Raw genomic sequence first — 54104 nt, 5'->3', positions numbered from 1 at the left:
CACTCGAGCGCGTGGCTCAGGGCCAGGTCACCCAGGAGACCCACAGCTCCACGGCCTGATCAGGCCGTTACCGAACCGTTATCGACGGGTGGACGGACGGTTCTGCCAGTGTTCCCGGACGGACCGTCCAGGGTGACCCGTCATCGTTGCCGCTTCGCCATCGCGGCGGCCGCCCCACACGGCTGCCCACTCGGCGAACGGACGGGCCCCACACCACCGTCCGGTCGCACACCGGCTCTCGGTGCTCTCTCGCGATGACGCAAGGCGCACGTACGAACCGCCCGAACCACCGGAATCGATGACAGGACAGAACCCCGACCTCCCGACCACCACCACGACCGGCACGCGCCGAGCAGCCTTGGACTCTCCCAGCCGCAGGATCCGCCGCACCCTCCGCAAGCGCGGCGTGCTCATCGCCAGCGGTGCAGCGGTCCTCGCGATCGCCGGCGGTGCACTCACGGTCACGACACAGCCGGCACTCGCCGAGGCCGTCGGCATGCCGACGTCGAGCCCCACCCCAGGACTCAGCGGCACCGCCCTCGACCGTGCCCAGGCAGCGGCGACCGTCGCGACCGCGAAGACCGTCGTCGAGAACGCCAACGACAAGACGGACACGTCGAAGCTCGAACAGCAGATCTCGTCGCTGTCGAACCCCGCGAAGCTCTCCGGCGGTGCCCTGTCCGAGCGGATCGCGTCCACCGTCGACACGACCCAGGACGTCGCCCAGGCGAGTGCCGACCAGGACAAGCAGGACGCCGACGCGAGGGCGGCTGCGGCGAAGGCAGCGGCGGACAAGGCCGCCGCGGAGCAGGCGGCCGCCGATGCGGCAGCGGCAGCGCAGGCCGCGGCAGCAGCACAGGCGGCGGCGAACTCCCCTGCAGGGGCGAAGGCCACCGCGAGCGCCCTCGCGTCGTCGAAGTACGGATGGGGCTCCGACCAGTTCCAGTGCCTGAACAGCCTCTGGACCAAGGAGTCCGGATGGAACTACAAGGCGTACAACCCGTCCGGTGCGACCGGCATCCCGCAGGCGCTGCCCGGCTCGAAGATGGCCACGATCTCGTCCGACTGGGCCGACAACGCGACCACCCAGGTCACGTGGGGGCTGCAGTACATCAAGGACGCCTACGGCACGCCATGCGCGGCGTGGAGCCACTCGCAGGCGACCAACTTCTACTGATCGGCTGCCCGGGTCGTCTGGTCCTCCCCCTCTCGACCCCGCCCGCGCCACCTCCCCCTTCCGACCCGGAACGACAAGGTCGCTGTCGTACGACAGCGACCTTGTCGTCGTCAGGCGTCTGCAACAGTTGCGGGCGCTCGGCAGCGACAGCGTCGCTGTCGTACGACGAGGGAGCTGTCGTTCGTTGCGGACGCAACGGACGTGCCCTGGACGCGGCCAGCGCCGGACGGGAGGCGCGGTGCGGCGCCGCACCGGGCCTCCCGTCCGTCGCCGGGCGCGACCACGGCCCGTGGTGAGCCCGCAGGTCGTGTCGCCATCGCGCACGGCACCCGCCGTCGTGTAGGCATGCACGGTGACGACGATCGGACTCCGCCGCATGCGGCCGCGCGACCCCGCAGAGGGACACCGCGCCGCCAGCCCGCTCGAGCTGCTCTTCGACCTGGTCTTCGTCGTGGCCGTCGGGTTCGCCGCGACGAACCTCCACGAGATCGAGGCCGAGGGGAACATCTCCTCCGCGATCGTGTCGTTCGCGTTCGTGTTCTTCTCGATCTGGTGGGCGTGGCTGAACTTCACGTGGTTCGCGACGTCGTTCGACACCGACGACTGGCTGTACCGCGTGATGACGTTCGTGCAGATGGCCGGTGTCCTCGTGCTCGCCGCCGGCGTCGGCCCGGCGATGCAGGACGGGTCGTTCACGATCGTCGTCATCGGGTACGTCGTGATGCGGCTCGCACTCGTCGGGCAGTGGATCCGTGTCGCGGCATCGACGTCCGAGTACCGGGCGACCGCACTCCACTACGCCCTCGGCATCACCGTCGTGCAGGCGCTCTGGGTCGCGATGCTGTTCCTGCCAGAGGGATGGCCGCGGTTCGTCGCGCCGGTGCTCGTCCTGCTCGAGGTCCTCGTGCCGGTCTGGTCCGAGTCCCGGGCACACACCACCCCGTGGCACACGCACCACATCGCGGAGCGGTACTCGCTGTTCACGCTGATCGTCCTCGGTGAAGGGCTCGTCGCGTCCGCGAGCGCCGTGATCGACGGCCTCCGGCACGCCGAGCACCTCGGGCCGTTGCTCGTCCTGGCCGCCGGCGGACTGGTCATCGTCGCAGGCCTCTGGTGGATCTACTTCTCGCACGAGCAGCACGACCACATCCGCGGCCTGCCGAGCGCGCTGGTGTTCGGCTACGGGCACTACTTCGTGTTCGCCGCCGCTGCCGCGGTGCCCGCCGGGATAGAGGTCGCGGTCAGCGCCGACGCGGGCGAGGCCGACCTGTCCCACGCGTCGGTCGCCGCCACGATCGCGGTCCCCGTCGCGCTGTTCGTCCTCGCGATCTGGGCGTTGGCCCTCCGGCCGTCGCTGTCCGTCGGGTGGAACACCGTGGTCGTCGTGCTGACGCTCGCCGTCCTCGCGACCGTCGCGGTGCCGGAGCTGTCGCTCGTCGCGACCGCGCTGCTCGTCGCCGCGATCGTCGTGGTGCTCGAGGTCGCTGACGCGAGGGCGCGTGGGTGAGGGGCGGGTGGTGCGTGGGTGCCGCGCGGGTGGTGCGTGGTGTGTGGCGGGCGAGTGGCGCGTCGGTGGGTGGCGCGTCGGTGCCGACTCGGAACGACAGGATCGCTGTCGTACGACAGCGTGTCTGTCGCTACCGCGCGGCTGCAACAGTTGCGGACGCGCAGGAACGACAGGATCGCTGTCGTACGACAACGACGATGTCGCTCCCGCGCGCGTGCAAGGACCCGCCTGTCAGCCGACTCGCGCGACGCGGACGTCGATCCGAGCCAGCACGAGACCGTTGCGCGCCGCCTCGGCGAGGGCCGCGTCGTGCACCGCTCGTGCGACCTGCGGCGCCGGGACGACACCGTCGGTCCCGATGACGACGCGGAGCACATCACCGTCGACGACGATCCGTGGCGCCGATGCCGGCGTCGTCAGGTGCCGCACCGACCTCGCGGTGCTGCCGAGCGTCGGCTTCGCGTGGAACAGGTCGGCGACACCGGCCACCCCCAGCACGGCCGTCTCGATCGAGGCCAGGGCGACGGCCGATCCCGTCTCCTGGGGCTGCACGTCGTCGTCCTGCATCTCGCTCATCGTTCCTCCTCCGACGTCGTCTCGATCAGGTCACGGACGACCACGTCGATCGCCTCGACCACAAGGTCCGTGTGCTCGGCGAGCGCCGAGTCCACCGCGGCGCGAACCAGGTCGGCGGTCGTCGGGATGGACGGGCCGGCGACGATCGCGACCTCGACGGTCACCCGCACCGGGGCCGCGAGCACGGTGACGTCGCCGTCGATCGAACAGCGTGCGACGACGATGCCCGGAACCGCGTCACCTGCTCGACGGACCAGCGAGCGGATCGCTCCCTCGGTCATGACCGGGTGTTCCGTCGCTGCCTCGGCGCGGAGCGGGACGTCGCGGCCGGATCGGGCCTCGAGCGAGATGTTCGCGAGGACACCACCGATCCACGACTCGTCAGCGGGGGCTTCCGCCAGGGCCGCCGCCTCGAGCGAGCCGAACGACACCTGCCGCAGCCGGATGATCGCTGCGAGCGCGTTCTGGCAGGCCGGTGAGTCGTCGATGTCCGGGTCGGCCGGCTGCATGCCGGCGTCGAGGTAGTCGGCGAGCTCGTCGATCGTGTGTCCGTCGAGGTCCTCCGGCTCGAGGGCGGCGAGCACCACGCGGTCGGGCTCGAGCGGTTCGGGTGCGGCGGTCATCGCCATCCCTCCATCAGACGGATCATGTTCTTCCTGGCACGGGACAACAGCCCGCGGACGGTCGAGAGCGGCACGTCGAGTTCCTCCGCGATCTCCTCGTAGCGGTACCCGAGCACTTCCTTCATCAGCCAGCACCGCCGCTGCGCGTCCGGGAGCTCGGCGAGGGCGACCTCGACAGCGTGCTCACGGTCGCGCGCCTCGGCGACGCGTTCCGGCGCGTCGTCGGACGGGGCAGCGACCTCGAGCTCGGTGACGTCGTCGTGGTCCCGGCGCGCTCGGATGCGGTCGATGCACTTCCGGCTGAGGATCCGCATCAGCCACGCCTTCACGTGCGCGTTGTCCTGGAGGGCGTCGAGGCGGTTCCAGGCCGTGATGAAGGTCTCCTGCACGACGTCGTCCAGCTCGTCCGTCGAACCGAGGGTCCGGCGTGCGTACGCGCGGAGCAGCGGCGTGTGTCGGCGGATGAGGACCTCGAAGGCACGGACGTCGCCGTCGGCCGACCGTCCGGCGAGGACACCGTCGTCGAGGTCGACGAGAGCCGTCCTGGGTGGTGGGTGGTGCACGGTTTCCTTCTACTGGTCGGAGTTGCGAGCGGGCTGCGCTCACGGATGTGACGCGTCCAGACTGCACTTCGTCACACATCTCGGGCATCCTGGTCCCATGTCGCTCGTCACCGCCGTCTGCCGCGTCGACCGTCTGCTGCCCGATTCCGGCACGATCGGGATCACCGCGATCGACAAGCGTCCGGTCGACGGACCGGTCCGCGTCCGACCCCTCGGCCTCTACGCCGACGTGCAGGCGGACCGGAAGCACCACGGCGGGGAGGACCAGGCCGTCTACGCGTACGCCGACGAGGACGCCGCCCACTTCGCCGCCCTGCTCGACCGTCCGATCCCCGCCGGGCTGTTCGGCGAGAACCTCCGGACGTCGGGGATCGACGTCACCGGGGCCGTGACCGGCGAACGCTGGCTCGTCGGCGACACCCTGCTGCTCGAGGTCACGATCCCGCGGATCCCCTGCGGCACCTTCGCTCGCCGGCTCCGCGTGGACAAGTGGGTGAAGCGGTTCACCGAGGAGGGCCGACCCGGCGCCTACTTCCGGGTGGTCAAGTCCGGACCGGTCGCGGCGGGCGACCCGATCACGGTGGTCGAGCGCCCCGACCACGGCGTCACGATCGGCGACATGTTCGCGGGGATGACCCCGGAGCAGGCACGGGCCGTCCTGGCGAGCGAACGGCCGCTCGCGCCGAAGGTACAGCGCGACGTGACGAAGGTCCTCGCCAGGATCGCTGTCTAGACCACCCGGAAGCGGACGACCTCGACCAGGTCGTCGTCACCCAGCTGTGGGTAGTGCCCGGTGAGCCCGTCGCGCAGCGCCGCCACGTCGCCGACTCCTTCGTCCCGGGCATCGGCGTCGTCGATCTCGCGGACGCGCTTCACCGTCACGGAGTCGACCACGGCGTCGGCGGTCACGAACCCGTCGGCGTGCTCGTCCTCGAACACGAACGTCGTCGGGCCGATGCCCTGCGGATCGCGGAACCGGATCGTCGCGGTCTTCCGTCCAGCCAGCACGTCATCGTGGTAGCGCCCGGCGAACCGCACGACCCGCTGGGCACGGGCGTCCGGCCAGTCGTAGGCGCCGGGGAGCAGATCGCGCACGGGGGTCCCCACCGGGTCGTCGTCGCCGTCCCCCGGCATCAGCACCAGCACCTGGGACTGCAGGTCGAGCAACACCTGGCGGCACCGACCGCACGGCGGGATGACCCCGCGTCCGGCATCGGCGACCGCGACGATCGTCATGATCGGGTCGTCGGACACCGCTGCCGCGGCACCGAGGACGGCGAGTTCCGCGCACGGGCCTCCGGTGAAGTGCGAGACGTTCACGGCCGTGTGCACGCGGCCGGACAGGTCCATCGCAGCCGACGCCACGGTGTGGGTGACGTCACCGCCGAGTCGTTCGGCCACCGCCGTCGCGGCTTCGAGCACGGTCCGGTCGTTGCGCCACTGCATGGCCACAGCCTGCCAGATGCCCCGGCGCCGTCAGTCCGACCCGCGTCGGCGTGCCGGATCGATGGGCCGCTTCGCCACGGGCAACCCCGCGACCACGAGCTCGTAGGCGTTCGCTACGAGGTCCTCGACGACGGTCTCGTCGATGCCGTCCCCTGGTGCGAGCGTGATCCAGTGCCGCTTGTTCATGTGCCACCCCGGCGTGATCTCCTCGTGGTCACGGACCAGTGCGGCGCCGTGCGGCGGCGCGCACTTGAGGTTCACGATCGGCACCCCGCGGAGTTCGGACGTCATCACGAACATCTTGCCGACCACCTTGTAGACGAACGCGCCTTCGCCGAAGGGCTGGGTCTCCTCGGTCGCCGGGAGCGCCAGCGCGGTGCGGGCAGCGACCTCGTGCAGCTCCGTGCCGTCCATTCCCCCAGCATGCCCCACACCGCCGACAGCACCCCGTTCGGCCGAGACGCCCCGGCCGTGTCGAGACGCCCCCGGATCCGGCGGCGTCTCGCGGGTCCGGCGGCGTCTCGCGGATTCGGCGGCGCGCCTACAGCGTCGGGACGCCCTCGCCACCGGACCGCGGACGGGCGGTGCCGGCGACCCCGGTGACGACCGAGTGCGGCGGGACGTCCTTCGTCACGACGGTGTTCGCGCCCACGACGGAGTCGTGCGCCACCGTGATGTCCCCGATCAGCGACGACCCTGCGCCGAGCACGACGCGGTCGCCGACGGTCGGGTGCCGTTTCGCGCCGGGGCCGTGCGCTCCCCCACGACCGCCGAGCGTCACGCCGTGGAACACCAGGACGTCGTCGCCGACGACCGCGGTCTCCCCGATGACGACACCCATGCCGTGGTCGATGAAGAACCGTCGCCCGACGCGTGCCCCGGGGTGGATCTCGATGCCGGTCAGGGCGCGGGCGGTCTGCGCGACGACCCGTGCCGCGAACCGGGAGCCGGGCAGCCCCTCCGCGATCCACAGTTTGTGGGCGAACCGGTACGCCCAGATCGCGTGCAGCCCCGAGTAGACGACGGCGTTCTCGAGGTCCCCGCGAGCAGCGGGATCACCTCGGCGTGCTGCGGCGAGGTCCTCCCGGACGGTCCGCAGCACGCCACGTCGGCGATGCGTCACGCAGTGAGCCCTTCGAACAGCACGGTCGACAGGTAGCGCTCGCCGGTGTCGCACACGATGGCGACGATGCGCTTGCCCGCGTTCTCCGGGCGCGCGGCGATCACGAGCGCGGCGTGGATGATCGCACCGGACGAGATGCCGGCGAGGATGCCCTCCTGCGTCCCGAGGTCACGGGCGACCCGCAACGCGTCGTCGAGCTCGACGTCGAACACCTCGTCGATGACGGACTGGTCGAGCACCTCGGGGATGAAGTTGGCACCGATGCCCTGGATCTTGTGCGGGCCGGCCTTGCCCTCCGTCAGCAGCGGGGAGTCCTTCGGCTCGACGGCGACGATCTGCACGCCGGGCACACGCTCCTTGAGGACCTGCCCGACACCGGTGATCGTGCCGCCGGTACCGACGCCCGCGACGAACACGTCGACATGTCCCTCGGTGTCGCGGAGGATCTCCTCGGCGGTGGTCTTCCGGTGGATCGCGGCGTTCGCGGCGGTCTCGAACTGGTGCGCCAGGATCGCGCCGGGCGTCTCCTCGACGATCGACGCGGCCTTGGACACCGCACCCTTCATGCCCTCCGACCCCGGGGTCAGCACGATCTCGGCACCGTACGCGCGGATCAGGGCACGACGTTCGACGCTCATCGTCTCCGGCATCGTGATGACGACCCGGTACCCACGAGCGGCCCCGACGAGCGCGAGCGCGATGCCGGTGTTGCCGGACGACCCCTCGACGATCGTGCCGCCCGGCTTCAGGTCCCCGGACTCCTCTGCCGCGTCGATGATCGCGACGCCGAGGCGGTCCTTGACGCTGGCGCCGGGGTTGTAGAACTCGAGCTTCGCGAGGACCTCTGCCCCGCCTTCGGCTGGAAGCCGGTTCAGCTTCACCAGCGGGGTGTTGCCGAAGGCCTGGGAGATGTTGTCGTAGATGGTGCCGCTCATCCGGTCCGTCCTCACTCGGGTCGAGTCCGCGACCCTTCCTGGAGGCGCGGTGTGCGCCCGATCCTAGCCACCGGACCCGACCCGGCCCTGTCCATGACGCGCCCCACCCACCCAGGTCGGCTCGCGCCTCCGGTCCGTCCCGCCGTGGCGACAGCGCGGCTACCCTCACGACCGCTCGTTCTCGCTTCCACTGAGCGCTCGACGCAGATCGGCTTCCGACGGCAGTGCGCGCTGGACCTCCGGCGGCAGGAGGTCGTAGCTCGCGACGCCGACAGGTGCTGTGGACGTGCCGAGGGCGTACCGCACGACGGCGTCGCTCTTGCCCGCGACGAGGAGCAGCCCCACCGTGTCCGCGTGTGTCGGCAAGCGGAGCCGGTCATCCACGAGGGCGACGTAGAAGGAGAGCTGCCCGACGTGCTCTGGGCAGAAGTCGCCGCGTTTGAGTTCGACGACCACGTACCGGAGCTGTTCGACGTGGAAGAACAGCAGGTCGACGAAGAAGTCGTTGCCGTCGACGTCGAACTGCATCTGACGACCGACGAAGGCAAAGCCGGTGCCGAGCTCCCGCAGCGTCTCCGCGATCCGATCGACCATCGCGGACTCCATCGCCCGTTCATCCCGGTCGCCGTCCAGCGCCAGGAAGTCGAGCACGTACGGGTCGCGCGTGACGTGCTGGGCGAGGTCCGCGCCTTCTGGATCCAGCAAGCGTCCGAAGTTCGTGTTCGCTGCCCCGGTCCTGCCGGCGAGTCGGTTCCGGACGTTGTGGCTGAGCAAACTGCGCGACCACCCGTGCTGAACCGCCTGGTCGATGTACCACTGCCGCTCTCGCGCGTCGACTCCGAACAGCAGCGTGATGTGTCCCCAGGGCAATTGGTCAACAGCTTGTTGACCTAATGAGCGCTCCTCAGGCCAAGCGGCCGCGAGCTGGCGCATGTACTTGAGGTTGGTCGCCGAGAACCCCTTCATCGTGGGGAACCGGCGTCGGAGGTCCTCAGCGAGTCGCGGCAGGACCCGGCTCCCCCACCCGCTCTGCTTCGAGCGTTCGAGCAGCACGGAGCCGATGGCCCAGTAGAGGTGGATGAGGTGCGCGTTCGCGGCGAGTTGCACGCGTCCGCGTGTGTTCGAGACCCGTGCGCTGATGAGCTCGACGGTCTCGGTGTAGTCCGGTGGCAGCTGGTGGTCGTCCTCCATCGGGCAAGCCTGGGCCCGCTTCGATCGGATCCGCGAGTTTTCGGAATGCACGGCAGACGCGATGTCGGCGAGCCGAGTACCTTGCGCGGCAACGACGAGGAGGTCGGCATGTTCCAGCAGTCACAACCCGAGGCCGCACCACCGGTGGTGGACCGTGCCACGTTCGACGCAGCACTCGACGCGCAGGTGCAGGACGAGAAGGACCTCACGCGGCACGGGGACCGGGTCGCAGCCGCACGACGGCGGCTCCCGATGGTGCAGGTCGACGACTACGAGTTCACCGGTCCGGACGGCCCCGTGCGACTCACCGAGCTCTTCGGCGACAAGTACCTGCTGCTCGTGCAGAACGTCATGTACGCCCCGGAGTGGGACGAGGCCTGCCCGGCGTGCACGTGGGGCGCCGACAACCTGCCCGCTGACATGAGTCGGCTGGCGGACGAGGGCATCGCGTTCGCGATGATCGCGCAGGCCCCGATCGAGAAGCTCGAGGCGTGGAAGGCGGCGCGGGGCTGGCCGCACACGTGGGTGTCGTCCGGCGCGACGAGCTACCACGACGACTGGGGCTGGACGCAGCCGGAGGGGCCGGTCCCCGGCTACTCGTACTACCTGCTCCGGGACGGCGTGCCCTACCTGACGTACTCGACGACCGCGCGCGGGACCGAGGCGATCATGCCGGTCGCGCACGTCATGGACCGCACGGTGTACGGACGACAGCAGGACTGGGAGGACAGCCCCGACGGCTGGCCGCAGTTCCCGACGTACGGCTGACGCGCTACGCGTTCAGCGCGAAACGATCGTCGGTGGCCTCGAGCACGCGGAGCACGTTGCCGCCGGCCAACGCCTCGAGGTCGGACGCACGCCATCCGCGGCGCGACAGCTCCTCGGCGAGCACCGGGTAGCGGGAGACGTCCCGGACGTCCGGCGGCAGCACGGGGGTGCCGTCGTAGTCGCCACCGATGCCGATGTGCGCGGCTCCTGCGACGTCCCGGGCGTGCTCGACGTGGTCGGCGATGTCGGACACCGTGACGAGGGGTCCCTCGCCGACGGAGCCCGCCTCTTCCCAGTCCGCCCACGCACGCGACACGAACTTCGGCACGAACGTGATCATCACGACGCCGCCGTTGTCGGACAGCCGCGCGAGGACGTCGTCCGGGACGTTCCGCGGGTGGTCGTTCACGGCGATCGTCGAGGAGTGGCTGAAGACGACGGGCCGGGTGGCGACGTCGAGGGTGTCCCGCATCGTGGACGGTGCCGTGTGGGAGAGGTCGACGAGCATGCCGATCCGCTCCATCTCCGCCACCACCTGTCGGCCGCGGTCGGTCAGTCCGCCGTGGGCGCGGGCGCCCGTCGCCGAGTCGGCCCACGGGGTGTCGTCGTTGTGGGTGAGGGTCATGTAGCGCACGCCGAGCCGGGCGAAGTCGCGGAGCACGGCGAGGTCGTCCCCGATGGAGTGCCCGCCCTCGGCGCCGAGCAACGACGCGATCCGTCCCGACTCGACGGCGGCCCGGACCTCGGCGGCGGTGCGGGCGAGCGCGAGGTCGTCCGGGTACCGCGCGATGATCCGGTGCGCCAGGTCGATCTGCTGCAGGGTCGTGCGGACCGGGTCGGGTTCGTCGGCGGGGACGAACACCGACCAGAACTGCCCGACGACACCGCCGGCGCGGAGCTTTGGGATGTCGGTGTGGAGCGACGACTCCTCGGTGTCGATGCCCTCGACACCGGAGTCGTGGGACTCGCGCCGCTCCCACGGCAGGTCGTTGTGGCCGTCGATCACCGGGAACGGAGCAGTCATGCCCTCGACGCTACAGCGCTCCGGTCAGTGCCATCAGGCCCAGGCTCGACCCGGTCACGACGAGCCACAGCACGAGCCCGAGCACCAGCGGTCGGAACCCGGCGCGGCGGAACCCGGCCACGTCGGTGGACAGACCGATCGCGCTCAGTGCGACGGTGATCAGGAACGCTGCGATCGCCGAGATGGCGGGGTGCACTGGCCCGGGCAGGACGCCGGTGGAGTTCACGGCGGCAGCGATGACGAAGCCGATGAGGAACCAGGGCACGAGCTTCACGATCCGGCGGAGGGTCCACGGGGGCCGATCGGCCGCCGGCACGCCGTCGTCCGCAGCCGCGAGTCGCGCTGCCGCCTGCTCACGCCGCCCGACCAACCACGCCAACCCGAGCACGATCGGGATGATCATCAGCGTCCGGACGAGCTTCACGACGACCGCGAAGTTCGCCGCCTGGGTGCCGTAGGTGCTCGCGGCCGCCACGACCGACGAGGTGTCGTTCACGGCCGTGCCGGCGAAGAGCCCGAACGCGTGCTGGCTCATCCCGAGGGCGTGCCCGACGATCGGGAAGACGATCACGGCGGCGACGTTGAACAGGAAGATCGTGGAGACGGCGTACGCGACCTCGACCGACACCGCACCGATCACGGGCGTCACGGCGGCGATCGCCGAGGCGCCGCAGATACCCGTCCCGACGCCGATCAGCGTCCGCAGGTTGCCGACGACGCCGAGCAGCCGCCCGACACCCCACGCCGCGAGCAGGCAGATGACGAGTGTGCCGAGCATCACCGGCAGCGACTCCACCCCCACGCGGGCGACCTCGGCGAGCGACAGCTGCGCACCGAGGAGCACCACCGCCAGCTGCAGCACGAACTTCGACGCCGTCGTGATCCCGGGCTTCAGCGAGTCGGCCGGACGACGCACCATGCCGATGACCGCACCGAGCACCACGCCGCTGACCGGCGCCCCGACGACGGGCAGCAACCGGCCGATGACCGTGGCGACCACGGCGATGCCGGTGGCGAGCGCGAGACCGGGGGCGAGCCTCCTGGCGGTTTCCATCGTCGATGCCACGTGACCATCCTGCACTGCGGGAGGATCGGGGCATGACCGTGTCGTTCCGCATCGTGACCGAGCTCAACGCGCCGCCCGCTCGAGCGTTCGCGCTGTCGCTCGACATCGGGGCACACGAGCGGTCCCTGGCCGGCACCGGGGAGCGTGCCGTGGCCGGCACGACGAGCGGCCGGATCACGCTGGGCGAGACCGTCACGTTCCGTGCGCGGCACTTCGGCATCGTCTGGCGGCTCACCAGCCGGATCACCGCCCTGGAGGCTCCACACCGGTTCGTCGACGAACAGGTCCGTGGTCCGTTCGCCCGGTTCCGGCACGAGCACCGGTTCGAGCGGTCGGGTCACGGCACGCGGATGGTCGACGAGATCGAGTTCCGGGCACCGCTCGGCCCGCTGGGCGTGATCGCCGAGCGGCTCGTGCTGGCGCGGTACATGCCCGCACTGATCCGCGCCCGCAACGCGTCGCTCGGCGCCGAGCTCCGCGGGCCTGCGGGGTCGAATCGCGCGTAGGAGGTCGAATCGCGCGTAGGAGGTCGGACTTTCCGGCCCTCTACGCGCGATTCGGCTTCCCATTGCGGACGTGATGGGTCGTTTCGGCACGCAGGCCCGGGCGCCGGTCAGGAGCCGGCGAGCTCCCCGAGCGTGTCGTACGCCGCTGCGACGGCGTCCACGTGTGCACGGCCGGCGGGGCCCGAGGCCTCGTAGACGTCGTTCGCGATCGCGGCGACCACGGCGAACAGCGCCGCGAGCGAGTCGAACGCGGACGGCGAGTCCACCGGGCAGAGGATCGTCGTCGCAGCGGGGGCGGCGATGACGGCGGCCGTCGGGTCCCCGATCACGACGACGTCCGCGCCCGATGCCACGCAGTGCCGCACGAGCCGGTCGATGCCCGCCGCGTGCCGCCGGACGGTGACCACGATGACGAGGTCCCGGCGATCGAGGTCCGCCACCTCTTCCCCGAGGCGCTGCCCGGGTGCCGGACCGACCCGGACGTCCGGACGGACCTGTGCGAGCTGCGCACGGACCTGCAGCGCGATCGGGTGCGCGCCGCGCTCCCCGAACACGAGGACCCGGCGCGCCCGCATGATGCGCCGGGCGAGACGGGGGCGTTCGGCGCGGGCGAGCGAGGCGAACGCGGCGTCGAGGTTCCGGGACTCGACGGCACGCTGGTCGACGTGCGCGGCGTCCTCCGCGGCCCAGGGCAACCCGCTGCCCCGTGCCGACATGAGTTCCTGCCGGACCTCGGCGGCGTCCTGGAACCCGAGGGACCGGACGAGCCGCGAGACCGTCGCCTTCGAGGTGCCGGACTCGGCGGCGAGCTGCGCCGAGGTCCCGACGAGCAGGAGCTCCGGGTCGTGGCGGACCATCGCGGCGACACGGCGCTCGGCGGGCGAGAGCTGCTCCCACACGGCGTCGATGCGCCCGCGGACGTCGGGCTGGGCGGCGGTCACGAGGCCTCCGCCGCGAGGGTCGTGATCGCGGTGACGAGGGCGTCGAGCCCGAGGGCGATGTCGGCCTCGGAGACGAACTCGTCCGGGTGGTGGCTGATGCCGTCGGGGTTCCGGAGGAACAGCATCGCGACGTCGGTGACGAGCCCGAGTGACATGGCGTCGTGCCCCGCGCGGGAGAACAGCTCCATCGGCGCGGGCGAACCCGTGGCGACGATCCCGGCCCGGACGGCGTCCATCAGGCGCGGCGCGCAGAACACGGCAGGGGCCCGGTGCACCTCGGTCGGCTCGACGCTGACGCCGCGGCGCTCTCCGATCAGCGCGAACGCCTTCGTGATCTCGTCCCACACCCGGTCGCGTCCGTCGTCGAACTCGCCCCGCAGGTCCACCGAGAAGTGTGCAAGGCCGGGGACGACGTTCACGGCACCCGGTTCGACCGTCATCGTGCCGACCGTCCCGACGTGCTGCGACGCCCGGCAGATCCGCTCGACGGCGAGTGCGGCCTCGGCGGCGGCCAGGAGTGCGTCGTGTCGGCGCTCGTACGGGGTGCCGCCGGCGTGCCGGGCCTCCCCGACGGCCTCGACCGTGAAGCGGCGGGCACTGGCGATGCTCGTGACGACCCCGAGTGCCTGGTCGGCCTGTTCGAGGTACGGCCCCTGCTCGATGTGCGCTTCGAGGTACCCGACGAGCCGCGACGGGTCCACCGCGGCGTCCCCGACGCGCGACGGGTCGAGCCCGAAGTCGGTGAACGCCTGCCGGAGGGAGACCCCCTCGGCGTCGGTCAGCTCCCACCAGGCGTCGTCCCACACCCCGGCGACCGCCGAGGACCCGAGCAGCGCCTTGCCGAAGCGCGTTCCCTCCTCGTCGGAGAACGCGATCACCTCGATGCCGAACGGCAGCGTGCCGTGCTCGGCGCGGATGCGGGCGACGGCCGCGATGCCCATGAGCACCCCGACGATGCCGTCGTACCGGCCGGCGTCCACCACGGTGTCGAGGTGCGAGCCGACGAGCAGCACGGGGGCGTCGTCCGTGGCGCCGGGGACGCTGCCGTGCAGGTTGCCGGCGTCGTCCTGCCACGTGGTCATCCCGGCGTCCTGCATCCAGCGCGCGACGATCGTGTTCACCCTGGCGTGCTCCGGCGACAGGTAGACGCGGGTGATCTGGCCCGGCGTGGCGGTGACGGCGGCGAGTTCGTCGCACCGCGCGACGATCGTCGCGGCGTCGACGGTCACGGCCGTGCTCCCGCGTAGGTGTCGAGCGCCGCGTCCACGCCACCGCCCTGCGGCACGGAGAACCCGCCGCGACGGAGCGACTGCTCGAGTGCCGAGAGCGTCGTCACGACGGCGTCCTTGCGGGCGTTGTAGCCCATCGTCCCGATGCGCCAGACCTTGCCGTGCAGAGGCCCGAACGACGTGCCGATCTCGATGCCGTGGTCCTCGAGCAGCGACGCCCGCACGGCGTCGCCCTCGACCTCGGACGGGATCGAGACCGCGACGACGTTGTGCATCTTGTGCGCGACGTCGCCGAACACCTCGAGCCCGAGGGCTTCCACCCCGGCGAGCATCGCGCGCCCGGCCAGCTCGTGCCGCGCGACGACGGCGTCGCGTCCTTCTTCGAGCAGGATGCGCGCGCACTCGTTCGCGGCGTAGAGCATCGACGCTGCTTCGGTGTGGTGGTTCAGGCGCCGGGGGCCCCAGTAGTCGAGGATCATCGCGAGGTCGAGGTAGTTCGACCGGATCGGCTCGTCGGAGACCTCGTCGCCGGGTTCGCGGATGCCGGCTTCGACGCTGCGACGACCGTCGAGGACCGACACGGCGCGCGGCGACAGGGTGAGCGGTGCGCTGCCGGACGGCCCGCCGAGGCACTTCTGCAGCCCGGCGCTGACGGCGTCGATGCCCCACGCGTCGACCTCGAGCGGGTTGCCGCCGATGGTCGCGGTGGCGTCGGTGTAGAACAGCACGCCGTGCCGGTCGCAGATCGCCCCGAGCTCGTCGAGCGGCTGGTTCATCGTCGTCGAGGTGTCACCCTGCACGATCGCGAGGACCTTCGGCTTCGTGCGCACGATCGCGTCTTCGATCACCGAGGTCGGGAACACCTGGCCCCACTCGGTCTCGATCGTGTGGACGTCCGCCCCAGCGCGCCCGGCGATCTCCGCGAGCAGGTGTCCGAAGCGACCGAACACCGGCACGAGCACGCGGTCCCCCGGCGCGAGCAGGGACACGAGCGCGGCTTCGATGCCGGCGCGCGAGGTGCCGTCGACCAGCACGGTCGCGTCGTTGACGGTGCCGAACACCTGCCGGTACAGCGCCTGTGTGTCGTTCATCGCGGACGTCATCCACGGGTCGTACTGCCCGACGAGCGGGGTGGACAGCGCACGCAGCACCCGCGGGTCGGCGTTGATCGGCCCCGGCCCCATGAGGAGTCGAGCGGGCGGGTTCACTGGCAGCATCGGTACCTCCGTTCCGTTCACGAGCATATCGGAACGATCGTTACGGCAGTGTTTCAGGGCGGGGTCTCAGAGCAGGGTCTCGGCGAGTGCGACGATCGCCCGGTCGGACCCTGCTGGTCCGACGAGGCAGACGCCGATGGGTGCACCGTCGACGGTCAGGAACGGCGCGCTGACGGCGGGCAGGCCACCGATCCCGGCCACGGCGGTCATCCGCAGGGTCGCCACCCGGGTCCGCAGCACGGCGTCACCGGTCGCGGTCCGCAACGGGGCCGGTCCCGGGACGGTCGGGAGGCACAGCACGCCTCCGCCGATCACGTCACGGACGCAGGTGCGCAGCTCCTCGAGCCGCGCACGAGCGAGCGCTTCGGCCTCCGCCGTGATCGCCGCCGCAGCGGCGAACCGTGCCGCGACGTCCTCGCCGAGGGCGTCCGGGTGCGCCTCGATCCAGGCCCCGTCGTTCCGCCACGCCTCCGCCGCCTGGACCACGCGGAGGGTCTCGGCGAGGTCGTCGAGCGGTGGCAGCTCGATCCGGCGGACGGGACGGCCGGCCCGGTCGAGCCAGGCCGTGAACGCGGCGGCCGTCGCGGGCTCGGCGGCGCCCAGCAGTGCGTCGCTGACGAGGAGCTCGCCGTCGTCCACCCCGACGCAGGCACCCGGCACGGACACCCCGGCGGCGGCCGCCAGCACCGATGCCGAACGGGCGACCCACCCGACCGTGTCGAAGGACTCCGCGAGCGGCAGGAGACCGTCTCGCGGGACACGGTCGTGCGTCGTCCGGAGTCCCCAGAGCCCCTGGTACGACGACGGCACGCGGAGACTGCCCGCCGTGTCCGTGCCGAGCCCGAGGTCCGCGGTGCCGAGCGCGACGGCCGACGTGGAGCCCGAGGTCGACCCACCGCCGATCCGTGTCGGGTCGGCCCCGTTCGGCGGCGACCCGAAGTGCGGGTTGCGGCCGGCGAGGGCGTAGGCGAACTCGTCCGTCCTGGCGATCCCGGTGACGATCGCGCCGGCGTCGAGCAACGTCTGCACCGCGGACGCCGACACGGTCTCCGCCTGGGCCGAGCGTTCCCACGTCGGGTTGCCGGCGCCGATGACGTGCCCCTGCACGGCGAAGAGGTCCTTCACGGCCACGCGCACCCCGGCGAGCGGCCCGGCCTCGGCGCCGCGCACGAGCGGGTCGCCGACGACGCGCCAGACCGACCGGTCGAAGGTCTTCGGTCGACCGGTCACGTGCGCGGTCCGGATCCGCCAGACCCCGTCGGTGCAGCACCACAGCTGGGTCTGCAGCCCGCGACCACCGCCGGCGAAGTGCGACTCCCCGACGACCAGGACGGTGTCCGGGGCGAGCCGCTGGACGTCCACGGCGGCGATCGTCCTGCGTGCCACCCCGCCACGACCGGACCGGAAGGCGCTGATGGCGTCGTGTCCGCGCAGCAGTCCCGAGTCGTCCCCGCGGAGCGTCCCACCGCCCGCTTCGAAGAGGTCGTCGAGCACGGCGGTGTCGTCCCGCATCAGGGCGTCCTCGTACGCCGTGAAGGCCTGCTCGAGGCCGTCGGGCCACGCGCCGTGCACGATCACGCGCCGACCTCCGCGAAGTCGGCCTTCCGGATGGTGGCGTGCGCACCGCACACCAGGTCCACGACCTGCGAGATCCGGAAGTCGGTCGCGGCACTGAGGTACGCGTACGCGATGTGCTCGTCGACGCCCCAGCGTGCCCGGAGCAGGGCGATCGCCGCGCGGACGCAGCGCCGGACGGCCTCGTCGAGGTCCTCGTCCATGCCGGTCGGCACGAGGTACTCGGTCGTCTCGGCGATCGGACCGACGAGTTCGCCGAACCGGTCGAGCGCCGTCCTCCGCTGCACGAGATCGACCCGGAGGACCAGCCGGAGCGACGCCTCCATCGCGGTGAGTGCGACCTCGCCGTCACCCTGCGCGAAGTGCGGGTCGCCGACGTACACGCCGGCTCCCGGCACGAACACCGGCAGGTGCAGCGTCGACCCGGCGGTGAGCAGCGCGATGTCGACGTTCCCGCCGTGCGGTCCTGGTGGCACCGAGTGTGCGCGCTCGTCCGAGTCCGGCGTGACCCCGACGATGCCGGGGAACGGGTGGAGCGGGAACGTGATGGTCCGGGGACCGCCCTCGACGACGGGCAGCCGGCCGTGGTCGACGCCGTCGCGCCGGACGACGTCCGCGAACACGGACACGGACTCCTCCGCGCGGGGCAGCTCCCCCGGCAGGGCGCCTCGGCCGTGCCGGTTCGAGATGACCCCGTACGGCACCCGCGGCGTCGCCTCGAGGATCGTCACCGAGACCACGTCACCCGGTTGCGCGCCGGCCACCGCGATCGGTCGGGAGACCACGTGCGGGCCGTCGGCGGGGTCGCGCGTCAGGGTCCTGGCGATGTCCACGGCGTCCGCGAGCACGTCGCCGGCGTCCACCCCGTGCCGACCGAAGTACGCGAGCGGGTCCTGCCCCTGGTCGGGCAAGATGCCCTCGTGCGAGACGGTGTCGACCGTCACCACGGACCCGGGCGCGACGGTCAGCGCTGGCACGTCCGCACGCGACGGCAGCCGCCCCCACAGGACGTCGTCCGGTGTCGACCCGAGTCGCGCCTCAGTCACGGGTCACCAGCCGCCCGGCCACGGACGTGGCGGTGACCCGCTGCCCGCGCAACCAGGTCTCGGTCACCCGGCCCCGAGCCTCCAGGCCGGCGAACGCGGAGACCGGGTTCCGGTGCGCCAGGCCGGCCACCTCGATCACCTCGGTGGCGGACGGGTCGAACACGGCGAGGTGGGCGAGCGCGCCCGGCGCGATGCGGCCGCGGTCGGCGAAGCCGGCGAGCGCCGCCGGTCCCGTCGTGAACCACGGCAGGATCGTCTCGAGCGACAGACCGCGGCGCAGCGCCTCGGTCCAGACGGCGCGGAACCCGACCTGCAGGCCGGCGATCCCGCCCCAGGCGAGGCCCCAGTCGTCGGTCTTGAGGTCGGCGGTGGACGGCGAGTGGTCGGACACCACCATGTCGATCGTGCCGTCGACGAGGCCCTGCCAGAGCGCGTCGCGGTTGGCGTCGTCGCGGATCGGCGGGCAGCACTTGAACTCGGTCGCGCCGTCGGGGATGGTCGACGCCTCGAAGGCCAGGTAGTGCGGGCAGGTCTCGACCGTGATCCGCACGCCGTCGTCCTTCGCGGCGCGGATCATCGGCAACGCGCCGGCGTCGGACAGGTGCAGGACGTGCACCCGCGCCCCGGTCGCCCGAGCGCCGTCGATCACCTGGGCGATCGCGGACTCCTCGGCGGCGGCCGGACGGGTCGCGAGGAAGTCCTCGTAGTGGCCGCCGAGCGCCTCGTGCGGGACGAGGTGTGCGGGGTCCTCGGCGTGCACGATGAGGAGCGCGTCGATGCCTGCGACCTCCTCGATCGCGGCACGGAGCAGTGCCGGTTCGAGGTGCGGGAACTCGTCGACGCCGGACGGCGCCGTGAAGCACTTGAACCCGAAGACGCCCTGCCGGTGCATCGCGTCGAGGCTCCCGAGACTGTCGGGCACGGCACCGCCCCAGAACCCGACGTCGACGGCGACCCGACCCTCGGCGCTCGCGCGCTTCGTGGCGAGTGCCTCGACCGTGGTCGTCGCGGGGATCGAGTTGAGCGGCATGTCGATGATCGTCGTCACCCCGCCGAGCGCTGCCGCACGGGTGGCGGACGCGAAGCCCTCCCACTCGGTGCGCCCCGGCTCGTTGACGTGCACGTGCGTGTCGACGAGCCCGGGGAGCAGCGCGTGCCCGTCCGGGACGACCCGCACGTCCGCGTCGGCGGGCGTCGCGGCGTCGCCGGGCAGGACGTCCGCGATCCGGCCGTCGCGCACGATGACCGTGGCCGGCCGGAACGCACCGTCGATCCACGCTTGCTGCGCCCGGAACACGGTGCCGGTCACGCGACGGCTCCGAAGTCCTGCAGCAGACCGGTGAACTGCTTGCGGGGCGGCGACGCGTACTCGCCGTGCTTGCCCGTCGACAGGCCGAGCCGCACGAGCGACTCGGCGAGCACCGTCGCCGCGGAGACCCCGTCGACCACCGGGGCGCCGATCGCCCGCGAGACCTCGGAGCAGAAGTCCGCCATCCCGGCACAGCCGAGCACGACCGCGTCGGCACCGCCGGCGATCACCGCCCGGCACTCCTCGATGACGAGCGCACGGGCACCGGACGCGGGGTCGTCGAGCTCGAGCACCGGGACCTCGCACGCACGGATCTCGGTGACGAGGGGGGCGAACCCGTAGCGGTCCGCGAGCTCGTGCGCCCGACCGACCGTCCGCCCGAGCGTCGTCACGACCCCGAACCGACGACCGAGCATCGCGGCGGCGTGGAAACCGGCCTCGGCGATCCCGATCACCGGGCCCGTGGCGAGTTCCCGTGCCGCGTCGAGCCCCGGGTCACCGAAGCAGGCGACGACGTACGCGTCCACCCCGTCCGACTCCCCGATCGCGATCTGCTCGAGGAGGCCGGGGACCGCGAGCGCCTCCTCGTAGTGGCTCTCGATCGAGGCGGGCCCCATCGTCGGGTTCACCGCCTCGACGATGGTCCCGGGGCCCGCGACGGCCGACGCAGCAGCGCCGACCGTCCGGGTCATCGAGGTGGTGGTGTTCGGGTTGACGACGCGGATGCGCATCGAGGTCCTTCCGGTGGAGCAGTGGAGCGGGTGGAGCGGTGGTTCTGTGGTGCTGTGGTGCCGCGGTTCAGGCTCGGCCGATGGCGGCGCCGTCGTCGACCGTGGGGTCGTCGGCGTCCAGGACCGGCATGCTCGGCCGAGCACGTTCGAGTGCCCAGAAGACCACGAGCCCCAGGCCGCAGCCGATGAACCAGCTGTAGTTGCTCAGCCACGGCAGGACGCCGAGGGCCGGCGGCAGCACCGCGCTGGCGACCGAGACCACGCCGGTGCCGACGAGCGTCCAGATGGCGTTCGGGTTGAAGCCCCCGCGGTACCAGTACCGTGCGGCGGTGTCCTTCGTGTACATGTCGTCGACGGCCACGCGCTGCTTCGACACCAGGTAGTACCCGGCGATGAGGATGCCGAACAACGGACCGATCAGGGCGCCAAGCACGCCGAGCGTGTAGAGGATCGCCTGGTCGTTGCCGTACCAGTTCCACGGGGTGAGGAGCACGGAGCCGACGGCGGCGATCATGCCGCCCATCCGCCAGCTGATCTTCCGCGGGGCGACGTTCGAGAAGTCGAACGCGGGGCTGATGAAGTTCGCGACGATGTTGATGCCGACCGTCGCCGTGACGAACGTCAGGCCGCCGAGCAGGATCGCGAACGGCGCGTCGATCGCCTGGACGGTCTCGATCGGGTCGGTGATGAGCTTGCCGAACACCGGGACGGTCGCGCTGGCGCACAGCACGGTGAGGATCGAGAAGAAGAGGAAGTTGACCGGCAGCCCCCACATGTTGCCGCGCTTGACCGCCTGGAACGACTTGCCGTACCGGGAGAAGTCGCCGAAGTTCAGCATCGGGCCGGAGAAGTAGCTCACCACGATCGCGATCGCCGACATCATCACCGGGATGCTCGCACCGAACGACAGCGGCTCCCCTGCCGAGAGGTTCAGCGAGATGTTCCCGATGCCCGCACGGCTCACCAGGTAGATCGCCAGCGCGATCATCACCACGTACACCGCCGGGCCGGCCCAGTCGATGAACTTCTTGATCGCCTCCATGCCCATCGAGAACAGGGCCGCCTGCGCCACCCAGAGGATCGCGTACGAGATCCAACCGAGCGCCGAGAGGCCGAGGAACGAGTGCTCCAGCAGGCCGGCCGACGCGGGGATGAACTTGAGGAAGATGATGTTGAGCGACTGCGCGGCCAGGAACGTCTGCACGCCGTACCAGGCCATCGCGATGAGGCCGCGGATGATGGCGGGGACGTTGGCTCCGAGGACGCCGAACACCGCGCGGTTGATCACCGGGTACGGGACACCGGTGCGCTGGGACGGCTTCGCCACCAGGTTCGCGAAGACCTGCACCACGAGGATGCCGACGACGAGGGCGATGAGCACCTGCCAGCTGGCGATGCCGAGTGCGAAGAGGGAACCGGCGGTGACGTACCCGCCGACCGAGTGCACGTCGGACATCCAGAACGCGAAGATGTTGTAGCTCGTCCACGACTGCTTGCGGAGCGGAACGAGGTCCTCGTTGGTGAGGGCGGGGTCGTACCCGGGCTTGATGACGCCGGCGCCGGCGAGGGCATCCGACGTGACGGGGGCGTGGGGCGCTGCGACGGGTGCCGCGGTCTCTGTTGCCATGGCGTCCTCCGATGGGAGTGGGAAGCGGGGGCGGTGCTTGCTTGTGCAGAAAGCTACGGAGCCTGTTCGCCCTCGCCGTTTCCCCCGTGTAACGACCGTGTGTCATGACACCCGTCCTGAAACGCTCGTTCCGGCCCCCTGCATCCTTCGATGCAAGTCGCCGAAGTGCGTCCCTCGGCCGGTCGTCGCGAGGACCGCTGGTTCCTAGCGTCGATGGCATGACGAAAACGATCCGGGGGCTCGTCACGCGGTACCCCCTCCGCACATTCTTCACGCTCGCACTCGCGCTCAGCTGGCTCGCCTGGGTGCCGTACATCCTGTCGCCGCACGGGCTCGGCGTGTGGGACATCCACTTCCCCGAGTTCCTCGGCACCGCGCAGTTCACCGGTGTCCTGCCCGGCGCGCTGCTCGGCCCGCTCGGCAGCGCGTTCCTCGTGACCGCGATCGCCGACGGCCGCCCCGGGCTCCGACGATGGGTGGGCCGGCTCTGGCGCTGGCGCGTGGCGTGGCACTGGTACGCGGTCGCACTCGTCGGGGTCCCGGCGGTCATCGTCGCGTCCGGGCTGCTGTTCTCGGGGGGTCAGGTCCAGGCGCCGTCGTGGATCGCCGTCGCGATGCTCGTGCCCGGTCTCGTCATCCAGCTCTTCACGACCGGCCTGTCCGAGGAGCCGGGCTGGCGTGACTTCGCGCTCCCCCGCCTCCAGTCGCGGTTCGGCGCGCTGGGTGCCGCCGCGGTCCTCGGGCCGATCTGGGCGCTCTGGCACATGCCGCTCTACCTGAGCGACTGGGGCGGGTGGCCGAACGCGCACTGGACCGAGCCGCTCGTGTTCGCGGCCTTCACGATCACGTTCAACGTCGTGATGATCTGGGTCTTCAACCGCACCGGGGAGAGCCTGCCGCTCGCCATGCTGCTCCACGTCGGCGTGAACAACACCATCTCGACGCTGTGGGCCGACATGTACCCGGGCATGACCGCCGGGACGATGATGCTCGGGCTGACGATCCTCTCGACGATCGCCGCCGCCGTGCTCCTCGTCGCCACCAGGGGCCGACTCGGGTTCGACCGACGCGGACCCGTCGCCGGCCCGATCGTTCCCGACGCCCCGGCCGCCGCTCTCGTAGGATCGAACGATGGCACCCGCTGAGCCCCGCGCACGGCGGACCGACGTCCTCGTCGCCCTGGGGACCGCCGTCCTCGCGATCGGCCTGCAGCTCGCACTGCCGCCGCTCGACCGCGCTGATCCGGACGGCACCGGGCTCCGCTACCCGGACGTCGTGAGCGTCCCATGGATCGTCCTCGCGGTCGCGATGCTCGTGCAGTCGGCGCTGCTGCTCGGCGCGCGACGCCGACCCCGGACCACCCTGCTGCTCACCGCGCTGGTCCCCGTCGTCGCCGTGGTGCTCGCGCCGAGCACGCTGTCCGGGCTCGCGATGCTGCCGGTCGTCGTGGCCGTCGTCCTCGCCGGTCTCCGCGTGCCCCTCACGCGGCTCTGGCCGACGCTCCTCCTCGCTGCCGTCCCGATCGTGGCGACGCAGACGGTGTTCGCGTTCGTCGTGCTGGGGGCCGGTCGTGCGAGCGTCACGACGGGGGTGGCGACCGGCCTGGGGATGGGGGTCCTGCAGGCTGTCGGCGCCGTCGGGCTCCCGGTGCTCGTCGTGCTGGTGATCCGCTCCCGGCGCGACGTCCGTGCCGCACGGACCGCGGAGGCCACCGCCCTCGACCGGCAACAGGACGCCCAGGTCGACGCCGCCATCGCCCGCGAGCGTGCGGCGATGGCGCGGGAGCTGCACGACATCGCGGCCCACCACCTGTCGGGCATCGCGCTCATGTCCGCCGCGATCGACCGGCAGATCGACACCGACCCGGATCGTGCCCACGACGGCGTCCGGCAGGTGCGTGCGCAGAGCACCGCGGTCCTCGACGACCTCCGCCGGCTCGTGGGGCTCCTCCGCGAGGACGCGCCCGCCGAACGACTCGTCGAGACCGTCCCCGGCATCGTCGACCTGGTGGAGCGCGCCCGGCAGCGCGGTGTGGCCGAACTGGAGCTCCGCACCGGCTCCGCCGCCACCCTCGGCAGCGGGATCGGGCCGCTCGCACAGCTCGCGGCATACCGCACCGTCCAGGAGGCACTGGCCAACGCCGCCATGCACGCACCGGGGGCACGGTGCGCCGTCACGATCGACGACCGCTCGACAGAGCGACTCACGATCACGATCAGGAACGACCGGCCGACCGTACCCGTCGTCCCGGACCAGGCGGACGAGTCCCGGGTGGGCGGCAACGGGCTGCGCGGCATGCGGGAGCGTGCGGAGCTCGTCGGCGCTCGGCTCGAGACCGGGCCGACGGACGACGGCGGCTGGCGCGTCGTGCTCGTGCTCGACCGGGAGGCATCGTGAGCGACCCGATCCGCGTGCTCGTCGCCGACGACCAACCGCTCGTGCGGGCCGGGGTGTCCGCGCTCCTCGACGCCGAACCCGACATCGAGGTCGTCGCGGTGGCTTCCGACGGCGCCGAGGCGCTGGAGCTCGCGCGGAGCACGGTGCCGGACGTCGCCTGCCTCGACATCCGGATGCCCGTGCACGACGGCATCACCGTGACCCGCGCGCTCTGCGGCCCTGATGCCGATCCGGCGATCCCGGTGCTCGTCCTCACCACCTTCGACCTCGACGACTACGTCTTCGGCGCGCTGGAGGCCGGCGCCAGCGGCTTCCTGCTCAAGGACGCCGAACCGGACGTCATCGTCGACGCCGTCCGGCAGGTCGCCGCCGGCAACGGGACGCTCGACCAGGCACTCACCCGCCGGGTGCTCCGCGAGTTCGTGTCACGGCGTCGTCTGCAGCCGGTCACCGGCGACCGCGCCGACGAGGTCCTCACCGCCCGTGAACGCGACGTGCTGCTGCTCCTCGCGCAGGGCATGTCGAACGAGGACGTCGCCGCGGCCCTCGTCGTCGAGGTGTCGACCGTGAAGTCGCACCTGGCGCGGATGCTGCCGAAGCTCGGGGTCCAGTCGCGACTGCAGGCGGTCGTCTGGGCGTACCAGAACCACATCGTGAGCGTCCCCGAGCGGGATTGACCCACCCGGGGACGTTCCACGTCGGCTCGATCAGACGATCGCGCCGACGTGCCGGGCGAGCGAGTCGGCGTCCTGCTTCTGGATGGTGCTCTGCACCTGCTTGGCGTACTGCTGCTCGGCCGCGCCGTAGCCGCCGTCGAGGGCCTTCGTCGCGACCGCGGCGAGCGCCTTCTCACGGTCGGCACCCTCGGCGTGCCGAGCGTCCCGGAGGTCCTTGCGCATCGCCGCCGGTGCGTCCTTCCACGCCGTCTCCGCCGCGGTGGCCGCCGACTTGACGGTGTCGCCGTACCCGCCGTCGAGGGCCTTCCGCTCGATGGCCTCGACTGCGGCCTTCCGGTCGCTGCCCTTCTTGCCGTGCAGTGCCTTGAAGTCTGTGCGGAGGGACGAGGGCACCGAACCGAACTCCGCGCGGAGTGCGGTCGCGGAGATCGCCCGGAAGGGCACCCCGGTGGTCGCGGTCGCCGAGGACGTGGACGGCGAGGCGCTCGACGTCGCGGCGTTCGCCGCCGCGCCGGCCCCGAGTGCGAGCGCGGCGGTGATCGCAGCTCCGGCGCCGGCCAGGACGACCCGGGAGGTGAACGTGTTCATGGTGACTCCTTCACGGCGGTCGTCCGTCGACCGCTCTGCGCTGATCGTCGCGGGCCCGCCGCACGTTCTCGTTCGGGCAGTGTTCGGGTCGTGTAAGGCGTCGACCGCCGGGGCGCGGACGCGGTTGACTGGTGGGGTGAGCGGCAGTCGTGGCTTGGTGGTGGTCGTCGAGGACGATGCACCGATCGCCGACGTCGAACGCCTGTACCTCGTGGACGCCGGGTTCACCGTGCACGTCAGCCGCGACGGCCTCGACGGGCTCGCCGCGATCCGGTCGTTCGCCCCGGTCGCCGCGGTGGTGGACGTCGGACTCCCCGGCATCGACGGCGTCGAGCTGTGCCGCAGGCTCCGCGCGGAGGACGACTGGACCCCGATCGTGTTCGCCACTGCACGGGACAGCGAAGTCGACCGCGTCCTCGGCATCGAGCTCGGCGGCGACGACTACGTGACGAAGCCGTTCTCGGCGCGGGAGCTCGCCGCGCGGGTGGGGGCGCTCGTCCGACGGAGTCAGCTCGGGCAGCGTGCGACCGTGCTCGAGCTCGGCGGCCTCCGCCTGGACACCCGCGCCCGGACGGTCGCCACGCCGGACGGCCCGGTGGCGCTGACGGCGACGGAGTTCGACCTCCTCGCGTTCCTCGTCTCGAGCCCCGGGCAGGTGTTCGGCCGCGCGCAACTCCTCGCAGCCGTGTGGGGCGCCGCCGACTACCGCGGGACCAGGACCGTCGACGTCCACGTCGCCCAGCTCCGCGGCAAGCTCGGCCCGCACCTCGACCTCCGCACCGTCCGTGGTGTCGGGTACGCGGCCGGGGCACCGTGAACCGGCTCCGTCGATCCCTGACCGCCCGGCTCGTCCTCACCGCCGTGGGGGTCGCACTGCTCGGCGCCGCGGCGACGCTCGGCGTGGCCTCCCAGCTCGTCCGCACGGCGACCGTGCACGAGTCCCAGTCGGTACTGCGGTCAACGGCCCGCGTCGTCGCCGCCGAACCGTCCGCCGGACGCGCCGCCCTCGTCCGCAACCTCGACCGGGCGCACACCCGGGGCATCCGACTCGCCCTCGTCCGGACCGACGGCACGACGGTTCCGGTCGGCTCGCTCGTCCCGCAGGCGGCGGTGAGCACGCTGCAGACGGACGGTGCGGTCTCCGAGCGCTTCGGTGCCGGCGGCTCGACCTACCTGCTCGAGGGGATCCGGGTGTCCGGTGGCGACGCCGTCATCGCGTACCAGGACTTCTCGGTCGTGCGGTCGTCGATCGCGCGGCTGTTCGACCGGGTCCTCGCCGCGACGCTGCTCGGCGCCGTCGTCGCCGGCGTGATCGGCGCACTCGTCGCGGGGCGTGTCGTCCGACCGTTGCGTCGGACCGCAGCCACCGCGGGTCGGCTCGCCGCCGGGGAACGCGGACTGCCACCCGCTCCGGAGACGACGCTCGCCGACGTCGCCGCGATCGACGCAGCCCTCGCCGCCCTCGAGGAGGCACTCCGCTCCTCCGAGGGTCGCCAGCGGGAGTTCCTGCTGTCGGTGTCGCACGAGATGCGGACGCCCCTCACCGGCATCCGGGGGTACGCGGACGCGCTCGCCGACGGGCTCGTCGAGCCGGACCGGGTCGCCGAGGTCGGCCGGACGCTCGTCACCGAGACCACCAGGCTCGACGCGTTCGTCCGCGACCTGCTCGAGCTGTCGCGGCTGCAGGCGGACGACTTCCCGATCCGCACCGAGACCTTCCGCATCGTCCCGTTGGTGCGCGGCTCGATGGAGGCCTGGCGTGCGGCGGCTGACGACGCGGGCGTCACGGTCGAACTCCACGGCGGGGAGGCCGAGGGGCTGTCCTGCACCTCGGACCCGATGCGCGTGCGGCAGCTGCTCGACGGGCTGGTCGAGAACGCGCTCCGCGCCTCACCGCCGCGCAGCACGATCCGCGTCACGGTCTCTGCGACGGACGGAACCGGTGTGCGGCTGGCCGTGCGCGACGAGGGCAGTGGACTGACCGCAGAGGACGTACCCGACGCCTTCGCCCGAGGCGTGCTCGCGAACCGCTACCGCAACACGAGGCCGGTCGGCACCGGGCTCGGACTCTCGATCGCCGCGCGGTTGGTCGAGCGGCTCGGTGGCAGGATCGACGCCTCGTCGACGGGCACCGGCACGGAGTTCGCGATCGTCATCCCGGGGAGCACGGACGCCGAGTCGTAGGACGGAGCGGGTCGACAGCTCGCCTTCCGGCCGAGAACTTGCACATGTCTGTGCACGAAGATGGGCCCATGTCTGACCCCATCCGCTACGTCGCCATCGGCGACAGCTTCTCCGAGGGCATCGGCGACGTCGGCGACGCGACCGGCGCCCCGGCCCTCCCCGGGTGGGCCGGACGCCTGGCGACGGGCCTGGCCGCCGTGCACCCGGACGCGCCGGTGTCCTACGCGAACCTCGCCGTCCGGGGGCGCCTGCTCGCCGGGGTCCTCGACGGGCAGCTCGACGCGGCACTCGCCCTCGACCCGGCGCCGACGCTCATCACGTTCTGCGCCGGCGGCAACGACCTGCTCCGCCCGTCGTTCGACCCCGACGCGCTCATCGCTCCCCTGGAGACCGCGGTCGAACGGGTCCTGGCGCGCGGCATCCGGTTCGCGCTCCTCAGCCCCGCCGACCCGAGCGCTCGACTCCCGCTCGGATCGCTCATCAACAACCGCGGCAACGCCTGGGCCGGCGCGCTCGGGGATCTCGCCCAGCGCCGCGACCTGCCGTTCGTCGACGTCTCACGCGATCGCCACCTGGGCCGTGCGGAGTTCTGGTCCGACGACCGCCTGCACATGAACGCCACCGGGCACCAGCGCGTCGCCGACCTGGCGCTGCACGCGATCGCCGACGCCCCAGCCGCGCCCGAGCCCGTCGATGCCCGGGCAGCCAGGGCTCGGCTGCCGGAGGAGCTCCGCTACTACCGCGACCACGTGCTGCCCTGGGTCGGCCGTCGGGTCACCCGCCGCTCGTCGGGCGACGGTCGTTCCGCGACGTTCCCGACGTGGACGCCCGTGCGCTCGACCCCGGATCACTGAACGTCCGCTCAGGGAGTGGTGATCGCGCAGGATCGCAGCGGTTCCCCGCACGCCGACCCCTGCGTCGTTGCCGCTCGGCAGACGTGACGATCCACTGGACGGGTCCACGCCAGCCGACGTCAGGGGAGACGGCCATGACGACCATTGCACCGAGCGCATCAGCGACTGCTGGCGCAGCCGTCGCCGCACCCGCCGTCCGCGGGATCGACCACGTCGGCCTGACCGTGCCGGACATCGACGCGGCCTCCGACTTCTTCGTCCGCGGACTCGGCGCCGTCGTCCTGTACGACCGGTTCCTCAGGAGCGATCCGGTGCGCAGGACCCCGGACGTCCAGCAGCGTCTGGGCATCCCGCACACAATGGCGCAGGGAGCGCTCCGGATGCTCGCCCTGCCGAACGGCCCGGGCCTGGAACTCTTCGAGTACCACGGGCGGGGGCAGCGAGCGGCGTCACGGGCGAGCGACCTCGGGTGGCAGCACGTCGCGTTCTACGTGGACGACCTCGACTTCGCACTCGCGGGCCTAGAGGCCGCCGGCGGGCACCGGTACGCCGACCCGCGCGACCTGGGCGGGAACGAGAGCGGGTCCGGCAACCGCTTCGTGTACGTGGGGACACCGTGGGGCTCCACCCTCGAGCTCATCTCCTACCCGACGCTGCAGGAGGCCGAGATCACCGCGCCGCGCCGGAAGTGGCGCGTCTGACCGCGGACCCCGTCAACCGCAGACGTAGGTGCGCGTCGGCGCACCACTGAGCGCGTGCGCGAACTCCGTCCCCGTCGGTCGGAGGCCGACGGCCTCGTAGAGACGGACTGCCCTGGTGTTCCCGGCGAGAGCGTGCAGTGCGACGTACGGGGTCGAGAGCGGTCACGGGAACCGGTTCGTGTACGTCGAGACGCCGTGGGGGTCGACGCTGGAGCTGATCACCTACCCGACGACGCAGCGTACGAAGCGCACGCGCCGCGCCCGAAGTGGCGGGCCTGACCCCTGGTGTGCGTGGGTCGCATCACGCGTCGGAAGTCGAATCGCGCGTAGGAGGTCGGATCTTCCCGCCACCAACGCGCAATTCCGCTTCCCATTCGGCTCGCCATGGGAAGGAACGTGCGCGGGATGCTCCGTCAGTGCCGCTCGGTGACGTAGGTACGGGTGATGATGCCGGTCACGGCGTGCGGGAACTCCGTCCCGGTCGGGCGGAAGCCGCCGGCCTCGTACAGCCGCAGCGCACGGTCGTTGTCGGCGAGCACGTGCAGGGCGACCCGGGAGTGCCCTGCCGCCGCAGCCGCTCGCACGGTGGCGGTGAGGAGCGCTCGTCCGACGCCGCGGGCCTGCACGCCGGGGCGCACCGCGAGGAGCGAGAGGTACACCGCGTCGGCGGGGTCCGTCGGACGGCCGGAGCCGGGCGCGGTGAGCAGGGCGAAGCCGTCCGGTCGCCCGTCGCCGGGGACCACCAGGCACGCGACCCGTGGTGCGCGGAACTTCTCCTCGGCGCGGGCGCGGACGGCGACCAGGACGGGATCGTCGGCGGGGTCGACCGCGGGCGCGGTTCGTCCGTCACGGTGGGCGACCGCCGCGACCCAGAGCTCGACGCAGTCGTCGATCTCCGCGGGCCTCGCTTCGCGGACGAGGGCGGAGGACTCGATCACCCGGTCAGCCTACGACCGCGTCGCTCCCGATCCGGTAGGCGGCGCCGCGGTGCTCCTCCGGCAGACGGTCCCCGCGCCCGTGCAGCTTGTGCCGGAGCGACCCGGCCTCGTAGCCCTCCGGGTAGGCGCCGCGCGCGCGGAGTTCCGGGACGACGAACTCGATGACGTCCTCCCATGTGCCGGGCGTCACCGCGTACGCCAGGTTGAACCCGTCGACGTCGGTCTGCTCCTGGATCTCCTGCAGCTGCGTCGCGATCGTCGCGCCCCCGCCGACCGCGACCGGGCCGAGCCCGCCGATCGCCGTGTGCCGCGCGAGGTCGCGGATCGTCCACTTCGACCCGTCGGACCCGGTCGCCGCGGAGATGTTCGCCGCGGCCGACTGGATGGCGTTCGACTCGACGTCGCCGAGCGGCTCGTCGAGATCCCACTGCGACAGGTCGACGCCCATCCAGCCCGAGTTGAGCACCAGCGCACCGAGCTCCGATGCGTAGGAGAGGTAGTCCTCGTACTTCGCCTGCGCCAGCTCGTCCGTGGCGTCGGTGATGATCGTCAGCAGCGTGTAGATCTTCGCGGCGTACCGGTCGCGGCCGGCTGCTTCGAGTGCGTCGCGGATCTTCGTCACCGTCGCGGCGAGCTGCGGGACGGTCGGGGCACCGACGAAGATCGCCTCGGCGTTCTCGGCGGCGAACGCGATCCCGCGGGGTGATGCCCCGGCCTGGTAGATCACCGGCGTGCGCTGGACCGACGGCTCCGACAGGTGGATGCCCGGGACGTCGAAGTGCTTGCCGTGGTGCGCGATCGGGTGCACCTTCGCCGGGTCGGTGAAGACGCCGGTCTCGCGGTCCTCGACGACCGCGTCCTCTTCCCACGACCCCTCCCACAGCTTGTAGAGGACCTCGAGGTACTCGTCGGCGACGTCGTACCGGTCGTCGTGGCTGAGCTGGTCGGTCTGCCCCATGTTCCGCGCGGCACTCGGCAGGTACCCGGTGACGACGTTCCAGCCGACGCGGCCCTTCGTGAGGTGGTCGAGCGTCGAGACGCGGCGGGCGAAGGGGTACGGGTGCTCGTAGGCGGTCCCCGCGGTGATCCCGAACCCGAGGTGCTCGGTCACCGACGCCATGGCGGACACGAGGAGGATCGGGTCGTTCACCGGGACCTGCGACCCCGTCCGGAGCGCTGCCTCGTTCGAGTCGCCGTACACGTCGTACGTGCCGAGGACGTCGGCGATGAAGATGCCGTCGAACGCGCCACCCTCCAGCGTCTTGGCGAGGTCGGTCCAGTACGACAGGTCGCGGTAGTTCCGGGAGCGGTCGCGCGGGTGGCGCCACAGCCCGGAGGACTGGTGCGCGACGCAGTTCATGTCGAACGCGTTGAAGCGGATCTGCCTGGTCGGGTTCGTCGAGTCCGTCACGGTCGCGACGTTACGGACCGGAGGTCTGACCGTCACGCAAGGTGACGAACGATGACGTGGTGACCCGGTTCACCCGCCGGCTCCCCGCTGCGACCAGGCGGCGGTCAACGCGATCGTCGTGCCGAAGGCCTCGAGCCCCGGGCGGTTCAGGAACGCGTGGCGCGTCCCGGCGAGGACGTGGTGCTCGACGTCGATCCCCGCGGCAGCGAGCTCGGCCGCGAACAGGTCGCCGGACGCCCGCATGTTGTCGTGTTCGGCGTTGACGACGAGCGTCCGTGGGAACGCTCCGAGCTCGTGTCCGCCGGGGAACGCGAGACGATCGGCGAGCGCATCCCTCGACCCCGCGTAGTTGCGGTTCATCACGTCCAGCGCCCACGGCGCGTGGGTGATCCGGCGGTGCCGACGAGATCGCAGGCGGGTGTCTCGGCTCCTGGGGTGTGTGGCGTGGAAGAAGCCGTACGCGAAGACGGCTCCTGCCGGAGGCACCCCCTCGTCCGTCGCGCGGAGGGTCGCGGCCGCCGCGAGGCACGCGCCGGCGCTCGCTCCGCCGAGGACCACGCCGCCGGGTGATGCGGCGTGCACCTCGCGGTACGCGGTGAGCACGTCGTCGAGGAGCACGGGGTAGCGGTGCCGTCGCGACGTCGCCCACCCGGTACCCGGCACGGGCGCCAGACGGTAGTCGACGGTGGCGACGGTCACGCCCTGCGCGGCCAGGGACTGCGCGACGTCGTGTGCCTCGGGTTGGTCGAGGCTGCCCCGGAAGAACCCGCCCCCGTGCAGCCAGAGCAGCGTCGGCCCGCGTGGCGTCCCGACGCCCGGCACCGCGCGGTACCAGCGGATCGGAACCGCGTGCCGGTTCGGACCCGGGTCCGTGCCGACGGAGTCTGCCATGCGATCACCTTGGCAGAACAGCGGTCGTCGGAGCGAGCGGTGTCAGCGCACGGCGGGTGGCCAGCGGTCGCTGATCCACTCCTGCCACGTGGCGAACCCGACGGGCGGGTCACCGACGGGCTCGCTGCCGTCGAGCTCCCCGGCGGTCGGCACGTCGAACTTCGCCGCGTACGCGGCGAGCTCCTCGTCCGACATCGGCCACGTGTGGTGCGGCACCTCGGCGAGACGGCGATCGATCCGTCGACGCTGTTCCGCCGGCTCGACGTCGCAGTAGACCACGTCGACCGCCGCGCCCAGGTCGGCGGCGGCCCGCCGGAGCGCCCGCCGTTCGTCCCGGGACCAGAGACCGAAGTCGAGGACCACGTCGACGCCGAGCTCGAGGGCTCGGAGACCGATCTCGATGAGCCGACCCTCGATGACGTCGGACGCGGACTCCGGGTTGTCGTCGCCGTGGAGCGCCTTCATCCACTCATCCTTGGTCAGGCGGAGCGCGTCGTGGTCCTCTTCGATCCGGCGTGCGGCCGTCGTCTTCCCCATCCCCGGGAGTCCGACGGTGAGGAAGAGGGTGGGACGTGGCACGGGATCGACTGTACGCACCGTCGTCGCGTCAGCGCACCCGTTCCACGAAGGGGTCGATGACCGCCCAGGTCGCATCCGGGGCCTCGAGGTGCGGGAGGTGGCCGGCTGCGTGGACCTCCGCGAACTCCGCACCGGGGATCACGCGGGCGACGGCGCGACCGTACGACGGCGTCACGATGCGGTCGCTCTCGCCGAAGACGACGAGCGTCGGCACGGTGATCGTCGCAGCGCGGCCCAGGAGCGTCGGGTCGCTCATCCCACGGCCCGCGAGGACCGCCATAGTCCGCCCGTTCGACTGCTGAACGGCCCGCTGCTCCGCTGTCAGACCGGCGGGATCGACGTAGCCCCGCTCCGGATCGTGCCACGCCGCCTCGGCGAGCCCGCGGGCGTCCAGCGCGAAGAAGTCCGCGATCGGCTCACCGTCGACGACGGCTCCGACCCCGTCGACGTCCACCACGGCGCCGATCACCCCCGCGTACCGTTCGCTGCCCGCAGCCGCGATCGCCATCTCGAGCGCGAGCCACCCGCCGATCGACGAGCCCACCACCACGACCCCGCGGGCGCCGCTGGTGACCAGTTGCTCCAGGTACACGCCGGCCAGGTCGGCGACGGAGGTCACGTCGTCCGGGAGCACGGTGCCGTTCCAGCCGGGGTGGGTCGGCGCGAGGACGTGCATGGTCGCGGCGAGGTGGTCGACGATCGGGACGACCGTCTGCGGACCGCCGCCGCCGTGGAGCACGAGCGCGATGGATTCGGTTTGTCCAGTGGTCATCAGCTGCCGATCTCAACATGTTTATCTACGGATGTTGATACGGTAGCACCGTGATGACGGATCTGGAAGCGCTCGGGCAGGCGGTCAAACGGGCGCAGTACCGCAACCACCGCACCATGGACGCCGCGCTGCGGGACGTCGGCGTGAGCCTCGTGCAGTGGGACGCCCTGCGCGCGATCGACCGGCTGCCGGAAGCATCGGGACACGACCTCGCCACGGAGACGTTCCAGAGCGACCAGGCGTTCGGCACCCTCGCGGCGCGGATGGTGGAACGCGGGCTGATCGCCCGCGCCGCCGGCCGTGGCCGCCGGATCGAGCACTCGCTCACCGAGGCAGGTCGTGCAGCGCTCGAGGGGGGACGGGATCGTGCTGCAGGGGTCCTCGACGAGCTGTTCGCACCGCTCGACACCGACGAGCGAGCGACGCTCCTCCGACTGCTCCGCCGACTCACCGAGCAGGAACGGTAGCGTCTCCCCATGCTCGCGCGCCTCCGACCCCAGGCTCCGGCACTCGTGCTCCTCCTCGCGGCCGGTGTCGCGGTGCTGGTCGCCGTCGTCGCGGATCACATCGCGTGGCCGATGGCTCCCGCGTTCCCGTGGCTCCATCACGGAGACTTCGCCTACGTCGCCACGAAGACCCAGTGGGACACGGCGACGGCTGCACGCTCGATCGCGCGGGTCGCCGTGGTCGTCGCCGGCCTCTCCCTCATCGCATCGGTGGTCGCGTTCCTCCGCTCGCTCCTCCTGAGCCGTCGGACCTGACGGTGGCCGAGTACGGGCTCCGCATCCCGCCCCCGCAAGCGCCCACGAAACCCCGCGCGCGCTGCACTCGTCACCCTGGGCGATCTGCCGTCCGCCGGGTGCTGACGCGACCCGCCACCGGACGGGAGGCTCGTGGCGGCCTCGCCACGAGCCTCCCGTCCGGTGTCTGAAGGATCGATCCGGGTGACCGGCTCGGGGTACGTGGATCCGCGCAGGGCACAGCGGGGTACCGGTACAACTTGCACCATGACCAGTTCCTCGCGCTCACCGCTCGGCGTCACGCTCGTCGACGGCGGCGCCAACGTCGCCCTGTTCTCGACCACCGCAGACCGCGTCGAGTTCTGCTACTTCGACGACGACGGGACCGAGCACCGCACCGAGCTCACCCACCGCACCGGGTACACCTTCCATGACATCGTGCCGGACGTGACCGTCGGCACCCGCTACGGCTTCCGCGTGCACGGCCCCTGGGACCCGGCGAACGGTCTGCGGCACAACCCCGCGAAGCTCCTGCTCGACCCGTACGCCACGGCGATCGACGGCACCTACGAGTGGGGTCAGGCGCTGTTCGGGCACGACATGGAGCACCCGGACCAGATCGACGAGACCGACTCGGCGAGCGCGATGCCGAAGTCCGTCGTCGCCGACCGCACGTTCGATTGGGGCGACGACACCCGTCCCGACACGCACCTGTCCGACACCGTGGTGTACGAGGTGCACGTGAAGGGGTTCACGCAGCAGCACCCCGACGTCCCCGAGGACATCCGCGGCACCTACGCCGGCATGGCGCACCCGGCGGCGATCCAGCACCTGGTCGACCTCGGCGTGACGGCCGTCGAGCTCCTGCCGACGCAGCAGTTCGTGCAGGACTCGACGCTCGCCGACAAGGGGCTGCGCAACTACTGGGGCTACAACTCGATCGGCTTCTTCGCGCCGCACGACGAGTACGCGTCCTCGGGTACGGCCGGACAGCAGGTCGCGGAGTTCAAGCAGATGGTCAAGGCCATGCACGCCGCGGGTCTCGAGGTCATCATGGACGTCGTCTACAACCACACCGCCGAGGGCAACCACATGGGCCCGACGCTGTCGTTCAAGGGCATCGACAACCCGTCGTACTACCGCCTGGTCGAAGACGACGGTTCGAGCTACTTCGACACCACCGGCACCGGCAACTCCCTCAACGTCGCACACCCCGCCGCGCTCGGACTGATCGCGGACTCGCTCCGCTACTGGGTCGAGGAGATGCACGTCGACGGCTTCCGCTTCGACCTCGCGACGACGCTGACCCGCCAGGACAACGAGGCGAGCCGCCGCTCCGCGTTCCTCGACATCATCCACCAGGACCCGGTGCTCCGCGGGGTGAAGATGATCGCCGAGCCGTGGGACACCGCCGGCTACCAGGTCGGCGGGTTCCCGGCCGAGTGGTCCGAGTGGAACGGCAAGTACCGCGACGACATGCGCGCGTTCTGGCGCGGCGACGAGGGCGTCCTCGGTGACGCGGTCCAGCGATTCCTGGGCAGCCCGGACGTGTACGAGGGCTCGCGGCGGGCGCCGGTGTGCTCGGTCGACTTCGTGACCGCGCACGACGGCTTCACCCTCGCCGACCTGACGATGTACGCCGAGAAGCACAACGAGGCCAACGGCGAGGACAACGAGGACGGCGAGAGCAACAACACGTCGTTCAACGGCGGCATCGAGGGTCCGACCGACGACGGCGCGGTGAACGACTACCGCGACCGGCAGCGGCGCAACTTCCTCGGCTCGCTCCTGCTGTCGGCCGGGGTCCCGATGATCCTGGGCGGCGACGAGATCGCCCGGTCGCAGGGCGGCAACAACAACGCGTACTGCCACGACGACGAGATCTCGTGGTTCGACTGGACCGCGGCGGACCGGGATCTGCTGGCCTTCACCCGCTCGGCGATCGCGTTCCGCAAGCAGCACGCCGCGCTGCGCCCGGAGTGGTACCGAACCGCACCCGGCGATTCCGATTCGACCGTCTCGGTCCTGCGCGCGGACAACGCCGGCTTCGAGGACGCCGACTGGGCCGACGCCGGCAACCGGGCCGTGATGCTCGTGCTCGAGCACGGTTCCGACGCGGTGGCGGTGCTGTTGAACGCCTCGCAGACGACCGTCGAGTTCACGCTGCCGGAGAAGCCCGGCGGTGGGACGTGGTCCGTCGGCCTCTCGAGTGACCCCGACCAGCAGGTGGACGACGGGGCCGGGTCCGTCCTGGTCCGGGACGCGTCCTTCACGGCGCTGACCTGACGGGCGGACCGCGTCGGGACACCGGGTCCGCGCTCGGACGCGCGATCCGGCCGATTGTTGCGCCAGCGCGCTCCCGGACACAGACTCGTGGTGATGACTGCACTGACCTCACTCGTGTACATGTCCGTCGCCGCCGACGAGATGACCGATGCCGACCTGGTCGCGATGCTCCGGGAAGCACGCCTGCGGAACGACGCACTCGGCGTCTCCGGTCTGCTGCTCGCGAAGGGTGGTCGGTTCCTGCAGGTCCTGGAGGGCCCGGTGTGGAGTGTCGAGGACCGGTACCGTGCGATCGAGCGCGACCCCCGGCACCGCGAGGTCAAGACCCTCTCGCGTGAGGCCGTCACCGCGCGCCGCTTCGACGGCTGGGCCATGGCGTTCGCCGCACCGTCCGACTCCGACGTCCGGGACGAACCGGGCTTCAGCACCTTCCTCGCGGACCGCTCACCGCTACCGGCCGACCTGGCCGGCTCCCCCGCGGACTGGCTGCTCCGGTGGTTCCGCGGGCGGGACCTGCACGATCTGCCGGAGGAGCGGGTCACCCTGGGCCGCCACGCCGCCTGACGCAGCCGGAGCGGGTCCAGCGGCGACCGCTCATCACCGCCGGACCACTGCTCACGAGTTGTCGATCACGCGGACGTAGTCGACCTTCATCTGCTGCGGGAACTGCGTGGACCCGTCGGGGTACCCCGGCCAGTTCCCGCCGACCGCCAGGTTCAGCACGATGAAGAACGGCTTGTCGAACACCCACGGGTTGCTGCCGGTGTCCGCCGTCGTCACCGTCTTGTACGCGACACCGTCGACGGACCAGGTGATCGATCCGGGCTTCCAGTCGACCGCGAACGTGTGGAAGGTGTCCGCGAACGACCACCCCTGCGGGTGCTGGTAGCTCGACGTGATCCCCTGCCCACCGGAGTAGCCCGGCCCGTGGACGGTGCCGTGCACGGTCGCGGGCTCGTACCCGACGTTCTCCATCACGTCGACCTCGCCGGAGTTCGGCCAGCCGACCTGGGGCAGGTCGGAGCCGAGCATCCAGAACGCCGGCCAGATGCCCTGCCCGCGGGGGATCTGAATGCGGGCCTCGATCCGGCCGTACTGCGGCGTGTACTTCCCCTGCGTCGTCAACCGGGCGCTCGTGTACGACCCGTCGGCCTCGCGCTTCGCCGTGATGACGAGGTTGCCCTGGCCGTCGAGCGCCGAGTTGTCGCGTGAGTCCGTGTAGTTCTCGAGCTCGTTGTTGCCCCAGCCACCGCCTCCCGTCTCGTTCGTCCAGACCGAACGGTCCGGTGCGCTCCCGGCAGCGCCGTCGAAGTCCTGCGACCAGATGACGTCACCGTTCGCGGCGCTCGCCGGGCCGCTCGCGGTGACGGCGGGTGTGACGCCGAGCGCGACCGCGGCCGTCCCTGCGAGCACGAGTGCGACCGTCCGGCGCTTCCTGTTGCGTGTCATGTCCTCGGACCTCCTCAGTTGTACGACGCCAGTCGGTTGGGCGCCGTGTTGCCCGCCGATGTCGGGACCGCTCCCCCGACGCCGTTGATGACGCTCGAGATGGTGCCGGTGTCGCCGAGGGAGACCGTCACCAGTCCGTGCGCACGGACGCCGGACGTCTGCGGGACCTCGAACGCACGATCGGCGTGCACGGCCGGGTTCGTGTTGAAGAAGCAGTAGACGCCGCCGCCCCAGATCTCGTGCTTCGTGACGGTCGACGCCACCTTGTACGCGGCGTACCCGGCGCCGGTCGGGCTCTGCCACGACGCGTTGTCCGGCACGTCGTACGGCATCTCGTTCTGGAAGAAGATGGTCTTCCCGTTGTTGCCGTTCCACTGGACTTCGTACTTCTGGTAGTGCTCGACGAAGAGCCCGGTGGCGAGGACGTCGTCACCGTTGACCTCGACGCCGGTCGCGCCGGTGTTCACCGTCCAACCGGTCGCCGCGCCGCCGTGGTCGGCCCGCCACGCCCAGATGTGGTCGACGAGGGTGTCGTCGGCGTTCACCTGCAGCGTGGTCGAGGCCTTCCCCTGGATGCTCGACCCGACGCGGAAGAACACGTCCTGGATGCTCTGCGGGTCGCCGGCGTGGTCGACGTGCGAGCCGGAGGTGCCCAGCCGGACGAGCTGGGCACTGTTCTGCGTGCCAGCGTCGACGACGAGGTTCGAGACGTTCACTCCCGCGACGTCCGTCGAGGTCAGGACGGCGTTGCCCTTCGTCGGCACGAGCGTCGGGAACCCGATGCCCGTCACGACGGTGTCCGCCCGCGTCACGTTGATCGGCGCGTCGAGCTGGTAGGTGCCCGGCGTGAAGAACAGGTTGAGCCCCTGGGACAGCGCGCTGTTGATCGTCGACGCGGAGTCACCGGGGTGCGCGACGTAGAAGTTCCGCATCGGGATGTCGGTTCCGGCGGTGTTCGGCCAGGTCACACCGGACGAGTTCTGCCGGAGCGACGGCACGAACACGTGGTACTTGTTCGAGGAGTCCACGTACAGGTAGGGCTTCTCACGCGTGGTCGGCGTCGTCGCGAGGGTCGTGTAGCTCTTCGAGAAGTCGCTCGCCGGGGCGCCGTTCACGCCCGAGAAGGTCATGTTCCAGTTGCCGCCCTGCCACGACCCGATCGTGGAGTTCCGGGTGTACCACTGCTGCTGCGACCCGCTCGTGACGGTGCCGTCGACCTTCGAGTCGGCGATGTACCCGCCGGAGGAGTACCCCTGTCCGCCGTCCTGGTTCGACGGCCCCATCGTCAGGTTGCCCGCGATGTGGACGCGACGCATCGGCGCGGCCTGGGACACCGCCCACCGGTCGGTGCCGCCCTCCGGTGCGATCTTCACGTTCTCGACCGATCGCCAGAAGTTCTGCGTCGCGTTCTTCTCGTCGCCGGCGTTCCATCCGGAGTCGACGTTGACCGCGCCGTTGATGGTGACGTCGTCGGGGTTCTTCCCGAGCCCGGCGACCGAGGTGTAGAACCCGAGGTTCGCCCAGACACGCCCGTAGCTGCCGGGCTTGAAGAGGAACGCGTACCGCTGCGATCCGAACTGCGCGCTCGGGTTGCGGAGCTGGGCGTTGAAGGCGGCGTCGACGTCGGCCTGGATGGTCGATGCCGGCACCGAGGGGTCGTAGACCTTGACGCTGCTCCCGAAGTCGGGGGTGTCGCTCGTGGTGACCGCCTGAGCCGAGATCGCCGGGGCCAGTGCCCCCACGACACCGGCGCTCAGGGCGATCGCGACGAGCTGCTTCATCCGTCGTTGCATGATGCTCGATTCGTCGATGTGCGGCGACGTTGCCGCACGCAACAGAAGCTAGACCTGTTCGTCCGCTCAGACAGTCGGACGAATCGAGGACCAGTCATGTCCCCCGGACGAGGGGGGACGCGCCGAGCGTCAACGCCCCCGGCGTCGAACCGCCGACCGCGGCGGCGCCGCCCGGAGCTCCTCGCTGACCCGTCCGAGGATCCTGCCGAGCTCGGCGGCGTCATCATCCGTGAGGTGCGCGAAGAGCAGCGCGTGCACCGTGGCGATGTGCCCCGGGAAGACCGCTGCGAGGACATCGCGGCCGGCCGCCGTGAGCGTCACGACGGTGCTGCGCTCGTCGTCCGGGGACGGTCCGCGGGTGACGAGCCCGCGCTGCTCGAGCAACTGCGCCTGGTACGTCAGCCCGCTCCGGCTGTAGACGACGCCGTCCGCCAGGTCCGTCATGCGCAGGTGCCCGTCCGGCGCGTCGCCGAGCCGGGCGAGGAGCTGGAACTGCACGTAACTGAGCTGCCCGACGTCCTTCAGCTGCCGCTCCACCGCGGGGCGCAGCAGCGCTCCGACCTCGGTGAAGGCGAGGTAGGCGCCGAGTTGCGTCGGCGTGAGGGCGGCAGGCGTTTCCGTCATGCTCCGATCCTACCTGTTGATTCGAATTCGAAGCAGTGCTACGGTTTGAATAACTTCGAATTCGAAGCACTTGACGAAAGGCACGATCATGCAGGCAGTCCAGTTCTCCGAGGTCGGCGGACCAGAGGTCCTCCGGTACGGCGAGGTCGAGCAGCCCACCCCCGCCGCCGGGCAGGTGCGCGTGCGGGTCGCGGCATCCGCGTACAACGCAGCCGACAACGGCATGCGGGCCGGGTTCCTCCCCATCCCGATCCAGCTCCCGCACATCCCCGGGTACGACGTCTCCGGGACCGTCGACGCACTCGGTGCCGGAGTGACCGGACTGGCCGTCGGCGACGCGGTCATCGGTTTCCTCCCGATGGAGGCCGACGGCGGAGCAGCGGAGTACGTCGTCGCTCCGGCGGAGTCATGGGTGCCAGCACCGACGAGCATCCCCCTGGCCGACGCAGCCGCGCTACCGTCCGTGGCACTCACCGCGTGGCAGGCACTCTTCGACGACGGCCAGCTCACCGCCGGGCAGCGACTGCTGATCGTCGGCGCCGGCGGCGTGGTCGGCAAGTACGCGATCCAGCTCGCGAAGCGCGCCGGCGTCCACGTCATCGCGACCGCGAGCCCGCGCAGCGCCGACGACGTCCGCGCAGCCGGAGCTGATCAGGTCGTCGACCACACCGAGGCCGACGTCCTCGGCGCACTCGACGGGCAGGTGGACGTCCTGCTGAACCTCGCGCCCCTCGATCCAGAGCAGTTCGCGGCCGACGTCGCAGCGGTCCGCGACGGTGGGATCGTGGTCAGCACGACCGCGTTCATCGCCACTCCGGGTGACGAGTCCCGTGGCGTGCGCGCCGCGACCGTCTTCGTCCTGCCCGACCGGGAGCGGCTGGCCGAGCTGGTGGCCCTCGTCGACCAGGGTGCGCTGACCGTCGAGGTCACGCGGCGCATCCCGCTCGCCGAGCTGCCGGCGCTCCACGCCGAGGGCGCGGCCGGCCGGATCGCCGGCAAGGTGATCGTCCTGCCGTGACGCGACCGATGATGCGGACGGGAGGCTCGTGGCGGCCCCGCCACGAGCCTCCAGTCCGATGTCTGGTGGACTACCGACCCGCGGTCGCCTCGCGCGCGGCGGCTTCCGCCGCGACCCAGGCGAGCATGCCGCACTTCACGCGCATGACGAACTTCGAGACACCGTGGAAGGCGATCAGGTCCTCGAGGACGTCCTCGTCTGGTTCGCCGGCGCCACGGGAGCGCATCATCGTGCGGAACTCCTCGGTGAGCGCGAGGAACTCCGGGACGGTCCGGCCGACGGCCATGTCCGTGAGCACCGAAGCCGAGGCCATCGAGATCGAGCATCCGTCGCCCTGCCATCCGAGTCCGGCGATCCGGTCGGACCCCGGTTCGAGCCGCACGCTGACGGTGATCTCGTCGCCGCACGTGGGGTTGCGCTCGAAGTGCGACGCGTCGGCGTCCGGCAGCTCGCCGTCGCCGTGCCGGGCCTTCGCGTGGTCGAGGATGACCTGCTGGTACAGGGAGTCGAGGGCGTTCACGCGTCCGCCCCCGCTGCCCCGAAGTACCCACGGATCTCGCTGACGGCCTGGACGAAGCGGTCCACGTCCTCGTCGGTCGTGTAGACGTAGGTGCTCGCGCGGCTCGTCGCGGTGAAGCCGAGTCGACGGTGTAGGGGCTGCGCGCAGTGGTGCCCCGAGCGGACGGCGATGCCCTGCGCGTCGAGGTACTGCGCGACGTCGTGCGCGTGCACTCCGTCGACGTCGAACGACACGAGCCCGGAGCGCGGCACACCGGCAGCGGGGCCGACGACCGAGATGCCGGGGACGGCGGCGAGGCCGTCGAGCATGCGCTGGGCGAGGTGCTCCTCGTGGGCGCGGACCTGCTCCATGCCGATCGCCTGCAGGTAGCGGACGGCCTCGGCGAGTGCGACGGCCTGCGACACGGGCTGGGTCCCGGCCTCGAACCGCTCGGGTGCCGGCATGAAGTCGGTGTGTTCCATCGTCACCGTCGTGATCATCGAGCCACCGGTGTGGAACGGCGGGAGCGCGTCGAGCAGCTCACCGCGTCCCCAGAGCACGCCGATGCCGTTCGGGCCGAGCATCTTGTGGCCGGAGAAGGCCGCGAAGTCGACGTCGAGCGCCTGCACGTCGAGGGGACGGTGCGGCGCAGACTGGCAGGCGTCCAGGACGACGAGCGCGCCGTGGGCGTGTGCTGCCTCGACGACCTCGGCGACGGGGGCGATCATGCCGGTGACGTTCGAGACGTGCGCGAACGCGACGACCTTCGTTTGCTCGGTGATCATCGCGAGCGCGTCGGCAGCGGTCCAGCACCCCTGGTCGTCGACGGGCACCCAGCGCAGGGTCGCTCCGGTCGCGAGGGCGGTCTCCTGCCACGGGACGAGGTTCGCGTGGTGCTCGGCCTCGGTCACGAGGATCTCGTCGCCGGGACCGATCCGGAAGCGCTCGGCGTCCGCTCCCCCGCGTCCGCGGCTGGCGTTCGCGATGCCGTACGCGACGAGGTTGAGCGCGTCGGTGGCGTTCGACGTCCAGACGATCTCACTCGGGCTCGCGGCGCCCACGAACCCGGCGACCGTCGCGCGGGCGTCCTCGTACGCGTCGGTGCTCAGCGCGGCGAGGGTGTGCGCCCCGCGGTGCACGGCGGCGTTGTCGTGTTCGAGGAACCGCCGCTCGGCATCGAGCACCTGTCGTGGCCGTTCCGCGGTGGCCCCGGAGTCGAGGTACGCCAGCGGCCTCCCGTTCACCTGCTGCTGCAGGATCGGGAAGTCGGCCTTGATCCGCTCGACCTGGTCGTCGGTGAGCGGCTGGTTCGGTGCCACGATCGTCACTGCGCTTGATCCTCCTGCTGTCATCGGGGACAACCGCTCCATCGTCCTCGTTGTTCCGCCAGGAGTCCAGCCGGACGGCCCAGGGCCGTTCGCCGCAGGGCCGTCCCGACCGTGGTTCGCGCTACTCGTTGCCGACGTGCTTGTCGGCGGTGTCGCGCGCGCCGTCGATCTTGTCGTCGTACTTGCCGCCGGTGGCCTTCTTCACGGCGTCGGCGACACCGTCGAGGACCTTGTCGCTGATCCCTTCGGCCTGCTCGCTCTTCAGGGCATCCTGGACCTTGTTGTCCTTGAGGAAGTCCTGCGCCTTCTTCGTGATGTCGTCGAACCCGGCCATCGTCTGCTCCTGACGTTCGGCGCGGAGCCGTGCGCCCCGCGTGTTTCCGCCGATGGTATGCCGATGCTGCGGGAGCCGTCCGGCAGAGCGACAGTCTGCAGCGCCGGCATGCGGTCTCTTCCGGCAGAGCGACAGTTTCCCGGCGGGATCCGGCAGCAGCCTGTCGCTTTCGCGGAGACAAGCGGGCGGAGACAAGCGGGCGGAGACAAGCGGGCGCGGACGTACCGGTCAGGTCATCTGGGCGCTGCGGCGGCGGGCGAGCACGTAGCCGACGGCGACCGAACCCGACACGGCGAGCAACGAGGGGATGAGGATGTCGGTGCCCTGCTGGGTGAACTCGACGACGAGCACGAGCGCGGTGAAGGGCGCCCGCATGGTCGTCGCGAGGAACGCGGCGGCACCGATGAACGCGAACGACACCAGGTTCGGGCCGTCCGCCGGCCACATCAGCATCCACGCGCCGCCGAGGAAGCCACCGAACGCGGAGCCGATCGCGATGGACGGGGTCAGCGTGCCGCCGACGGCACCGGCGCCGATCGTCGCCGAGGTGGTGATCGTGCGGATGATGCCGAGGACGAGGAGGCCGACGATCGGGGCCATCCCGAGCATGGTGGCGCTGTTCATCGAGGTGTTCATCGCGTCGAGCCCGAGCGCGCGGCCGTTGCCGAGGATCTCGGGGAACGGGATGGCGATGAGACCGACCATGGCGAAGACGAGCGGCAGCATCACGAGGAGGTGCCAGCCCTTCGGAGCGAGGCCCTGCAGTCGGTTCGTGAGCTTCACGAACCCGACACCGGCGAAGCCGAGCACCGGTCCGACGATCACGGCCCACACGAGCAGCGACGGCGTGAGGTGCGTCGTGGGCACGTGGTAGAGCACCTCGTCCGGGATGGCGAGCCTGGCGACGAAGGCCGCGATGGCACTCGTCGCGAACGCCGGCAGCGCGGTGGCGAAGGTCAGCTCGCCGAGCAGGACCTCCACCGCGAAGAGCGCACCGCCGAGCGGGACGTCGTAGACGGCGGCGAGACCTGCCGCGGCGCCGCAGGCGACGAGGATCTTGGTCTCCCGCTTCGTCAGGCCGGCCCTGGCGGTGATGAGCTGGGACAGCCACGCGCCGATCTCGCGCGGTGCGACCTCCTTGCCGATGGAGGCGCCCAGTCCGACCGCGAGGATCTGGATGCCGGCGTTGCCGACCGTGGCGAGGGACGGCATCCGCTTGCCACCGACGGCGGCGGGGACGGACACGACGGGTCGACCCCAGCGGCGGATCGCCCACCAGGCGACGCCCGTGAGCACACCCGCGGCGACGAGCGCCAGGAAGCGGTTCAGGCCCGAGGGAGCGTCCGCGGCCTCGAGGTGGCCGCCGAACGGGTAGCCGAACGCGACGAACTGGATGAGCTGCAGGGCGAGCCAGACCGCGATGCCGGCGATCCCGCCCGCGACGCCGACGAGCCCGGTGACGACGACGAGTTTCATCACCCACGCGGGTGTCGTGTGGGCGGTGTGCGACATGTCGGAAACCCTATCGGCCACCCGGACCTGCCCTCGGCCACGCTACGGTGACCTGGTGTTCCCCCGCATCGACGTCCCCGGCCTCGGCGAACTCCGCGGCCTCGAGCTCGGCGACCCTGGGCCGCTCCGCCAGCGGTTGACATCGCTGGTCGCCAACGGCACCAAGACCGCCACTGCCGGACGGCTCTCCGAGTACGACGACGAGGGCGAGGAGCTCGAACACGTCGGCGAGCGGTTGGTCCTGCTCGACGACGACGACCGCCCGGCGGGGACGGTCGTCATCACGGCGGTCGAGATCGTGCCGTTCACCGAGGTGCCGTGGGCGTTCGCGGACGCCGAGGGCGAGGGCTTCACCGACATCGACGACTGGCGGACACAGCACCGCCGGTTCTGGCTGCGGACCGAGGGCGTGGTGGTCCCCGACGACGAGCCGATCGTGCTGATCTGGCTCCGCTACGAGCCGTGACCCGTTCGCACGGCACGACCGGCGCAGTGTCGAGTACCACGGAGACGAGGAGCGGTGTCGTGACGACGATGCGGGTCGCGTCGGTCAGCGGAGTGATCGCCCTCTTCGCAGCTTCGCTGGCCATCGGATGGATGGCCGATGGCCTGCCGACGAACTCGCTGCGCGCCGAGCGCCTGCACGCGCTCTCCGTCTCCGGAAAGACGCTGACGCTCGTGGTCGGCATCGGCGTGGGCTTCTTCTGGCTGTTCTGGGACCGATCCCGGAAGCGTCACTGACGCTCAGTCGAAGAGCTCGCTGAGCCAGTTCCCGCGGCGCTTCTTGCCGTACTGCTGCTGCCCGTACCCGGGCTGCCCGTACTGGCCGTAGCCACCTCGGCGGCCCTTGTCCCACGACCCGGGCGACCCGGGCGAACCCGGCGACGCGTACCCGTTCCGCGGCACAGCCATCCCGGGCGCGTACCCGGGGACGGAACCGTACGCGGGGGCAGCGGGCACACCGGGGACCGCCTGCGGACCAGGAGCTGCCGACGAGCCAGGCGCGGCCCGGTCGATGATCTTGTCGAGCTCGCCGCGGTCGAGCCACACGCCGCGGCACTCCGGGCAGTAGTCGATCTCGATGCCGGACCGCTCCGACATCACGAGGGTGGCCTGGTCGTTGGGGCACTGCATGAGGAGGTCCTTCCGATCGGCGCACGATGCGCACTGCGTTCGATCCTGTCGGCCCCGTGTGTGCCATCAGTGCCAAGCCCCTGGAGGACCCCTGTGGATCACCGGAGTGTCCGCCGTCCGACACCCGTCGCCCGCACCCTAGGCTGACGACGTGACCGAGACCCGAGGCACAGCGGAGCACGGCTGGGAGCCGCTCGTCGGCAGCGCGCAGTCCGTCGTCCTCGAGGTGCTCCGGGCAGGCCCCCGCCCGCGCACCGAGCTCGCCGAACGCCTCGGCCTGTCCGGCCCGAGCCTGTCGCGCATCACGAGGCCGCTGCTCGAGGCCGGGATCCTCGTCGAACGTGACGGGGTGCAGCAGACCACGACCGGTCGCCCGTCGATCCCGCTCGACATCGACGCGGACGCACACCACTTCATCGGCGTGAAGCTCACCGGGGACAGCCTGTTCGCCGTCTCCACCGACCACCGCGGCCGGGTGTTGACGGAGCGCGAGGAGACACTGACGGACACGGACGTGCCCGCCGTGATCGCCCGGATCGCGGAGGTCGTCGCCGCGATCACGGCCGAGGACGACCGCGTCCGCGGGGTCTGTGTCGCGCTCGGCGGCTCGACGGTCGACCGGCGCGAGGTCCGTCGAGCGCCGTTCCTCGGCTGGGAGGACGTCCCGCTCGCCTCGCTGCTCGGCGCGGCGACCGGCCTGCCGTGCTCGGTCGAGAACGACGTGCGGGCACTCACACACGCCGAGCACTGGTTCGGCGAGGGTCGCGACCACCGCTCCTTCGCGCTCCTGACGATCGGCGCCGGGATCGGGCTCGGCCTGGTCGTCGCCGGCACGGTGCTCTCCGGTGCCCACTCGACCGCCGGCAGCATCGGCCACCAGCGGCTCGGCGGTGCGGTGAGCACGTCCGACCTCCGGTGCGAGTTCGGCCACCGCGGGTGCGCCCGCGCCGTGCTCAGCGCGCGGGCGATCTCCCTCGCCGGCACCGAGGCGCTCGGCCGTCCGGTGTCCGCGGCCGAAGTCCTCGACGCGGCTCGGGGCGGCGACCACGCTGCGCGCGCCGTCGTCGACACGGCTGCCGAAGCCCTCGGACTCCTCGTCGCGGACGTCGTGAACGTCGTCGATCCCGAGGTCGTCCTGCTCTCCGGCGAACTCGTCGGGGTCGCCGAGGTCGGCCGGGCAGCGCTCGACCGCTCGGTCGAGGCCGCTCGACACTGGTCCACGCCGACCCCGACGGTGATCGCGCAGCCGTTCCGGTTCAACGAGTGGGCCCGCGGCGCAGCCGCGGTGGCCATCCAGATGCACGCCGTGGGCGCCTGACCCGGAAGGCGCCGCCGCCGCGGGGCGCGCAGACGGGAGGCCCGGTGCCAGCTGGCACCGAGCCTCCCGTCCGGTACGCAACGCGATGGGCGCGTCAGGTGAGCTGCAGGAGCGTGTTCACCTGGTCGTTCACCGCGGTCAGCGTGCTGACCGGCTTGCCGTTCGCGTAGATGTCGTCGAACGCCGGCTGCACGAGCGCCTGCACGTCTGCCGGGTTCCGCGTGACGGGGAACAGGAAGGTGGTCTTGTCCTCCACCTGCCGGGTGAACGCCGACACGTCGAGCCCGCGCTTCTCGAACGCGGCGACGGCGGCGTCGGTGCCCTCCGGGCGGGCCGGGAACACGATGCCGGCACGACCGACGATCTGCTGCGCCGTGGAACCACCGAGGAACGCGACCCACTTCGCCGCTGCCTCCGGGTTCTTCGCTTGCTTCGTGATCGAGTCGCCGAGCCCGTTGAACATCGACGCTCGGTGCCCGACCGGTCCGACCGGCGTCGGCGCGATGCCGATGTCGAGCCCCGGCAGGTTGGCGTAGGTGCCGATCATCCACGAGCCGTTGAACGACAGCGCGACCTTCTTCGCGCCGAGCTGCACGTCCGGTCCGGTGGTCGTCGAGAAGACGCCGTACTTCGGCATGTAGCCCTTCTCGGCGAGGCCGTAGTACCAGGACATCGTCTTCTGGAACCCGGCGTCGTCGTACCGGAACCGGTTCCCCCACGGGTTCTTGTTCGTGTAGAACCAGTCGGTCGATCCGGTGAACGGCGACCACTGGGTCTGCCCGAACCCGTCGCCGCCGCTGCCGTTCGCGCTGATGCCGTAGACCGCGACGTCGTTCTTGTCGAAGCCGGACTCGTCGCCGCGCCTGCCCTTCCCGTCGACGGTCAGGTGCGCGACCATCTTCTCGAAGGAGCCGCCGTCGTCGGGGTTCCACTCGAGCGACGCCAGCTGCTCTGGGGTGACCCCGGCCTTCGCCATCGCCTTCTTGTCGTAGAACATCGCGATGGTGTCCCAGTCCTTCGGGGACCCGTAGCGGTGACCGTCCTGCCCCTTCCAGAGCTGGGCGAGGCCGGACTGGTAGTCGGCGTCCTCGATGGAGGCGGTGGCCTCGAGTTCGTCGAGCTCGTAGAGCACGTCGAGGTCGGAGTACTGCGGGAACTTCGTCAGGTGGTCGGTGAACACGTCCGGAGCGGTGCCGGCGATGAACCCGGCGGTGAGCTTCGTCCAGTAGTCGTTCCAGCCGAGCTGGGTGATCTTGATCGTGATGCCGGGGTTCTGCTGCTCGAAGGCCTTCGCGACGGCCTGGTAGGCGGGCAGCTGGTTCGAGTCCCACAGCCAGTAGGACACGGTGCCGGTGGCGCCGCCGGTCGCTCGGCCCGACGAGCGGCCGGGCGACGAGCACGCGGCGAGCGCACCGAGGGCGAGGGCTGATGCTCCGCCGGCGAAGAGCGCGCGGCGGGTGATGGGGTTCGTCATGAGCTGGACCTACTTGATGCCGGAGAAGCCGATGGAGTTGACGATGCGCTTGGCGAAGAGGCCGAACAGCACGATCATCGGGAGCGCCGCGACGAGGGTCGCGGCCATGAGTCCTGCCCAGTCGGTGCCGGACTGCGGCGACTGGGACTTGAAGACGCCGAGCGCCACCGTGAGCACCCGCGAGCTGTCGGTGTACGACACCATGAGCGGCCAGAAGTAGTCGTTCCACGCGGTGATGTACGTCAGGACGGCGAGCGTCGCGATCGGTGCGGCGGCCATCGGCAGGATGAGCCGGAAGAACACCCGGACCTTGCCGGCGCCGTCGATGAGCGCCGCCTCCTCGACCTCGCGGGAGATGCCGAGGAAGAACTGGCGCAGGAAGAACACCGCGAACGGGGTCATCAGCATCGACGGCAGCGAGATCCCGAGCAGGGTGTCGACGAGGCCGAGCGACTTGATCAGGGCGAAGTTCGGCAGCAGCGTGAAGATCGTCGGGACCATGAGCCCGGCGAGGAACACCGCGAACACCTTGTCGCGTCCCGGCCAGCGCAGCCGGGCGAAGGCGTAGGCGGCGCCGGCGGAGAAGAACACCTGGCCGACGGTGATCATCGTCGCGGTGATCACCGAGTTGAGCAGGTACTGCCAGAAGTTGATCGCCGCGCCGGAGCCGCCCTGTGCGAGCGCCTCCTTCGTGGACTGCAGGCCGAACACCCGCTCGAACCCGCCGAGGCTGAACCCGGTCGGCAGCAGCGAGGTGGGGTCGGCGGAGATCGCGCCGTTCGACGACAGCGCCGTCCGGAGGATCCAGTAGAAGGGGAACAGGGTCACGACGATCACGGCGATCATCGCGATCCAGGCGAACACGCGGCCGACGGACGGCTTCGGTCGCTGGGGCTTCGCGCCACGCGTGGTGACGGCGCGGGTGGTCGTGGGCTCGACCACCGGGGGCAGGGTGCTGGTCATCGTCGACGCTCTCCTGATCCGGGTCAGTCCAGGTCGCTCTCGCCGGAGCGCGAGAGTCGGTACTGGATGAAGGTGATGATGCTGAGGACGACGAGGAGGGCCACCGAGACGGCGGACGCGTACCCGAACTGGAACCGGCCGAACGCCAGGTTGTAGATGTAGTTCTGCACGACGTTCGTGGCGTTCGCCGGGCCGCCCTGGGTCGTCACCGCGACGGTGTCGAACACCTGGAACGACCCGATGATGGTGATGATGAGCACGAGCGACAGGATCGGCCGGAGGAGCGGCACGGTGATGCGCCAGAACATCTTCCACTCGCTCGCCCCGTCGATGCGGCCGGCCTCGTAGACCTGCTCCGGCAGCGCCTGGAGGCCCGCGAAGATCAGGAGCGCCGTGTAGCCGACGTTCCGCCAGACGTTGATGAACGCGATCGTCGGGATGCCCCAGAAGTCGCTCTGCAGGAACGGGATGCGGCCGACGCCGAGTGCGGACAGGACCTCGTTGCCGATGCCGAGCTGCGTGTCGAGGATCCAGAGCCAGATGAGCGCCGCGACGACGTTCGACACCAGGTAGGGCGCGAGCACGATCCCGCGGACGAACGTGGACTTGGTCAGGCGGTGCATCATCACGGCGATGAAGAGCGCCAGGACCGTCTGGAACCCGATGTTCAGCAGCACGTACTCGACCGTGACGGCCATCGAGTGCCAGAAGATCGAGTCCTGCACGAGCCGCTCGTAGTTCTGCAGGCCGGTGAACACCGGCGGGGTGAGCAGGTTGTACGAGGTGAAGCTCAGGTAGATCCCGCGGATGGTCGGCCAGAGCAGGAACACGGCGAACCCGATCGCCGCGGGGGCGATGAAGACGAGGGCGAGCCAGAGGTCGTTCCTGGGGCGACGTCGGCGCGGTGCTGCGGTCCTGGATCCGGCCGCCTCCGCGGCTCGGGTGGGCCGGCCCCGCCGGACGGCAGGCGCCGTCAGGGGTGTTTCGGTGGCCATCGTGACTCCTTCGTCAACGCGGTTCCGTCCGGGTGGCAGTCCCGGATCGGATTTAGTGTCGCTGCAAAAGAAAGCGGTTGTCAAGGGCCTTGTGCACACATGACGGACGGGAGGCTCGTGGTGACGTCACCACGAGCCTCCCGTCCGTCAGGAACGCGCGATCAGAGCGCGGTGAGCCGGAACGGGACGACCCGCTCCGCGGAGGTGGACGGGGCTTCCAGCCCCACCGTCTCGAGGACCCGTCCGGTGAAGACGCGCTCCCCCTCCCACCAGACGGGTGCGCGGACGCCGTCGGCGCCGCTGCCGATGAGCACCGGGTCGACGCGGTAGCGGGTGTCCGGGTCGAGGTCGCGGAAGGTGATGCGGCCGCGGAGGCTGACCTCGGGTGTCGTGAGCGACGCCAGGAAGAACATCGCCTGCTTCCGGTCGGGTGCGACCGTGCCGTAGACGTTCAGGGAGTCGTCGACCTGGTCGACGCGCACCAGGTCGCCGGCGTGCAGGAGCGCGCGGGTGTCCTTGTAGAGGGCGATCCACTCGGCGAGGTCGCGCTCCTCGGCCTCGGTCGCCTTCGACAGGTCCCACTCGATGCCGAGGTGCCCGAAGAGCGCCGTCCCCGCACGGAACGACAGGTCGTGCCAGCGCCCCGTCGTGTGGTTCACGCCACTCGCGATGTGCGAGCCGAGCAGCTCTGGCGGGAGGAGCTGCATCGTCCAGCGGTTCATCTGCTGGCGCTCCAGCGGGTCGATGCAGTCCGAGACCCAGACGCGGTCGGTGTGCTCGATGACCCCCAGGTCCACGCGGGCCCCGCCGGACGAGCACGACTCGATCTCGAACCCGGGGAACCGGTCCTTCAGCGCGGCCATCAGCCGGTACGCGGCGAGGGTCTGCTCGTGCACCGCCGCGCCGCCGTCACGGTGCCCGGCCTCCACCAGGTCGCGGTTGTGGTCCCACTTGACGTAGTCGACCCGGTACTCGTCGATGATCGCCGTCATCCGGTCGAGCACGTACTCGTACGCCCCGGGGATCGCGAGGTTGAGGACCTGCTGGTGCCGCGACCGGATCGGCAGGCGACCGTCGGCCTGCATGATCCACTCCGGGTGCGCACGGGCGAGGTCACTGTCCTCGTTGATCATCTCGGGCTCGAACCACAGGCCGAACTGCATGCCGGCGGCCCGCACGTGGTCGACGAGCGGGGTGAGGCCGTCGGGCCACACGTCGTCGTCGACGAACCAGTCCCCGAGGCCCGCGAAGTCGTTGCGGCGGTGCCGGAACCAGCCGTCGTCGAGGACGAAGCGCTCGACGCCGAGCCGGGCGGAGCGGTCCGCGAGGTCCTCGAGTCGCGCGAGGTCGTGGTCGAAGTAGACCGCCTCCCACACGTTGATCGTCATCGGGCGGGGGCTCGCCGGGTGCTGCGGGCGGCTCCGAAGGTGGTCGTGGAACCGGCGGGCCTGGGCGTCGAGGCCGTCCGCGTAGGCGCCGTAGACCCACGGGCCCTGGTACGTCTCGCCTGTGCCGAGGCGGACCTCGCCCGGCAGCAGCAGCTCGCCGCCGCCGATGACCTGCTTGCCGTTGAACAGGCGCTCGGCGTGGTGACGGTGGTTGCCGCTCCACGCGGTGTGGACGCCCCAGACCTCGCCGCGGGCGAAGCCGAAGCCGGGGACGCCGACGCTCAGGACCGTCGCGGCATCGGCGCCGGTGCGGCCCTTGCGTCCCTCGCGCTCGTGGATGCCGACGACGAGTTCGCTCCGCTGCGGGGTGCGTTCCTTGCCCCAGCGGCCGGCGAAGTCCAAGATCTCGCGAGCCCTGGTCGGGATCGGCAGGGCGACCGTGACGTCGTCCACGGTGTACGGGCGTTCGTCGTCGTTCGTGTCGCCGGTGTTCGTGACTGCCGCGCGGGTGCGGATCAGTCCGGTTGCGAGGAGCTCGATCTCGAGGCGGACGGCGAGGCCGGCGTGCTCGTCAGCGGCCTCGACGACGACCAGGGCCGGGCCGGCGTCGATGCGCGCGGGCTCGTCGTCCGTGCTGGGTGCGCCCTCGTGCGCCGCGCTCGGCGCGGTCTCGCGGGCCGCGCTCGGCGCGGTCTCGTGGGCTTCGCCGATCACGTCGATGCTCGTCGTCGTGAACTTCGGTGACCAGTCATGGCCGTCCCGGTGACCGCTGATGCCGGGCTTGCCCGACCACCCGGCGTGCGGTTCCGGCAGGATCGCCAGTCGGATCGGCTCGTCGACGGCGTTCGACACGACCGGCTCCCGCCCGGCCAGCACGAGAGCCTGGAGGTCCGCGGTGGACTGCTCCCCGAGGGCCGCACCCCAGTGCACCACCGACGGCAGGCGCCCCTCGGTGCAGTCGAGCACGAGGGAGACCCCGGCGGTGGACAGGTGGACGAGGGAGTGCGTCATCGAAGCTCCAGGTCGGCGTTACTTTTGTCCTGCAAGTATGTCAGAGGGACTCGTCAGAACCAGCGC

At 71.2% G+C, this 54104-nt stretch carries 58 protein-coding genes (2 of these 58 only partly in view); 21 read left to right on the top strand and 37 right to left on the bottom strand.

Annotation, left to right across the window (positions count from 1 at the left end; translation table 11 throughout):
- The 3 genes from ACIPJ2_RS14980 to ACIPJ2_RS14970 form a co-directional block, all read left to right on the top strand.
- Positions 1 to 59, top strand: partial view of a MarR family winged helix-turn-helix transcriptional regulator gene (locus ACIPJ2_RS14980; RefSeq protein ID WP_402729484.1) — the final stretch only. 424 nt of this gene lie to the left of the window's left edge; only the last 59 of its 483 coding nucleotides appear in the window; its start codon lies beyond the left edge, outside the window; it ends in the stop codon at positions 57 to 59.
- A 299-nt stretch (positions 60 to 358) separates the two neighbouring features.
- Positions 359 to 1177 (top strand): hypothetical protein, encoded by an 819-nt coding sequence (locus tag ACIPJ2_RS14975; protein ID WP_402729483.1) that lies wholly within the window; start codon positions 359 to 361, stop codon positions 1175 to 1177.
- Positions 1178 to 1529: 352 nt separating this feature from the next.
- Complete coding sequence (locus tag ACIPJ2_RS14970) at positions 1530 to 2684, top strand: low temperature requirement protein A (protein ID WP_402729482.1); 1155 nt, start codon at positions 1530 to 1532, stop codon at positions 2682 to 2684.
- A gap of 231 nt (positions 2685 to 2915) precedes the next feature.
- Here the strand turns inward: ACIPJ2_RS14970 and ACIPJ2_RS14965 are convergent, their stop codons facing one another.
- From ACIPJ2_RS14965 to ACIPJ2_RS14955, 3 genes are read right to left on the bottom strand one after another with little or no spacing between them, the layout of a single operon-like run.
- Complete coding sequence (locus ACIPJ2_RS14965) at positions 2916 to 3260, bottom strand: hypothetical protein (RefSeq protein ID WP_281265241.1); 345 nt, start codon at positions 3258 to 3260, stop codon at positions 2916 to 2918.
- Complete coding sequence (locus tag ACIPJ2_RS14960; protein WP_281265242.1) at positions 3257 to 3883, bottom strand: hypothetical protein; 627 nt, start codon at positions 3881 to 3883, stop codon at positions 3257 to 3259. Before ACIPJ2_RS14960 ends, ACIPJ2_RS14965 begins: the two co-directional genes overlap by 4 nt.
- Complete coding sequence (locus tag ACIPJ2_RS14955) at positions 3880 to 4446, bottom strand: RNA polymerase sigma factor (protein ID WP_281265243.1); 567 nt, start codon at positions 4444 to 4446, stop codon at positions 3880 to 3882. The genes ACIPJ2_RS14960 and ACIPJ2_RS14955 overlap by 4 nt, the downstream gene beginning before the upstream one ends.
- A gap of 97 nt (positions 4447 to 4543) precedes the next feature.
- Between ACIPJ2_RS14955 and ACIPJ2_RS14950 the strand changes: the two genes are divergently transcribed.
- Positions 4544 to 5179 carry an MOSC domain-containing protein gene (locus ACIPJ2_RS14950; RefSeq protein ID WP_402729481.1) on the top strand — a complete coding sequence of 212 codons (636 nt, stop codon included), beginning with the start codon at positions 4544 to 4546 and terminating at the stop codon, positions 5177 to 5179.
- On the opposite strand, the gene ACIPJ2_RS14945 is transcribed toward ACIPJ2_RS14950, so the two are convergent.
- From ACIPJ2_RS14945 to ACIPJ2_RS14925, 5 genes are all read right to left on the bottom strand, one after another.
- The gene (locus tag ACIPJ2_RS14945) at positions 5176 to 5892 is read right to left on the bottom strand and encodes an ASCH domain-containing protein (protein WP_402729480.1); all 717 of its coding nucleotides are present in this window, start codon (positions 5890 to 5892) and stop codon (positions 5176 to 5178) included. The genes ACIPJ2_RS14950 and ACIPJ2_RS14945 overlap by 4 nt on opposite strands.
- 30 nt (positions 5893 to 5922) lie before the next feature.
- The gene (locus ACIPJ2_RS14940) at positions 5923 to 6306 is read right to left on the bottom strand and encodes an MmcQ/YjbR family DNA-binding protein (RefSeq protein WP_281265246.1); all 384 of its coding nucleotides are present in this window, start codon (positions 6304 to 6306) and stop codon (positions 5923 to 5925) included.
- A 127-nt stretch (positions 6307 to 6433) separates the two neighbouring features.
- Positions 6434 to 7015, bottom strand: a complete 582-nt coding sequence (gene epsC, locus ACIPJ2_RS14935) for a serine O-acetyltransferase EpsC (RefSeq protein ID WP_402729479.1) — start codon at positions 7013 to 7015, stop codon at positions 6434 to 6436.
- A complete protein-coding gene (cysK, locus tag ACIPJ2_RS14930) occupies positions 7012 to 7950 on the bottom strand; it encodes a cysteine synthase A (RefSeq protein ID WP_402729478.1) in 939 nt (312 codons plus the stop codon). Before cysK ends, epsC begins: the two co-directional genes overlap by 4 nt.
- Before the next feature lie 165 nt (positions 7951 to 8115).
- Positions 8116 to 9141: a YhcG family protein gene (locus ACIPJ2_RS14925; RefSeq protein ID WP_402729477.1), complete on the bottom strand. Its 1026-nt coding sequence runs from the start codon at positions 9139 to 9141 to the stop codon at positions 8116 to 8118.
- A 108-nt stretch (positions 9142 to 9249) separates the two neighbouring features.
- On the opposite strand from ACIPJ2_RS14925, the gene ACIPJ2_RS14920 reads away from it, so the two are divergent.
- The gene (locus ACIPJ2_RS14920) at positions 9250 to 9909 is read left to right on the top strand and encodes a DUF899 family protein (RefSeq protein ID WP_402729476.1); all 660 of its coding nucleotides are present in this window, start codon (positions 9250 to 9252) and stop codon (positions 9907 to 9909) included.
- Between the two features lie 4 nt (positions 9910 to 9913).
- Here the strand turns inward: ACIPJ2_RS14920 and ACIPJ2_RS14915 are convergent, their stop codons facing one another.
- Complete coding sequence (locus ACIPJ2_RS14915) at positions 9914 to 10933, bottom strand: dipeptidase (RefSeq protein WP_402729475.1); 1020 nt, start codon at positions 10931 to 10933, stop codon at positions 9914 to 9916.
- A gap of 10 nt (positions 10934 to 10943) precedes the next feature.
- Positions 10944 to 11999 (bottom strand): YeiH family protein, encoded by a 1056-nt coding sequence (locus tag ACIPJ2_RS14910; protein WP_402729474.1) that lies wholly within the window; start codon positions 11997 to 11999, stop codon positions 10944 to 10946.
- Between the two features lie 32 nt (positions 12000 to 12031).
- Here ACIPJ2_RS14910 and ACIPJ2_RS14905 point away from each other — a divergent pair, with 32 nt between their 5' ends.
- Positions 12032 to 12505 carry an SRPBCC family protein gene (locus ACIPJ2_RS14905; protein WP_402729473.1) on the top strand — a complete coding sequence of 158 codons (474 nt, stop codon included), beginning with the start codon at positions 12032 to 12034 and terminating at the stop codon, positions 12503 to 12505.
- 107 nt (positions 12506 to 12612) lie between these two features.
- Here the strand turns inward: ACIPJ2_RS14905 and ACIPJ2_RS14900 are convergent, their stop codons facing one another.
- The 8 genes from ACIPJ2_RS14900 to ACIPJ2_RS14865 form a co-directional block, all read right to left on the bottom strand.
- Complete coding sequence (locus tag ACIPJ2_RS14900; protein WP_402729472.1) at positions 12613 to 13446, bottom strand: MurR/RpiR family transcriptional regulator; 834 nt, start codon at positions 13444 to 13446, stop codon at positions 12613 to 12615.
- Positions 13443 to 14675 (bottom strand): allantoate amidohydrolase, encoded by a 1233-nt coding sequence (locus ACIPJ2_RS14895; protein ID WP_402729471.1) that lies wholly within the window; start codon positions 14673 to 14675, stop codon positions 13443 to 13445. The genes ACIPJ2_RS14900 and ACIPJ2_RS14895 overlap by 4 nt, the downstream gene beginning before the upstream one ends.
- Entirely contained in the window at positions 14672 to 15892 is a 1221-nt protein-coding gene (locus tag ACIPJ2_RS14890; RefSeq protein WP_281265257.1) for an alanine--glyoxylate aminotransferase family protein, read from the bottom strand. Before ACIPJ2_RS14890 ends, ACIPJ2_RS14895 begins: the two co-directional genes overlap by 4 nt.
- A 66-nt stretch (positions 15893 to 15958) precedes the next feature.
- Complete coding sequence (locus ACIPJ2_RS14885; protein WP_402729470.1) at positions 15959 to 17470, bottom strand: AtzH-like domain-containing protein; 1512 nt, start codon at positions 17468 to 17470, stop codon at positions 15959 to 15961.
- Entirely contained in the window at positions 17467 to 18513 is a 1047-nt protein-coding gene (locus ACIPJ2_RS14880) for an acetamidase/formamidase family protein (RefSeq protein WP_402729469.1), read from the bottom strand. The genes ACIPJ2_RS14885 and ACIPJ2_RS14880 overlap by 4 nt, the downstream gene beginning before the upstream one ends.
- The gene (gene allB, locus ACIPJ2_RS14875; RefSeq protein ID WP_402729468.1) at positions 18506 to 19822 is read right to left on the bottom strand and encodes an allantoinase AllB; all 1317 of its coding nucleotides are present in this window, start codon (positions 19820 to 19822) and stop codon (positions 18506 to 18508) included. Before allB ends, ACIPJ2_RS14880 begins: the two co-directional genes overlap by 8 nt.
- Complete coding sequence (locus ACIPJ2_RS14870; RefSeq protein ID WP_402729467.1) at positions 19819 to 20553, bottom strand: aspartate/glutamate racemase family protein; 735 nt, start codon at positions 20551 to 20553, stop codon at positions 19819 to 19821. The genes allB and ACIPJ2_RS14870 overlap by 4 nt, the downstream gene beginning before the upstream one ends.
- A gap of 67 nt (positions 20554 to 20620) precedes the next feature.
- The gene (locus tag ACIPJ2_RS14865) at positions 20621 to 22180 is read right to left on the bottom strand and encodes an NCS1 family nucleobase:cation symporter-1 (protein WP_402729466.1); all 1560 of its coding nucleotides are present in this window, start codon (positions 22178 to 22180) and stop codon (positions 20621 to 20623) included.
- 218 nt (positions 22181 to 22398) lie between these two features.
- Between ACIPJ2_RS14865 and ACIPJ2_RS14860 the strand changes: the two genes are divergently transcribed.
- From ACIPJ2_RS14860 to ACIPJ2_RS14850, 3 genes are read left to right on the top strand one after another with little or no spacing between them, the layout of a single operon-like run.
- The gene (locus ACIPJ2_RS14860) at positions 22399 to 23325 is read left to right on the top strand and encodes a type II CAAX prenyl endopeptidase Rce1 family protein (protein ID WP_402729465.1); all 927 of its coding nucleotides are present in this window, start codon (positions 22399 to 22401) and stop codon (positions 23323 to 23325) included.
- On the top strand, positions 23312 to 24577 hold the full coding sequence (locus tag ACIPJ2_RS14855; protein WP_402729464.1) for a sensor histidine kinase: 1266 nt from the start codon (positions 23312 to 23314) through the stop codon (positions 24575 to 24577). Before ACIPJ2_RS14860 ends, ACIPJ2_RS14855 begins: the two co-directional genes overlap by 14 nt.
- Positions 24574 to 25254, top strand: coding sequence for a response regulator (locus tag ACIPJ2_RS14850; RefSeq protein WP_402729463.1), 681 nt, complete (start codon positions 24574 to 24576; stop codon positions 25252 to 25254). The genes ACIPJ2_RS14855 and ACIPJ2_RS14850 overlap by 4 nt, the downstream gene beginning before the upstream one ends.
- Before the next feature lie 30 nt (positions 25255 to 25284).
- Here the strand turns inward: ACIPJ2_RS14850 and ACIPJ2_RS14845 are convergent, their stop codons facing one another.
- Positions 25285 to 25842 carry a hypothetical protein gene (locus ACIPJ2_RS14845; protein ID WP_402729462.1) on the bottom strand — a complete coding sequence of 186 codons (558 nt, stop codon included), beginning with the start codon at positions 25840 to 25842 and terminating at the stop codon, positions 25285 to 25287.
- A 136-nt stretch (positions 25843 to 25978) separates the two neighbouring features.
- Here ACIPJ2_RS14845 and ACIPJ2_RS14840 point away from each other — a divergent pair, with 136 nt between their 5' ends.
- From ACIPJ2_RS14840 to ACIPJ2_RS14825, 4 genes are all read left to right on the top strand, one after another.
- Positions 25979 to 26659, top strand: a complete 681-nt coding sequence (locus ACIPJ2_RS14840) for a response regulator transcription factor (RefSeq protein WP_402729461.1) — start codon at positions 25979 to 25981, stop codon at positions 26657 to 26659.
- Positions 26656 to 28026, top strand: coding sequence for a sensor histidine kinase (locus ACIPJ2_RS14835; protein ID WP_402729460.1), 1371 nt, complete (start codon positions 26656 to 26658; stop codon positions 28024 to 28026). The genes ACIPJ2_RS14840 and ACIPJ2_RS14835 overlap by 4 nt, the downstream gene beginning before the upstream one ends.
- A 68-nt stretch (positions 28027 to 28094) precedes the next feature.
- A complete protein-coding gene (locus ACIPJ2_RS14830) occupies positions 28095 to 28880 on the top strand; it encodes an SGNH/GDSL hydrolase family protein (protein ID WP_402729459.1) in 786 nt (261 codons plus the stop codon).
- 134 nt (positions 28881 to 29014) lie between these two features.
- Positions 29015 to 29581, top strand: coding sequence for a VOC family protein (locus ACIPJ2_RS14825; RefSeq protein WP_402729458.1), 567 nt, complete (start codon positions 29015 to 29017; stop codon positions 29579 to 29581).
- A gap of 413 nt (positions 29582 to 29994) precedes the next feature.
- On the opposite strand, the gene ACIPJ2_RS14820 is transcribed toward ACIPJ2_RS14825, so the two are convergent.
- The 5 genes from ACIPJ2_RS14820 to ACIPJ2_RS14800 all read right to left on the bottom strand — a co-directional run bounded on the left by ACIPJ2_RS14820 (position 29995) and on the right by ACIPJ2_RS14800 (position 34172).
- On the bottom strand, positions 29995 to 30519 hold the full coding sequence (locus ACIPJ2_RS14820; RefSeq protein WP_402729457.1) for a GNAT family N-acetyltransferase: 525 nt from the start codon (positions 30517 to 30519) through the stop codon (positions 29995 to 29997).
- A 4-nt stretch (positions 30520 to 30523) separates the two neighbouring features.
- Positions 30524 to 31930: an LLM class flavin-dependent oxidoreductase gene (locus ACIPJ2_RS14815; protein WP_402729456.1), complete on the bottom strand. Its 1407-nt coding sequence runs from the start codon at positions 31928 to 31930 to the stop codon at positions 30524 to 30526.
- A 69-nt stretch (positions 31931 to 31999) separates the two neighbouring features.
- The gene (locus ACIPJ2_RS14810) at positions 32000 to 32821 is read right to left on the bottom strand and encodes an alpha/beta hydrolase (RefSeq protein WP_402729455.1); all 822 of its coding nucleotides are present in this window, start codon (positions 32819 to 32821) and stop codon (positions 32000 to 32002) included.
- A gap of 42 nt (positions 32822 to 32863) precedes the next feature.
- Entirely contained in the window at positions 32864 to 33400 is a 537-nt protein-coding gene (locus ACIPJ2_RS14805; protein WP_402729454.1) for an AAA family ATPase, read from the bottom strand.
- A gap of 28 nt (positions 33401 to 33428) precedes the next feature.
- On the bottom strand, positions 33429 to 34172 hold the full coding sequence (locus ACIPJ2_RS14800; protein ID WP_402729453.1) for an alpha/beta fold hydrolase: 744 nt from the start codon (positions 34170 to 34172) through the stop codon (positions 33429 to 33431).
- 53 nt (positions 34173 to 34225) lie between these two features.
- On the opposite strand from ACIPJ2_RS14800, the gene ACIPJ2_RS14795 reads away from it, so the two are divergent.
- The 4 genes from ACIPJ2_RS14795 to ACIPJ2_RS14780 all read left to right on the top strand — a co-directional run bounded on the left by ACIPJ2_RS14795 (position 34226) and on the right by ACIPJ2_RS14780 (position 37762).
- The gene (locus ACIPJ2_RS14795; protein ID WP_402729452.1) at positions 34226 to 34639 is read left to right on the top strand and encodes a MarR family winged helix-turn-helix transcriptional regulator; all 414 of its coding nucleotides are present in this window, start codon (positions 34226 to 34228) and stop codon (positions 34637 to 34639) included.
- A 9-nt stretch (positions 34640 to 34648) separates the two neighbouring features.
- Complete coding sequence (locus tag ACIPJ2_RS14790) at positions 34649 to 34933, top strand: hypothetical protein (protein ID WP_402729451.1); 285 nt, start codon at positions 34649 to 34651, stop codon at positions 34931 to 34933.
- A gap of 246 nt (positions 34934 to 35179) precedes the next feature.
- Entirely contained in the window at positions 35180 to 37198 is a 2019-nt protein-coding gene (gene glgX / locus ACIPJ2_RS14785; RefSeq protein WP_402729450.1) for a glycogen debranching protein GlgX, read from the top strand.
- 93 nt (positions 37199 to 37291) lie between these two features.
- Entirely contained in the window at positions 37292 to 37762 is a 471-nt protein-coding gene (locus ACIPJ2_RS14780; RefSeq protein WP_402729449.1) for a BLUF domain-containing protein, read from the top strand.
- 51 nt (positions 37763 to 37813) lie between these two features.
- On the opposite strand, the gene ACIPJ2_RS14775 is transcribed toward ACIPJ2_RS14780, so the two are convergent.
- The 3 genes from ACIPJ2_RS14775 to ACIPJ2_RS14765 all read right to left on the bottom strand — a co-directional run bounded on the left by ACIPJ2_RS14775 (position 37814) and on the right by ACIPJ2_RS14765 (position 41064).
- The gene (locus tag ACIPJ2_RS14775; RefSeq protein ID WP_402729448.1) at positions 37814 to 38647 is read right to left on the bottom strand and encodes a family 16 glycosylhydrolase; all 834 of its coding nucleotides are present in this window, start codon (positions 38645 to 38647) and stop codon (positions 37814 to 37816) included.
- A gap of 14 nt (positions 38648 to 38661) precedes the next feature.
- Positions 38662 to 40428, bottom strand: coding sequence for a hypothetical protein (locus ACIPJ2_RS14770; RefSeq protein WP_402729447.1), 1767 nt, complete (start codon positions 40426 to 40428; stop codon positions 38662 to 38664).
- Positions 40429 to 40569: 141 nt separating this feature from the next.
- Positions 40570 to 41064, bottom strand: a complete 495-nt coding sequence (locus ACIPJ2_RS14765; RefSeq protein WP_402729446.1) for a MarR family winged helix-turn-helix transcriptional regulator — start codon at positions 41062 to 41064, stop codon at positions 40570 to 40572.
- An 88-nt stretch (positions 41065 to 41152) separates the two neighbouring features.
- On the opposite strand from ACIPJ2_RS14765, the gene ACIPJ2_RS14760 reads away from it, so the two are divergent.
- Positions 41153 to 42082: an NADP-dependent oxidoreductase gene (locus tag ACIPJ2_RS14760; protein WP_402729445.1), complete on the top strand. Its 930-nt coding sequence runs from the start codon at positions 41153 to 41155 to the stop codon at positions 42080 to 42082.
- A gap of 70 nt (positions 42083 to 42152) precedes the next feature.
- Here ACIPJ2_RS14760 and sufU read toward each other — a convergent pair whose 3' ends face one another.
- The 4 genes from sufU to ACIPJ2_RS14740 all read right to left on the bottom strand — a co-directional run bounded on the left by sufU (position 42153) and on the right by ACIPJ2_RS14740 (position 45755).
- Complete coding sequence (sufU, locus tag ACIPJ2_RS14755) at positions 42153 to 42602, bottom strand: Fe-S cluster assembly sulfur transfer protein SufU (RefSeq protein ID WP_402729444.1); 450 nt, start codon at positions 42600 to 42602, stop codon at positions 42153 to 42155.
- Positions 42599 to 43933: an aminotransferase class V-fold PLP-dependent enzyme gene (locus ACIPJ2_RS14750; protein ID WP_402729443.1), complete on the bottom strand. Its 1335-nt coding sequence runs from the start codon at positions 43931 to 43933 to the stop codon at positions 42599 to 42601. The genes sufU and ACIPJ2_RS14750 overlap by 4 nt, the downstream gene beginning before the upstream one ends.
- A 97-nt stretch (positions 43934 to 44030) precedes the next feature.
- Positions 44031 to 44243 carry an antitoxin gene (locus ACIPJ2_RS14745; RefSeq protein WP_281265282.1) on the bottom strand — a complete coding sequence of 71 codons (213 nt, stop codon included), beginning with the start codon at positions 44241 to 44243 and terminating at the stop codon, positions 44031 to 44033.
- A gap of 228 nt (positions 44244 to 44471) precedes the next feature.
- Positions 44472 to 45755: a chloride channel protein gene (locus tag ACIPJ2_RS14740; RefSeq protein ID WP_402729442.1), complete on the bottom strand. Its 1284-nt coding sequence runs from the start codon at positions 45753 to 45755 to the stop codon at positions 44472 to 44474.
- Positions 45756 to 45810: 55 nt separating this feature from the next.
- On the opposite strand from ACIPJ2_RS14740, the gene ACIPJ2_RS14735 reads away from it, so the two are divergent.
- Both ACIPJ2_RS14735 and ACIPJ2_RS14730 read left to right on the top strand, forming a co-directional pair.
- Positions 45811 to 46221 carry an ASCH domain-containing protein gene (locus ACIPJ2_RS14735; protein WP_402729441.1) on the top strand — a complete coding sequence of 137 codons (411 nt, stop codon included), beginning with the start codon at positions 45811 to 45813 and terminating at the stop codon, positions 46219 to 46221.
- Positions 46222 to 46280: 59 nt separating this feature from the next.
- Positions 46281 to 46496, top strand: a complete 216-nt coding sequence (locus ACIPJ2_RS14730) for a hypothetical protein (protein WP_402729440.1) — start codon at positions 46281 to 46283, stop codon at positions 46494 to 46496.
- Between the two features lie 3 nt (positions 46497 to 46499).
- Here the strand turns inward: ACIPJ2_RS14730 and ACIPJ2_RS14725 are convergent, their stop codons facing one another.
- Positions 46500 to 46889, bottom strand: coding sequence for a zf-TFIIB domain-containing protein (locus tag ACIPJ2_RS14725; RefSeq protein ID WP_281265286.1), 390 nt, complete (start codon positions 46887 to 46889; stop codon positions 46500 to 46502).
- Positions 46890 to 47040: 151 nt separating this feature from the next.
- On the opposite strand from ACIPJ2_RS14725, the gene ACIPJ2_RS14720 reads away from it, so the two are divergent.
- Positions 47041 to 48207, top strand: a complete 1167-nt coding sequence (locus ACIPJ2_RS14720; RefSeq protein ID WP_402729439.1) for an ROK family protein — start codon at positions 47041 to 47043, stop codon at positions 48205 to 48207.
- Positions 48208 to 48301: 94 nt separating this feature from the next.
- Here ACIPJ2_RS14720 and ACIPJ2_RS14715 read toward each other — a convergent pair whose 3' ends face one another.
- The 5 genes from ACIPJ2_RS14715 to ACIPJ2_RS14695 all read right to left on the bottom strand — a co-directional run.
- Positions 48302 to 49681: an ABC transporter substrate-binding protein gene (locus ACIPJ2_RS14715; protein ID WP_402729438.1), complete on the bottom strand. Its 1380-nt coding sequence runs from the start codon at positions 49679 to 49681 to the stop codon at positions 48302 to 48304.
- A gap of 9 nt (positions 49682 to 49690) precedes the next feature.
- Positions 49691 to 50644, bottom strand: coding sequence for a carbohydrate ABC transporter permease (locus tag ACIPJ2_RS14710; protein WP_281265289.1), 954 nt, complete (start codon positions 50642 to 50644; stop codon positions 49691 to 49693).
- A gap of 23 nt (positions 50645 to 50667) precedes the next feature.
- Positions 50668 to 51639 (bottom strand): carbohydrate ABC transporter permease, encoded by a 972-nt coding sequence (locus ACIPJ2_RS14705; protein WP_402729437.1) that lies wholly within the window; start codon positions 51637 to 51639, stop codon positions 50668 to 50670.
- A 161-nt stretch (positions 51640 to 51800) separates the two neighbouring features.
- A complete protein-coding gene (locus tag ACIPJ2_RS14700) occupies positions 51801 to 54038 on the bottom strand; it encodes an alpha-galactosidase (protein ID WP_402729436.1) in 2238 nt (745 codons plus the stop codon).
- A gap of 53 nt (positions 54039 to 54091) precedes the next feature.
- Positions 54092 to 54104: the end of a magnesium and cobalt transport protein CorA gene (locus ACIPJ2_RS14695; protein ID WP_281265292.1), read on the bottom strand. It continues 971 nt past the right edge of the window; only the last 13 of its 984 coding nucleotides appear in the window; the start codon falls outside the window, past its right edge; the stop codon is at positions 54092 to 54094.

It is taken from the genome of Curtobacterium sp. NPDC090217 (assembly GCF_044746705.1).
Classification (GTDB): Bacteria; Actinomycetota; Actinomycetes; order Actinomycetales; family Microbacteriaceae; genus Curtobacterium.
The sequence above is the reverse complement of the archived record's forward strand: the minus strand, read 5'-3'. Positions and strand labels throughout refer to the sequence as shown.

What these genes read in the sequence shown, in the direction of transcription:
- ACIPJ2_RS14775 (WP_402729448.1), bottom strand. Translation starts at nt 38,647, where the DNA reads ATGACACGCAACAGGAAGCGCCGGACGGTCGCACTCGTGCTCGCAGGG.
- ACIPJ2_RS14890 (WP_281265257.1), bottom strand. Translation starts at nt 15,892, where the DNA reads ATGCTGCCAGTGAACCCGCCCGCTCGACTCCTCATGGGGCCGGGGCCG.
- ACIPJ2_RS14745 (WP_281265282.1), bottom strand. Translation starts at nt 44,243, where the DNA reads ATGGCCGGGTTCGACGACATCACGAAGAAGGCGCAGGACTTCCTCAAG.
- cysK (WP_402729478.1), bottom strand. Translation starts at nt 7,950, where the DNA reads ATGAGCGGCACCATCTACGACAACATCTCCCAGGCCTTCGGCAACACC.
- ACIPJ2_RS14865 (WP_402729466.1), bottom strand. Translation starts at nt 22,180, where the DNA reads ATGGCAACAGAGACCGCGGCACCCGTCGCAGCGCCCCACGCCCCCGTC.
- ACIPJ2_RS14920 (WP_402729476.1), top strand. Translation starts at nt 9,250, where the DNA reads ATGTTCCAGCAGTCACAACCCGAGGCCGCACCACCGGTGGTGGACCGT.
- ACIPJ2_RS14710 (WP_281265289.1), bottom strand. Translation starts at nt 50,644, where the DNA reads ATGACCAGCACCCTGCCCCCGGTGGTCGAGCCCACGACCACCCGCGCC.
- ACIPJ2_RS14965 (WP_281265241.1), bottom strand. Translation starts at nt 3,260, where the DNA reads ATGAGCGAGATGCAGGACGACGACGTGCAGCCCCAGGAGACGGGATCG.
- ACIPJ2_RS14945 (WP_402729480.1), bottom strand. Translation starts at nt 5,892, where the DNA reads ATGCAGTGGCGCAACGACCGGACCGTGCTCGAAGCCGCGACGGCGGTG.
- ACIPJ2_RS14830 (WP_402729459.1), top strand. Translation starts at nt 28,095, where the DNA reads ATGTCTGACCCCATCCGCTACGTCGCCATCGGCGACAGCTTCTCCGAG.
- ACIPJ2_RS14925 (WP_402729477.1), bottom strand. Translation starts at nt 9,141, where the DNA reads ATGGAGGACGACCACCAGCTGCCACCGGACTACACCGAGACCGTCGAG.
- ACIPJ2_RS14700 (WP_402729436.1), bottom strand. Translation starts at nt 54,038, where the DNA reads ATGACGCACTCCCTCGTCCACCTGTCCACCGCCGGGGTCTCCCTCGTG.
- ACIPJ2_RS14740 (WP_402729442.1), bottom strand. Translation starts at nt 45,755, where the DNA reads ATGTCGCACACCGCCCACACGACACCCGCGTGGGTGATGAAACTCGTC.
- ACIPJ2_RS14750 (WP_402729443.1), bottom strand. Translation starts at nt 43,933, where the DNA reads ATGACAGCAGGAGGATCAAGCGCAGTGACGATCGTGGCACCGAACCAG.
- ACIPJ2_RS14795 (WP_402729452.1), top strand. Translation starts at nt 34,226, where the DNA reads ATGACGGATCTGGAAGCGCTCGGGCAGGCGGTCAAACGGGCGCAGTAC.
- ACIPJ2_RS14705 (WP_402729437.1), bottom strand. Translation starts at nt 51,639, where the DNA reads ATGGCCACCGAAACACCCCTGACGGCGCCTGCCGTCCGGCGGGGCCGG.
- ACIPJ2_RS14905 (WP_402729473.1), top strand. Translation starts at nt 12,032, where the DNA reads ATGACCGTGTCGTTCCGCATCGTGACCGAGCTCAACGCGCCGCCCGCT.
- ACIPJ2_RS14870 (WP_402729467.1), bottom strand. Translation starts at nt 20,553, where the DNA reads ATGCGCATCCGCGTCGTCAACCCGAACACCACCACCTCGATGACCCGG.
- ACIPJ2_RS14800 (WP_402729453.1), bottom strand. Translation starts at nt 34,172, where the DNA reads ATGACCACTGGACAAACCGAATCCATCGCGCTCGTGCTCCACGGCGGC.
- ACIPJ2_RS14915 (WP_402729475.1), bottom strand. Translation starts at nt 10,933, where the DNA reads ATGACTGCTCCGTTCCCGGTGATCGACGGCCACAACGACCTGCCGTGG.
- ACIPJ2_RS14860 (WP_402729465.1), top strand. Translation starts at nt 22,399, where the DNA reads ATGACGAAAACGATCCGGGGGCTCGTCACGCGGTACCCCCTCCGCACA.
- ACIPJ2_RS14940 (WP_281265246.1), bottom strand. Translation starts at nt 6,306, where the DNA reads ATGGACGGCACGGAGCTGCACGAGGTCGCTGCCCGCACCGCGCTGGCG.
- ACIPJ2_RS14780 (WP_402729449.1), top strand. Translation starts at nt 37,292, where the DNA reads ATGACTGCACTGACCTCACTCGTGTACATGTCCGTCGCCGCCGACGAG.
- ACIPJ2_RS14725 (WP_281265286.1), bottom strand. Translation starts at nt 46,889, where the DNA reads ATGCAGTGCCCCAACGACCAGGCCACCCTCGTGATGTCGGAGCGGTCC.
- ACIPJ2_RS14765 (WP_402729446.1), bottom strand. Translation starts at nt 41,064, where the DNA reads ATGACGGAAACGCCTGCCGCCCTCACGCCGACGCAACTCGGCGCCTAC.
- ACIPJ2_RS14845 (WP_402729462.1), bottom strand. Translation starts at nt 25,842, where the DNA reads ATGAACACGTTCACCTCCCGGGTCGTCCTGGCCGGCGCCGGAGCTGCG.
- ACIPJ2_RS14760 (WP_402729445.1), top strand. Translation starts at nt 41,153, where the DNA reads ATGCAGGCAGTCCAGTTCTCCGAGGTCGGCGGACCAGAGGTCCTCCGG.
- ACIPJ2_RS14790 (WP_402729451.1), top strand. Translation starts at nt 34,649, where the DNA reads ATGCTCGCGCGCCTCCGACCCCAGGCTCCGGCACTCGTGCTCCTCCTC.
- glgX (WP_402729450.1), top strand. Translation starts at nt 35,180, where the DNA reads ATGACCAGTTCCTCGCGCTCACCGCTCGGCGTCACGCTCGTCGACGGC.
- ACIPJ2_RS14770 (WP_402729447.1), bottom strand. Translation starts at nt 40,428, where the DNA reads ATGAAGCAGCTCGTCGCGATCGCCCTGAGCGCCGGTGTCGTGGGGGCA.
- ACIPJ2_RS14855 (WP_402729464.1), top strand. Translation starts at nt 23,312, where the DNA reads ATGGCACCCGCTGAGCCCCGCGCACGGCGGACCGACGTCCTCGTCGCC.
- ACIPJ2_RS14960 (WP_281265242.1), bottom strand. Translation starts at nt 3,883, where the DNA reads ATGACCGCCGCACCCGAACCGCTCGAGCCCGACCGCGTGGTGCTCGCC.
- ACIPJ2_RS14715 (WP_402729438.1), bottom strand. Translation starts at nt 49,681, where the DNA reads ATGACGAACCCCATCACCCGCCGCGCGCTCTTCGCCGGCGGAGCATCA.
- ACIPJ2_RS14810 (WP_402729455.1), bottom strand. Translation starts at nt 32,821, where the DNA reads ATGGCAGACTCCGTCGGCACGGACCCGGGTCCGAACCGGCACGCGGTT.
- ACIPJ2_RS14950 (WP_402729481.1), top strand. Translation starts at nt 4,544, where the DNA reads ATGTCGCTCGTCACCGCCGTCTGCCGCGTCGACCGTCTGCTGCCCGAT.
- ACIPJ2_RS14825 (WP_402729458.1), top strand. Translation starts at nt 29,015, where the DNA reads ATGACGACCATTGCACCGAGCGCATCAGCGACTGCTGGCGCAGCCGTC.